The sequence below is a fragment of the Arthrobacter sp. T572 genome (assembly GCF_056780115.1).
In genome coordinates, this window is sequence record NZ_JBRAZQ010000001.1 from 169,379 (window position 1) to 225,829 (window position 56,451).

The 56,451-nt window shown below is 60.6% G+C and carries 51 protein-coding genes (1 of these 51 running past the window's edge); 30 read left to right on the plus strand and 21 right to left on the minus strand.

Features of this window, described 5'->3' with window-relative positions; translation table 11 throughout:
• From ACUYMZ_RS00820 to ACUYMZ_RS00870, 11 genes are all read left to right on the plus strand, one after another.
• Nucleotides 1-647, plus strand: the 3' portion of a protein-coding gene (locus ACUYMZ_RS00820; protein ID WP_481601771.1) for a substrate-binding domain-containing protein. The gene continues 505 nt to the left of window position 1, outside the view; 647 of the gene's 1,152 nt are visible here — the last part of the coding sequence; its start codon lies beyond the left edge, outside the window; it ends in the stop codon at nt 645-647.
• Between the two features lie 303 nt (nt 648-950).
• Entirely contained in the window at nt 951-1,241 is a 291-nt protein-coding gene (locus ACUYMZ_RS00825; RefSeq protein ID WP_481601772.1) for a hypothetical protein, read from the plus strand.
• Nucleotides 1,238-2,806 (plus strand): GMC family oxidoreductase, encoded by a 1,569-nt coding sequence (locus ACUYMZ_RS00830; protein ID WP_481601773.1) that lies wholly within the window; start codon nt 1,238-1,240, stop codon nt 2,804-2,806. The genes ACUYMZ_RS00825 and ACUYMZ_RS00830 overlap by 4 nt, the downstream gene beginning before the upstream one ends.
• Before the next feature lie 52 nt (nt 2,807-2,858).
• On the plus strand, nt 2,859-4,235 hold the full coding sequence (gene aldh / locus ACUYMZ_RS00835) for an aldehyde dehydrogenase AldH (protein ID WP_481601774.1): 1,377 nt from the start codon (nt 2,859-2,861) through the stop codon (nt 4,233-4,235).
• 75 nt (nt 4,236-4,310) lie between these two features.
• Nucleotides 4,311-5,477, plus strand: coding sequence for a Gfo/Idh/MocA family protein (locus ACUYMZ_RS00840; RefSeq protein WP_481601775.1), 1,167 nt, complete (start codon nt 4,311-4,313; stop codon nt 5,475-5,477).
• Nucleotides 5,477-6,685: a dihydrodipicolinate synthase family protein gene (locus ACUYMZ_RS00845; RefSeq protein ID WP_481601776.1), complete on the plus strand. Its 1,209-nt coding sequence runs from the start codon at nt 5,477-5,479 to the stop codon at nt 6,683-6,685. Before ACUYMZ_RS00840 ends, ACUYMZ_RS00845 begins: the two co-directional genes overlap by 1 nt.
• The gene (locus ACUYMZ_RS00850; protein ID WP_481601777.1) at nt 6,686-7,855 is read left to right on the plus strand and encodes a glycerate kinase; all 1,170 of its coding nucleotides are present in this window, start codon (nt 6,686-6,688) and stop codon (nt 7,853-7,855) included.
• A gap of 43 nt (nt 7,856-7,898) precedes the next feature.
• Entirely contained in the window at nt 7,899-8,084 is a 186-nt protein-coding gene (locus ACUYMZ_RS00855) for a hypothetical protein (RefSeq protein ID WP_181968424.1), read from the plus strand.
• Between the two features lie 378 nt (nt 8,085-8,462).
• Nucleotides 8,463-9,965: an APC family permease gene (locus ACUYMZ_RS00860; RefSeq protein WP_481601778.1), complete on the plus strand. Its 1,503-nt coding sequence runs from the start codon at nt 8,463-8,465 to the stop codon at nt 9,963-9,965.
• Between the two features lie 105 nt (nt 9,966-10,070).
• Nucleotides 10,071-10,376: an aminotransferase class III-fold pyridoxal phosphate-dependent enzyme gene (locus tag ACUYMZ_RS00865; RefSeq protein WP_481601779.1), complete on the plus strand. Its 306-nt coding sequence runs from the start codon at nt 10,071-10,073 to the stop codon at nt 10,374-10,376.
• Nucleotides 10,309-11,238: an aminotransferase class III-fold pyridoxal phosphate-dependent enzyme gene (locus tag ACUYMZ_RS00870; RefSeq protein ID WP_481601780.1), complete on the plus strand. Its 930-nt coding sequence runs from the start codon at nt 10,309-10,311 to the stop codon at nt 11,236-11,238. Before ACUYMZ_RS00865 ends, ACUYMZ_RS00870 begins: the two co-directional genes overlap by 68 nt.
• 80 nt (nt 11,239-11,318) lie before the next feature.
• On the opposite strand, the gene ACUYMZ_RS00875 is transcribed toward ACUYMZ_RS00870, so the two are convergent.
• From ACUYMZ_RS00875 to ACUYMZ_RS00900, 6 genes are all read right to left on the minus strand, one after another.
• Nucleotides 11,319-11,498 (minus strand): hypothetical protein, encoded by a 180-nt coding sequence (locus tag ACUYMZ_RS00875; RefSeq protein ID WP_481601781.1) that lies wholly within the window; start codon nt 11,496-11,498, stop codon nt 11,319-11,321.
• A 341-nt stretch (nt 11,499-11,839) separates the two neighbouring features.
• Nucleotides 11,840-12,877 (minus strand): branched-chain amino acid ABC transporter permease, encoded by a 1,038-nt coding sequence (locus ACUYMZ_RS00880; RefSeq protein WP_481601782.1) that lies wholly within the window; start codon nt 12,875-12,877, stop codon nt 11,840-11,842.
• Nucleotides 12,874-13,743 (minus strand): branched-chain amino acid ABC transporter permease, encoded by an 870-nt coding sequence (locus ACUYMZ_RS00885; RefSeq protein ID WP_481601783.1) that lies wholly within the window; start codon nt 13,741-13,743, stop codon nt 12,874-12,876. Before ACUYMZ_RS00885 ends, ACUYMZ_RS00880 begins: the two co-directional genes overlap by 4 nt.
• A complete protein-coding gene (locus tag ACUYMZ_RS00890) occupies nt 13,736-14,515 on the minus strand; it encodes an ABC transporter ATP-binding protein (RefSeq protein WP_481601784.1) in 780 nt (259 codons plus the stop codon). Before ACUYMZ_RS00890 ends, ACUYMZ_RS00885 begins: the two co-directional genes overlap by 8 nt.
• A complete protein-coding gene (locus tag ACUYMZ_RS00895) occupies nt 14,512-15,264 on the minus strand; it encodes an ABC transporter ATP-binding protein (protein ID WP_481601785.1) in 753 nt (250 codons plus the stop codon). Before ACUYMZ_RS00895 ends, ACUYMZ_RS00890 begins: the two co-directional genes overlap by 4 nt.
• Entirely contained in the window at nt 15,252-16,517 is a 1,266-nt protein-coding gene (locus tag ACUYMZ_RS00900; protein ID WP_481601786.1) for an ABC transporter substrate-binding protein, read from the minus strand. Before ACUYMZ_RS00900 ends, ACUYMZ_RS00895 begins: the two co-directional genes overlap by 13 nt.
• A gap of 264 nt (nt 16,518-16,781) precedes the next feature.
• Here ACUYMZ_RS00900 and ACUYMZ_RS00905 point away from each other — a divergent pair, with 264 nt between their 5' ends.
• From ACUYMZ_RS00905 to ACUYMZ_RS00945, 9 genes are all read left to right on the plus strand, one after another.
• Nucleotides 16,782-17,915 carry an amidohydrolase family protein gene (locus ACUYMZ_RS00905; RefSeq protein WP_481601787.1) on the plus strand — a complete coding sequence of 378 codons (1,134 nt, stop codon included), beginning with the start codon at nt 16,782-16,784 and terminating at the stop codon, nt 17,913-17,915.
• Nucleotides 17,912-19,126: a M20 metallopeptidase family protein gene (locus tag ACUYMZ_RS00910; protein ID WP_481601788.1), complete on the plus strand. Its 1,215-nt coding sequence runs from the start codon at nt 17,912-17,914 to the stop codon at nt 19,124-19,126. The genes ACUYMZ_RS00905 and ACUYMZ_RS00910 overlap by 4 nt, the downstream gene beginning before the upstream one ends.
• A complete protein-coding gene (locus ACUYMZ_RS00915) occupies nt 19,126-20,448 on the plus strand; it encodes a type I glutamate--ammonia ligase (protein ID WP_481601789.1) in 1,323 nt (440 codons plus the stop codon). Before ACUYMZ_RS00910 ends, ACUYMZ_RS00915 begins: the two co-directional genes overlap by 1 nt.
• 28 nt (nt 20,449-20,476) lie before the next feature.
• On the plus strand, nt 20,477-21,817 hold the full coding sequence (locus ACUYMZ_RS00920; protein ID WP_481601790.1) for a M20 family metallopeptidase: 1,341 nt from the start codon (nt 20,477-20,479) through the stop codon (nt 21,815-21,817).
• 215 nt (nt 21,818-22,032) lie between these two features.
• A complete protein-coding gene (locus ACUYMZ_RS00925) occupies nt 22,033-22,905 on the plus strand; it encodes a MurR/RpiR family transcriptional regulator (RefSeq protein WP_481601791.1) in 873 nt (290 codons plus the stop codon).
• Nucleotides 22,906-23,089: 184 nt separating this feature from the next.
• Nucleotides 23,090-24,571, plus strand: coding sequence for an aminotransferase class I/II-fold pyridoxal phosphate-dependent enzyme (locus tag ACUYMZ_RS00930; protein WP_481601792.1), 1,482 nt, complete (start codon nt 23,090-23,092; stop codon nt 24,569-24,571).
• 45 nt (nt 24,572-24,616) lie between these two features.
• Entirely contained in the window at nt 24,617-25,966 is a 1,350-nt protein-coding gene (locus ACUYMZ_RS00935) for a flavin monoamine oxidase family protein (protein WP_481601793.1), read from the plus strand.
• An 88-nt stretch (nt 25,967-26,054) separates the two neighbouring features.
• Nucleotides 26,055-26,267, plus strand: coding sequence for a hypothetical protein (locus ACUYMZ_RS00940; RefSeq protein WP_481601794.1), 213 nt, complete (start codon nt 26,055-26,057; stop codon nt 26,265-26,267).
• Between the two features lie 522 nt (nt 26,268-26,789).
• Nucleotides 26,790-27,203, plus strand: a complete 414-nt coding sequence (locus tag ACUYMZ_RS00945; RefSeq protein ID WP_481601795.1) for a hypothetical protein — start codon at nt 26,790-26,792, stop codon at nt 27,201-27,203.
• A 930-nt stretch (nt 27,204-28,133) separates the two neighbouring features.
• Here the strand turns inward: ACUYMZ_RS00945 and ACUYMZ_RS00950 are convergent.
• The 11 genes from ACUYMZ_RS00950 to ACUYMZ_RS01000 form a co-directional block, all read right to left on the minus strand.
• Nucleotides 28,134-29,249, minus strand: coding sequence for a Fis family transcriptional regulator (locus tag ACUYMZ_RS00950; protein ID WP_481601663.1), 1,116 nt, complete (start codon nt 29,247-29,249; stop codon nt 28,134-28,136).
• Nucleotides 29,250-29,628: 379 nt separating this feature from the next.
• Nucleotides 29,629-29,982, minus strand: coding sequence for a helix-turn-helix domain-containing protein (locus ACUYMZ_RS00955; protein WP_144648897.1), 354 nt, complete (start codon nt 29,980-29,982; stop codon nt 29,629-29,631).
• Entirely contained in the window at nt 29,975-31,108 is a 1,134-nt protein-coding gene (locus ACUYMZ_RS00960; RefSeq protein ID WP_481601664.1) for a tyrosine-type recombinase/integrase, read from the minus strand. The genes ACUYMZ_RS00955 and ACUYMZ_RS00960 overlap by 8 nt, the downstream gene beginning before the upstream one ends.
• Nucleotides 31,109-31,333: 225 nt before the next feature.
• Entirely contained in the window at nt 31,334-32,239 is a 906-nt protein-coding gene (locus ACUYMZ_RS00965; RefSeq protein WP_481601796.1) for an Abi family protein, read from the minus strand.
• Between the two features lie 242 nt (nt 32,240-32,481).
• Nucleotides 32,482-33,195: a flavin reductase family protein gene (locus tag ACUYMZ_RS00970; protein ID WP_481601797.1), complete on the minus strand. Its 714-nt coding sequence runs from the start codon at nt 33,193-33,195 to the stop codon at nt 32,482-32,484.
• A 139-nt stretch (nt 33,196-33,334) separates the two neighbouring features.
• Complete coding sequence (locus tag ACUYMZ_RS00975) at nt 33,335-33,955, minus strand: CGNR zinc finger domain-containing protein (RefSeq protein WP_481601798.1); 621 nt, start codon at nt 33,953-33,955, stop codon at nt 33,335-33,337.
• 20 nt (nt 33,956-33,975) lie between these two features.
• Complete coding sequence (locus ACUYMZ_RS00980; protein WP_481601799.1) at nt 33,976-34,896, minus strand: alpha/beta hydrolase; 921 nt, start codon at nt 34,894-34,896, stop codon at nt 33,976-33,978.
• Complete coding sequence (locus ACUYMZ_RS00985) at nt 34,889-35,344, minus strand: nuclear transport factor 2 family protein (RefSeq protein WP_481601800.1); 456 nt, start codon at nt 35,342-35,344, stop codon at nt 34,889-34,891. Before ACUYMZ_RS00985 ends, ACUYMZ_RS00980 begins: the two co-directional genes overlap by 8 nt.
• 2 nt (nt 35,345-35,346) lie before the next feature.
• Entirely contained in the window at nt 35,347-36,714 is a 1,368-nt protein-coding gene (locus tag ACUYMZ_RS00990) for an MFS transporter (protein WP_481601801.1), read from the minus strand.
• 2 nt (nt 36,715-36,716) lie between these two features.
• Complete coding sequence (locus ACUYMZ_RS00995) at nt 36,717-37,472, minus strand: alpha/beta fold hydrolase (RefSeq protein ID WP_481601802.1); 756 nt, start codon at nt 37,470-37,472, stop codon at nt 36,717-36,719.
• Nucleotides 37,473-37,536: 64 nt separating this feature from the next.
• Complete coding sequence (locus ACUYMZ_RS01000; RefSeq protein ID WP_481601803.1) at nt 37,537-38,385, minus strand: MBL fold metallo-hydrolase; 849 nt, start codon at nt 38,383-38,385, stop codon at nt 37,537-37,539.
• A gap of 201 nt (nt 38,386-38,586) precedes the next feature.
• Here ACUYMZ_RS01000 and ACUYMZ_RS01005 point away from each other — a divergent pair, with 201 nt between their 5' ends.
• The 3 genes from ACUYMZ_RS01005 to ACUYMZ_RS01015 all read left to right on the plus strand — a co-directional run bounded on the left by ACUYMZ_RS01005 (nt 38,587) and on the right by ACUYMZ_RS01015 (nt 40,422).
• Entirely contained in the window at nt 38,587-39,021 is a 435-nt protein-coding gene (locus ACUYMZ_RS01005; protein ID WP_481601804.1) for an alcohol dehydrogenase catalytic domain-containing protein, read from the plus strand.
• Nucleotides 38,955-39,572, plus strand: a complete 618-nt coding sequence (locus ACUYMZ_RS01010) for a zinc-binding dehydrogenase (protein WP_481601805.1) — start codon at nt 38,955-38,957, stop codon at nt 39,570-39,572. The genes ACUYMZ_RS01005 and ACUYMZ_RS01010 overlap by 67 nt, the downstream gene beginning before the upstream one ends.
• Before the next feature lie 187 nt (nt 39,573-39,759).
• Nucleotides 39,760-40,422, plus strand: coding sequence for an SDR family oxidoreductase (locus tag ACUYMZ_RS01015; protein WP_481601806.1), 663 nt, complete (start codon nt 39,760-39,762; stop codon nt 40,420-40,422).
• Between the two features lie 979 nt (nt 40,423-41,401).
• Here ACUYMZ_RS01015 and ACUYMZ_RS01020 read toward each other — a convergent pair.
• The 4 genes from ACUYMZ_RS01020 to ACUYMZ_RS01035 form a co-directional block, all read right to left on the minus strand.
• Nucleotides 41,402-42,517, minus strand: a complete 1,116-nt coding sequence (locus tag ACUYMZ_RS01020) for a Fis family transcriptional regulator (RefSeq protein WP_481601663.1) — start codon at nt 42,515-42,517, stop codon at nt 41,402-41,404.
• A gap of 379 nt (nt 42,518-42,896) precedes the next feature.
• Nucleotides 42,897-43,250, minus strand: coding sequence for a helix-turn-helix domain-containing protein (locus ACUYMZ_RS01025; protein WP_144648897.1), 354 nt, complete (start codon nt 43,248-43,250; stop codon nt 42,897-42,899).
• Nucleotides 43,243-44,376, minus strand: coding sequence for a tyrosine-type recombinase/integrase (locus ACUYMZ_RS01030; protein ID WP_481601664.1), 1,134 nt, complete (start codon nt 44,374-44,376; stop codon nt 43,243-43,245). The genes ACUYMZ_RS01025 and ACUYMZ_RS01030 overlap by 8 nt, the downstream gene beginning before the upstream one ends.
• Before the next feature lie 177 nt (nt 44,377-44,553).
• On the minus strand, nt 44,554-44,760 hold the full coding sequence (locus tag ACUYMZ_RS01035; protein ID WP_481601807.1) for a hypothetical protein: 207 nt from the start codon (nt 44,758-44,760) through the stop codon (nt 44,554-44,556).
• Between the two features lie 320 nt (nt 44,761-45,080).
• Here ACUYMZ_RS01035 and ACUYMZ_RS01040 point away from each other — a divergent pair, with 320 nt between their 5' ends.
• From ACUYMZ_RS01040 to ACUYMZ_RS01070, 7 genes are all read left to right on the plus strand, one after another.
• The gene (locus ACUYMZ_RS01040; RefSeq protein WP_481601808.1) at nt 45,081-46,694 is read left to right on the plus strand and encodes a xylulokinase; all 1,614 of its coding nucleotides are present in this window, start codon (nt 45,081-45,083) and stop codon (nt 46,692-46,694) included.
• A gap of 1,830 nt (nt 46,695-48,524) precedes the next feature.
• The gene (locus ACUYMZ_RS01045) at nt 48,525-49,829 is read left to right on the plus strand and encodes a glycoside hydrolase family 36 protein (RefSeq protein WP_481601809.1); all 1,305 of its coding nucleotides are present in this window, start codon (nt 48,525-48,527) and stop codon (nt 49,827-49,829) included.
• A gap of 61 nt (nt 49,830-49,890) precedes the next feature.
• Nucleotides 49,891-51,204, plus strand: a complete 1,314-nt coding sequence (locus ACUYMZ_RS01050) for an ABC transporter substrate-binding protein (protein WP_481601810.1) — start codon at nt 49,891-49,893, stop codon at nt 51,202-51,204.
• Nucleotides 51,205-51,272: 68 nt separating this feature from the next.
• Nucleotides 51,273-52,235: a carbohydrate ABC transporter permease gene (locus ACUYMZ_RS01055; protein ID WP_481601811.1), complete on the plus strand. Its 963-nt coding sequence runs from the start codon at nt 51,273-51,275 to the stop codon at nt 52,233-52,235.
• Nucleotides 52,232-53,086: a carbohydrate ABC transporter permease gene (locus ACUYMZ_RS01060; RefSeq protein ID WP_481601812.1), complete on the plus strand. Its 855-nt coding sequence runs from the start codon at nt 52,232-52,234 to the stop codon at nt 53,084-53,086. The genes ACUYMZ_RS01055 and ACUYMZ_RS01060 overlap by 4 nt, the downstream gene beginning before the upstream one ends.
• Nucleotides 53,087-53,105: 19 nt before the next feature.
• Nucleotides 53,106-55,586 (plus strand): hypothetical protein, encoded by a 2,481-nt coding sequence (locus ACUYMZ_RS01065; protein ID WP_481601813.1) that lies wholly within the window; start codon nt 53,106-53,108, stop codon nt 55,584-55,586.
• 429 nt (nt 55,587-56,015) lie between these two features.
• Entirely contained in the window at nt 56,016-56,225 is a 210-nt protein-coding gene (locus tag ACUYMZ_RS01070) for a hypothetical protein (protein ID WP_481601814.1), read from the plus strand.
• Nucleotides 56,226-56,451 lie beyond the last annotated feature (226 nt).

Below are 56,451 nucleotides of genomic sequence, written 5' to 3' on the forward strand. Positions count from 1 at the left end.
GCACGGACTGCGCAACCACATTCATCCACTCCGTGGGCGGCATGGCCTGGGGAATTGATTCAGCGACGTTCATAACAGAAAACGTCAAGCCAGGAGGACACGTAGTAGCACTGCGTACGGCGCCTGGAGTTGACGTTTTCGAGCAGCGCTGGGCCGCTGCCCAGCACATTTTCAGCAAGGCAGGGCTGAAATACACGGACTACATCACCGGTGCCGACCCCACCAAAATCAAAGCAGTCGTGGCCGATGAGCTCGCCAAAGGAACTGTCGACGCCGTTTGGGTGGACCTGGGCGACCAGTCCGTTCCAGCTATCGAGGCCTTCGAGGATACCGGCAAGGACATCCCTGTGGTGACCGGCGAAGACAACCTCTCGTACCTCAGGGCATGGAAGAACAAAGGGTTCAAAGGCTTCGCGTCCGTGTATGACGCCTACCAGTGGCGAACCGCGCTCCTTGCGGCAGCCTCCCTCTTCCGGGGCGAATCCATCCCCAAGGATTGGGTATTGCCTCAGGTACCCGTCACTTCCGAAGATCTCGACAAGGTCCTGAAGACCAACGAGGGAATGCCCGATTCGCATTACGCAGCCTTCGGCGGCGAGGACCTTCCAGGCTTTCCGCAGGTATGGCAAAAGCGGGTCATTCCCTAACGCACAGGGAAGGACCGGAAGAACGTCCTTCCCTCCACACTTCACTTCAGTTCGAAAGGAAAACCCATGGCGGCAGACAGCGCTGTTTTTTCGCCCCATCCAGACCTATTTCCACCTGCGCGCGTCGCAGAGCTCATCGTGCTGGCAAAAGCACTCTATCCACACCCGGACCTACGGGACGGACCTTACACCCGGACTGTTTCCAGCATCATCACACAGGCCGCATCAGATCCCGGGCTATACCGAACCCTGTCAGACGGATTAAGGGACTTGGCCCAGATAACAACTTCGCCAATCCGCGACATGGATTCCAAGGCCATTGATTGCCTGCTGCGAGCGGTTGAGCAAACAACGTTCTTCAACACTCTGCGCCCGCTGGTTGCATTTCACCTTTACGACGACCGCGAAGTCTGGGAATTCATAGGCTACCCGGGGTCTTCGTTCGAACAGGGCGGCTACCTGCGCCGCGGATTCGACGACCTGGCATGGCTTCCCCAACCCCGCATCGAAGAACCCGCCGAGCCCCTCCTCCCCATCGGACCCCTCCCAACCACGTCTCCTAACGTGACCGAATACGCAAGGACAGCCGGATGAAAAAGTATGACCTCACTGATGACGACGTCGCCGTTATCATCGGTTCCGGCCCCGGCGGTGCCACCTTGGCCCTCAGACTCGTACAGCAAGGCCTTAAAGTCGTGCTTCTCGAAGCAGGCCCATGGATCACCAACGACAAGTTCATCAACGACGAACGGGAGTCCTACAAGCAGCTCACATGGACCGACACCCGCCTGGCAACAGGATCATGGAGCCTCGCGAAGGACTTCCCCGGCAGCCCGGCGTGGAACGGAAAGGCCGTCGGTGGAACGGCGACATTCTGGACCGGACTGACACCCCGATTCAAATGGCACGAGTTCAAGACACACACGTACTACGGAGACCTGCCCGATGGGACCATCGCAGACTGGCCACTGGACCTGGACGAACTCGACCGTTACTACACCGCAGCGGAAAAAGCAGTGGGAGCCTCCCACCGGCACGGCCGACCTCCGCTGCCGGCGAGCAACGGCTACAAGGTTCTGGCGAACGGCGCCGAACGAATCGGATACCGCCATTACGCAACAGGCCCCTACGCCACCAACGTTGAACCCTACGATGGCCGCCCGGGCACAGTTCAGGACGGCTTCGCTATGGCAGGCGATAAAAGCCGCGCCAAGTGGTCACCACTTGTCAGCGAGATACCAAAGGCCTTAGCCACGGGCCTGCTGGAACTGCGGACCGAAGCCCAAGCCGTACAAATCACGCTTGGCCCTGACGGCCGCGCGGACGGCGTCGTCTACACAGACACCGTGGGAAACCTGCAACGTCAACGGGCTCGCCTCGTAGCTGTAGCAGGAAACGCCATCGAGACCCCACGCCTGCTCCTGCTTTCGGCTACCTCGGGCCATCCCGACGGCCTAGCCAACTCCTCAGGCCAGGTCGGGCGCAACTATATGCGGCACACCACCGGTCTCGTCTACGCCGAGTTCCCCAACGAAGTCCATATGTACCGCGGCGAACCAATGGCAGGCATCATCAGCGACGAATCGCGGCATGACCCATCACGGGGCTTCGTTGGCGGCTACTACATCGAGATGATCGCCCAAGGGCTGCCCTCATTCAGTACCTTTATGAGCCCGGGGGAGTGGGGGCCACAATTCACAGAAAAGGTAGAAGCATACACCCGCACAGCGGCACTTTGGATTTGCGGTGAGGACGTTCCGCAGGCAACCAACAGAGTGACCCTAAGCAACACCGTCACCGACCGCCTCGGTCTGCCCGCACCTGTCGTCCACTACGACGACCATCCCAACGACATCGCCATGCGGAACCACGGCTACGAGCAGGGCGAGAAACTCTTCAAATCTGTCGGCGCCATCCGCACAACCAGAGCCCCGGGGATGCCCTCCGGCCACAACCTGGGAACAGCCCGAATGAGCCAGAAGCCTGATGAAGGCGTCGTCAACAGTTTCGGTCAAGCCCACGACGTACCTAACCTGTTCGTCTCCGACGGATCACAATTCACCACCGGCGCTGCCGCGAACCCCACCCTGACAATCGTCGCCCTGTCGATGCGACAGGGCGACTACATCGGCCGGCAGCTCAGCGCGGCAGCTCTGTAGACATTCCGTTCCGCTGCCCTACCAGCCATCGAAAACAGCAACAAGGAGCATCATGGCAATCGCGACCATCGACCCCACCACGGGCATCACCCTGAAAACCTTCGACGCCCATACGCCCGAAGAGGTAGAAAACCGGATCGCCCGTGCGGAAGCAGCATTCCGGTCACTGCAGAACACCTCCTTTGAAGAACGCGCCCGCTGGATGCATAAGGCCGCTGACATCCTCGAAAGCGAAGCCGACGAAGTGGCCCGTCTCATCGCCACCGAGATGGGCAAAACCTTAACGACAGCAAAGTACGAGGCCCTGAAATCAGCCACCGGCATGCGGCACTTCGCCGATCACGCCCAGCGCTACCTTAGCCCGGAAACCCCGGTCCCGGCGTCCGAGGTCAACGCCTCCAACCTCCACGTACAATTCGACCCGCTAGGCGTCGTTTTGGCCGTTATGCCCTGGAATTACCCCCTTTGGCAGGCCGTCCGCTTCGCCGCCCCCGCACTAATGGCGGGCAACACAGGGCTCCTCAAGCACGCCTCAAACGTTCCTCAATGTGCGCTGTACCTGGGAGACCTCTTCGCCCGCGGCGGTTTTCCTGAAGGCGCGTTTCAGACACTGCTGGTTGAAGGCAAAGACGTTATTCCCCTCGTGGATGACGCAAGGATCAGGGCGGTCACCCTGACCGGCTCCGTCGCTGCCGGTTCCGCCATTGCTGAAGCAGCCGGCAGGAACATCAAAAGGAGTGTCCTGGAACTGGGAGGCATGGATGTCTTTATCGTCATGCCCTCGGCCGATATTGACAAGGCCGCTGCCCAGGCAGTAATCGCACGCCTTCAAAACTCGGGGCAGTCCTGCATCGCGGCCAAGCGCTTCTACGTTCACGAAGATGTCTACGACCGCTTTGAACATCTGTTCGTTACAGGTATGGCCGAAGCAGTTGCCGGTGACCCCTTGGACGAAAGCACCAGCTTTGGACCCTTGGCCACGGAGCGAGGACGCCAGGACGTTCATGAATTGGTTAGGGACGCCCGCGAAAAGGGGGCAGCAGTTCAGTGTGGAGGAGAAATACCGGAAGGGGAGGGCTGGTACTACCCGGCGACTGTCCTCACAGGCGTAACAGAGGACATGCGCATCTACCGGGAAGAATGCTTCGGCCCCGTGGCCTGCCTCTACAAAGTGTCATCACTCCAGGAAGCCATCGCTCTCAGCAACGACTCTGATTTTGGTTTGAGCTCAAGCGTGTGGACCAATGACGAGACCGAAGCGACCGAAGCAGCTCGATCAATCGAGGCCGGGGGCGTCTTCATCAACGGTCTGACGGCGTCATTCCCGGCGGTGCCTTTCGGCGGCCTCAAAGACTCCGGCTACGGACGTGAGCTCTCCGCCTATGGAATCCGGGAGTTCGTAAACATCAAGACGGTCTGGATCTCCTGACCCACCCGAAACGGGGCGGCGCTGGCCCTACTAACCCTCAGCGCCGCCCCTTCAACCCTTTTCTCTGAGGAAAATATGACTAAAACAGCGATTGTCCGCGTCGCCATGAATGGCATCACCGGCCGGATGGGCTACCGCCAGCACCTGCTACGGTCCATCCTCCCGATCCGCGACGCCGGCGGCTTCACCCTCGAGGACGGCACCCGCGTCCAGGTTGAGCCCATCCTGGTGGGCCGCAACGAGGCCAAGATCCGCGAGCTCGCCGAAAAGCACAAGGTCGCCGAGTGGACCACGGACCTGGACTCGGTCATCAACGATCCCAGCGTGGACGTCGTCTTCGACGCGTCCATGACCAGCCTCCGCGCAGCAACCCTGAAGAAGGCGATGCAGGCGGGCAAGCACATCTTCACCGAAAAGCCCACGGCCGAAACCCTGGAAGAGGCCATTGAACTGGCCCGCATCGGCAAGGAAGCAGGCGTCACCGCCGGCGTCGTCCACGACAAGCTTTACCTGCCCGGCCTCGTCAAGCTCCGCCGCCTGGTGGACGAAGGCTTCTTCGGCCGCATCCTCTCCATCCGCGGCGAATTCGGCTACTGGGTCTTCGAAGGAGACATCCAGGCCGCGCAGCGCCCGTCATGGAACTACCGCAAGGAAGACGGCGGCGGAATGACCACGGACATGTTCTGCCACTGGAACTATGTCCTGGAGGGCATCATCGGCAAGGTCAAAAGCGTCAACGCCAAGACCGCCACCCACATCCCCGCACGCTGGGACGAAGCCGGCAAGGAATACAAGGCCACCGCCGACGACGCCTCCTACGGCATCTTCGAGCTCGAGACCCCGAGCGGCGACGAAGTCATCGCCCAGATCAACTCCTCCTGGGCCGTCCGCGTCTACCGCGATGAGCTGGTGGAGTTCCAGGTGGACGGCACTCACGGTTCCGCCGTCGCCGGGCTGAACAAGTGCGTCGCCCAGCAGCGCGCCCACACCCCCAAGCCCGTCTGGAACCCGGACCTGCCCGTCACCGAGTCCTTCCGCGACCAGTGGCAGGAAGTGCCCGCCAACGCCGAACTGGACAACGGCTTCAAGCTGCAGTGGGAAGAGTTCCTGCGCGACGTGGTCGCCGGCCGTGAACACCGCTTCGGCCTCCTGTCCGCAGCCCGCGGCGTCCAGCTTGCCGAACTCGGCCTGCAGTCCAATGACGAACGCCGCACCATCGATATCCCGGAGATCACGCTCTAATGACCTCGCTCATCCTTCCCTCCTCCGACGGCGGCACCCGGGAGTACCGCCTGCAGGGCGCTACCACCTGGGCCCGTCCCACCGCGCCGCTGACGGCCCGCCGGGCCTACGCCGCCGCCCACGTCGTTCCGGAAGTCCTCGCTGACAACACCCCGGGGGCCCCGGCCCGGCTCGACTGGGACGCCACGATGGCGTACCGCCACGAGCTGTGGTCCTACGGCCTGGGCGTCGCCGATGCCATGGACACCGCCCAGCGCGGCATGGGCCTGGACTGGGCCGCCACCCAGCAGCTCATCAAGCGCACCGGCGTCGAAGCGGAGTCGGTGGTGTCCGCGGGCAATGCTGCCACGGCCGGCAAGACCGTCCGGGACCTGGTCTCCTGCGGCGCCGGCACGGACCAGTTGGACATCGACTCCCTGCCCGCCGGCGAAGCCGGCCTGAAAGCCGTCATTGAGGCTTACCGCGAACAGATCGCCGTGATCACCGAGGCCGGACCCAAGGTCATCCTGATGGCCTCCCGTGCCCTGGCCAAGGTTGCCACCGGCCCCGAGGACTACCTGAACGTCTACTCCACCCTGCTCCAGGAAGTGGACCAGCCCGTAATCCTGCACTGGCTCGGCACCATGTTCGATCCCGCACTCGCCGGCTACTGGGGCTCCGATGACGTCCCGACAGCCACCGACACGTTCCTGGGCCTCATCAAGGACAACGCGGACAAGGTTGACGGCGTCAAGGTTTCGCTGCTCGACGCCAGCCACGAGGTGGCCCTGCGCGCGGCGCTGCCCGAAGGCGTCCGCCTCTACACCGGCGACGACTTCAACTACCCCGAGCTCATCGACGGCGACGGGACCCACCACTCCGACGCGCTGCTGGGCATCTTCGCGGCCATCTACCCGGCCGCCTCGGTTGCGCTACAGAACTACGACGCCGGAAACGCCGCCAAAGCACGCGAAATCCTGGACTCCACCCGCGAACTGGGCAAGCACATCTTCAGCGCCCCCACTTTCTACTACAAGACCGGCATCGCGTTCATGTCCTGGCTCAACGGCAAGCAGCCAGGCTTCCAGATGGTCGGCGGCCTGCACTCAGGCCGCTCCGTCTGCCACCTCGCCAAGACCTTCGAACTGGCCGACCAGGCGGGCCTGCTCAAAGACCCGGCACTGGCCGCCTTCCGGATGTCTGAATTTTTGCGGACAAGCGGGATCTAGATGGACCTTGCCAATCCGCGCCCGAATGGACACGCACGGGTTCTCATCGCATCAGATAAATTCAAGGGCTCCCTTTCCTCACGAGAGGTCGCCGCCCATCTCACTGTTGGTCTTCGCAGCGTGCATCCAGCCGTTCAGGTCAAACAGCTGCAGGTCGCTGATGGTGGCGAAGGCACAGTAAAAGCGGTGATCAGTGCAGGCTTCAGCAGCCATCTCGTTCAAGTCAGCGGTCCCACGGGACGTCCAGTTGTCGCAGAATTTGCAACACGGGGCAACGAAGCCGTTATTGAGATGGCAAATGCCGCTGGCTTAGCCCTTCTCCCAGGGGGTGCCCCCGCTCCGCTGACCGCTAGTAGTAGAGGAGTAGGAGAACTCGTCTGCGCAGCACTCGACCTGGGCTGTAACAAGATCGTCATCGGGGCTGGAGGAAGCGCCTGCACTGACGGTGGGGCTGGATTCCTGGCGGCACTTGGTGCCGAATTTCTCGATGTCAAGGGTCAACCTCTGCACGAGGGCGGGGGGTTTCTGATGGACCTCGCCTCCGTGAATCTGGACAACCTGGATAAGAGACTTCGTCGGGCGCGATTCGTTTTGGCAACAGACGTTAACAACCCATTGCTCGGTCCTGAGGGTGCAGCAGCGATATTCGCGCCCCAAAAGGGGGCTACGATGACCGACATCGCGCGCCTCGAAGCCGGACTTGAGCAGCTAGTCGCAAGTATGGAGCAAGAAATCGGTCCTCGGGCTATTAGAGCTGCCGCAGTACCAGGAGCGGGATCTGCGGGCGGGCTCGGTTACGCTGTCATCGCAGTCCTGGCTGCGCGAACCCAACCAGGAGTCGTTGCCTTCCAAAACATACTGGAACTGAACCACTACATCGCGGACTCAACACTCGTAATAACCGGTGAGGGAAACATGGACGAGCAAAGCCTCGGCGGGAAGCTGCCCCTGGGTATCAGTCGCATCGCTTCAGAACACGGTGTACCAGTGATTGCAGTCTGCGGAAACATCGCCCTGGACGCTTCGCAAGTTGAGCTCGCTGGTTTCACCCGGGCCTACTCTCTGCGGGAACTGCAGCCCGATCTGTCCCGATGCATCAACCAAGCTGGGCCACTGTTAGAACAAATTGGGAGCACTATCGGATCTGATCTTCACAAACTGGGTGCATGACGGACACGACGGGCAGGGCAGGTCGCACGTTGGAGGCAAGAATATGAGCAAATTCCAATACCTTGAGCCCGGCAGCCGAATTGAAGCATGGGATAAAACCGGCACCCGCTGGCAAGGAACCGTTGATATGGCAGACCCTGATTTGGGCGTTATTTGGATCCACACAGACGTTGGGGAACGCAAACTCCTCGACTTCCACGAGCATACGATCCTTGCGCCCTGCCGGTAAATCTGCAACCTGACTCGCTCAGGCCTGTGTAAGACTAACGCCGATAATGGATATTCCGTCAACCCAAGGGAGTGGATAGTACATTGACCGCTCGCGAGGCGATCATGCTTCTTGGTGCGCCCGTTCCGTGTGAACTGCCGCCTGAGGTGGGTAGCTCTGGGTAGGTGCCGTTGGAGTGATCCGTCGGGTTCCCGGAGGTCGAGGGGTACGTGTAGGTTGAAATCTGTATTTCAAAACAGGTCTTGACGAGCGATTTGTAATGAACTTTACTTGAGCGTGCCAGTGACCACGCTGGTGCGGCCGACCCAATCGGATGGCCGGTGCGCGACCGCACGTGCATCGATCTGGGGCCGCCCATCAAACGACTCGAAGAGGACAATGATGTCTGAAAGCGGTACTCGGGGCAGGAAATTGAAGTCATGGGAAGCGGCGGCGCTTTCCATTGGCTTCATGGGCCCACTTATGGCTGTTTCATTGAATGGGATCGGCGTGTCGCAACTCGTCGGCAAGGCTGTTCCCTTTGTTTTCGCTCTGGGCTTCGTCGGCGTTTCTTTGGTTGCGTACGGGTTCGTTCGCCTGACTGGAAGGTTCAACCATGCCGGTTCCGTCTATGCTCTGGCCGGCTTGACCATTGGCCCGCGGGCGGGGTTCTTTGGAGGATTTGCCCTGCTTGGCACTTATCTCCTCTTCGGCGCCTGCACATTGACGGCCTGTTCTGTGTTTTTCCAGACTTGGATTGACGAGGCTGGGTGGTCATTCCAGGCCGCTTGGATCATCGTCCCCTTGGTCGCGGCAGCGCTGGCTGTCCTTTGCAACTTGAAGGAGTCGCGCTTCACCACACACCTGCTCACCTACATTGGTGGCGCAGGGGTGCTTCTTATGCTCATACTGGGCGTCGTCATTCTGTTCAAGGTCTCCAGCGGGCAGGCCCCTGTCGAGGCTTCCATAGATTTTGGAGCCTTAACGCCAGCCGGCGCCTCCTTCGACTCGCTGATGGCTGCGACCGTTTTCGCCTTCCTATGCTGGGCCGGATTCGAATCGTGCGCGTCCCTGGGGGAAGAAACCAACAACCCGAAGCGGGCGATCCCGATGGCGCTCGGTGGAGCTGTCGTGCTGTGTGGTGCCATCTTTGTTTTCATGATGTTCGCCCAGACCATCGGGTTTGGTACATCTGAATCAGGGTTGGCTCTTTTTGCCGATTCAGAATCATCCATTACCCAGCTGGCGAGCATGTACATCGGGAAGGAATACGCTCTTATTCTGGCCTTCGCTGCCGCGGCAGTGGCTTTCGCGTCGACCATCAGCTCGATCGCTGCCGCTTCAAGGCTTTTGTTTGCCCTTGCACGGGATGGCTTTGGTCCACAGATACTGGCCCGTGTTGATCGTCGTACCGGGGTACCGCGTCCGGCCGTGGTGGTTGCGACAGCCTTGAGCTTCGCCATTGCCGTTGGGCACTGGCTCGGAGGTGCTTCCGCCTTTGAGACGTTCTATTGGACCGCTACTATCGCTGTGCTGTGTCTCCTGGTTGCCTACGGGACCACAACCGTTGGCGTCGTTGTCTTTATCGCCACCGGGCGCGGCAAGATCCCCAAATGGGAGATAGTTGTCCCCGTACTGGGGATTGGATACTTGTTGTATGTCTACTTCGTTCAGTCTGTGGGCCAAGTAGCGCCCTTTAGCTACTTCCCGTGGATAGCAGGGGCTTGGTGCCTGGCCGGGGCAGCCATCGCCATCTTTGCACCCAGTCTCGCCCGCAAGATCGGAGCACGCCTGGTTCAGCAGGATGCCCAGCAACAGGACGACCATGAGGAGCCGTCATCCTCCGCTCTGCTGGGTGCAACAACCGCCCCCTCGCAAGACTCCGATGGGGGCGCACATTGACTCCAGCCTCTGCTCTTTATGAACTGGATCAACAGGTCCTTGCCTCCTGCGGCCAGTTGCGTTTCTCGCCACTCGCCATAGATTCTGCCCAAGGAAGCCAGCTGATTGATTGATCCGAGTGGGCGGCGCCTGATCGACTTCTCGGCCGGTGGCAGCGCGGCAGGGCTGGGTTACGCGCATCCGTCGGTTGTTTCGGCAGTGGATGAAGCTGTCAGGTGCATGCTTGGGGTTGGAAGTCTGTTGGGAACCCACCGCTATGCAGTTAGACTCGCCCAACGCTTGCTGGCACTAACGCCCACCATAGGGGAGGACCGATGTGTTTACCTGGGCCTGTCCGGATCAGATGTTAATTCAGCAGCATTGCGGGGGGATAAGGGCGGCATCGGACCGCCCCACAGTGCTGGCCTTTGAGCATTCCTATCACGGCGGTATCGGCCCGGCCCAGGAGATCTCGGGGGTTTGGGTCGGTCCTGCTTCCACCGAGCAGCAGCAGCTTGTCTTGGTGCCATACGGGGACATCAACGCTGTGGAGTCTGCCTTGTCCTCACAACAGGTAGCCGCGGTCTTCGTCGAGCCCGTTCTCAGTGACGGCGGACTCGTCATCCCGCCGGAAGGATTTCTGCTGGAGCTCCGGGAGCTTTGCACCAGGCATGGGACGTGGTTGGTGGTCGATGAGGTCAAGGTGGGGCTGGGCAGGACGGCGCTGCTGCATGCCTTTGAACACGCCGGCATCAGACCTGATGTGGTTACGCTCGGAAAGTCCTTAGGCGGAGGGCTTCGGGCCTCCGCTGCCGTCGGCCCCAGGGAAATCCTCGGCGCGGAGCCCGCAGGATCTCTGCTCACCCTCTCCGGTAATCCGGTAGGCGCCGCTGCAGCCTTGTCTGTCCTTGATGTCCTCACCTCTCCAGGTTTCGTGGAGGAGGTTGGACTGAAAGGGCACGCTTTCGGAGCCCGCCTGGCGGCGCTGAAGGATCGGCATGAACTGGTAGCCGACGTCCGAAGCCATGGATTGGTTGCTGGCATTGAGCTCCGGCACCGTGACGGTTCGCCTGCGGCCACCGCCACCGCCCGGGTCCTCTACAGAGCCTGGGAACTGGAGGTTACCGCGATCAGCGTTGGTCCGCAACGTAACGTCATTGAACTGAATCCTCCTTTGGTGCTCACGCTTAATGAACTTGAGGAAGGGTTTGATTTCCTGGAGCAGGCGCTGGCGCATGTCGCGGCGGGCCAACTCGACGGCGTCGACCTCGGACCGTTTGCGGGCTGGGCCTGACCAGCCTCCCGAACACGGCAGGGGCTCCAGGAATGGAAACATTCTCTGGAGCCCCTGCTCGTGTGCTGCATTCTTGATCTTCAAAGGAACGTGACCACCACGCCGTCCTCTTCATAAACGGCGACGCGGCCGACGCCAAGATCTTGCCACATCCAAAAGATGGAACCGTCGGCCATGACGCAGTCGACTGTGCCGGTGAGTGTAGGGCCTTGGCCGTGGACCTGGACGCGGTCTCCTTCGTTGAGCAGGAGCCACGGCACCTCAGCAAGATCTTGATGCTCCCCGATACGGAACGTCAGATTCGAAGGCCGCTGTTCCGTGCCCAGCCACGCTTGGATCCCCCTGGCTTGGGCACAAGTCAGCGATTCATCGCTGGTGTGCCTCACGTTGTGCCTACCCAAAGTTGCATCTGCCATTGGACGTTTCTCCTGGGGCGGTGGCTTGAATGAGGAAGGCTGGTGCCGTTCCCGTGGTTCGTTTCCATACTTGTTGTTCTCCTTTGTCTGTTGAGGGAATGGAATCAAACTGTCTGGAGAGACAGCGAAAGCCCGGCAGCAGCGTCGCTGCCACCGGACTAACACTGGACGACATGACCTTGTCGTTACCGCGTTGTCGACTCTGCGGGTGATTTTTCTTGGAGCGATTTGCTTGGTGTAGAGGGGGCTGCTTCAGAAAGCCGTGGCTTTCTGCTACGGGAGAGCCAACTCTTGGTGGAAATGAGGATCCCTGCGATTCCGCGCGGCATGAAAACCAGGACGACGAGGATTCCGATACCGATCAGGATCGCCCGCCAGGATCCGAGTTCGGTGAGTTGTCTGTCGAGCAGGGTCACGACCAGCGCACCGAGCATCGGTCCCCAGATATGTCCGGTACCGCCGAGGAAGATCATGCTTAGTCCGAGGGTGACGAAACCGAAGCTGAACAGCGTCACGTCGGCGACGCGGAAATAGGAGACATACAAAGCGCCGGTGATGCCAGCGATGGATCCGCTGAGGATGAAGGCGAAGATCTGTTGCCGGATGCGGTTCATGCCACGACTGACGGCGAGGTTTTCGTTGTCCCGCAAAGCGACCAGGCTCTTGCCGAACGAGCTCTTCATCACTGCTTGAAGTAGCCCGTACAACCCGATCAGGCAGGCTCCGAGCAGCCATAGATACCCTTGGCCCGTCGACGATGCCAGCGACAGGGAGCCGATCCTGAGGGAAGGGACCCCGGAAAGCCCGTTGGAACCACCTGTAAGTCCCGGAACGGCAAGAATCAGGTAGTAGCAAAGCTGAACGAACACGAAGGTGATCAGCGCTATATAGATTCCTCGCATCCTGACCACAGGCAGATAGGCCAGTGCGCCGGCTACGCCTCCGGTAAGGGCTGCGGCTCCGAGCGACAGCCAGGGATTCCATTGCCAGGAAACGCTCGTCACGGCCATGGTGTAACCACCGACGCCGAAGAATCCGACATGGGCGAAGTTGAAGATGCCGCCGAATCCGAGGGTGAGGTTCCAACTGGCGGCCAGCATGGCGTAGATCAAAGCGCTGATCGCCACGATCCTCAGGGGGCCTTGCACAATGAATGGCAGGGCGGCCACGGCCACGACGGCCAGGGACCACCATGCGACGCGTCCTAGACGGTTGCGCATCATGACCTTCCTTTCACGAGGCCTTGGGGCCTGATGAGCATGACCAGTACCAGCAGCACGAAGACGGCCACGGGGCTCCACTGCAGGCCCAGCCAGTACGTGGTTGCTGAGTCGAGCAGGCCGATTGAGAACGCCCCGATGAGTGTGCCCCAGAGTGAGGCGGAGCCACCGAAGACCAAGACGACAAAGGCTGTCAGCAGGGGTTCGAATCCCTTGGCGGGTGTGATCGTTGTGGTGGTGGCGTAGACCAGGGCGGCTGCGCAGGCCAGCACCGAGGCGATGGCGAAGACGGAGGCGTACACCCTGGCGGGCCGGATTCCGACCAGCATTGCCATGTCACGATTTTGCTCGACGGCTCTGACGGCTGCGCCCCACTGGGTCTTGCGCAGGATGACGATCAGACCAATTACCAGCGACAGCGCGAGTACGAAAGCGATGACTGTTGTCGCAGCGACCTTGATGTCGCCCACGGCGATGGTTGAGGTGGTCAAAGGCTGCAGTTGACGGTTTTGTGGGCCCCAAAGCAGTTGGGCAATGCCTTCCACGGCGCTGGCCACTGCCAAGGTGGAGACCATGACCAGCAAGGTTCCGTTGGGCCGGTTGATGAAGGGCCTGACGGCGATCAGTTCCAGCAGGGCGCCGAGGCCGGCGAGCACGGGGATGGCCAGCACGATGGCAAGGGCTACCGGAATGCCGGCCCGGTCCGAGAGCGTCCAGATGGTGTAGGCGCCCAAGAGGAGCAGGGCACCGTGAGCGTAGTTGAAAACTCCGAGGGTGGACCAGATCAGGGAAAGTCCGCTTGCCAGGAGTGAGTACAGCGAGCCGAGTACGACTGCGGAGATCAGGATAGAGAGGAGGATCTCAAGCATGTCGCACCCCGCTTTCGGGGCTGGCCGCGGGGGAGGCGTGGCCACCAATAAACATGTTCATCATTTCTTCGTTCGAGGGGCGGTCGGCTGTTGAACCCGAAGCGACGATCCTGCCCATTTCGACAAGCTGCCAGCGGTCTGTCAGCTCGAAAAGGAAGTCAACGTCGCCGTCGGCGACGATCAGTGTCAGGCCTGTTTGGCGGACGGCATGGAGGGTTTCCAGGATTTCGTAACGCACTTTTGGTGCCAGCCCTAGGGTGGGTTCGTCCAGGATGAGCAGCTTGGGCTTGGACATGAGACCCATGCCGATCGCGACCATTTGCCGTTCTCCGCCGGAGAGGGTGCCGATGAGCTGGTCTTTTCTCTGGGCCAGCTTGGGAAAGAGCTGCTGGACCATGTCGAGCGTTTGGTGCCTGGTGTCCCGGGCTGCGGGGAGCCGCGCCGCCAGCAGGAGGTTCTCTCCCACTGTGAGCCGCGGAAACAGCTGGCTGGCCTGGGGGATGTGCATCAGTCCGTCGCGGACGATGTCATAGGCAGGTTTGCCGGTGATGTCTTTGCCGTCGAAGATGACTTTCCCGCTGCTGGTTCTGCCCAGGCCGGTGATGGCGCGCAGTGCTGTCGTTTTGCCGTGTCCGTTTGGACCCAGCAGGGCCAGGGATTCACCCTGTGCCAGGTGGAGGGAGAGGTCTTTGACCACCTGCATCCGTCCGTACCCGGCGTTCAGCTCGGTTACGTCCAGAAGGCAGGATTGCGGAGGCTGCTGGCCGGTCATGCTGCGGGCGCCTTTCCAAGATATGCCTCTAGGACCAGGGGGTCCGAGAGGACGTCGTCGGGGTTTCCTTCTGCCAGGAGCCGCCCCGAGGAGAGGATGATCATTCGGTTGGCCAGCTGCCGCAGGACGCTGAGAACGTGTTCGATGATGATCAGCGTCAGCCCCTGGCGTTGCAACTGGCCCAGGAGGCTGACCAGGTCTGCTTGGTCGTCGGTGTTCAGACCACCGGCCGGCTCGTCCAGCATGAGCAGCTGCGGATCGGCGACCAGTGCACTGGCAATCATGAGCTTTTTCTTGGCCAGCAGCGGGATGTCGCTGGCTTTGGCGTGGGCCTGGTGTGCCAGGCCCACGCGCTCAAGGGCTGCGTCGGTGTCGGAACCGGAGTTCTTGCCACTGCCCAGATACGTGGCCGAGACTGCGACGTTGTCCCGGACGGTCAGGTCGGGAAAGAGCTGCTCTGCTTGGAATGTGCGGCGAAGGCCCAGCCGGCTGATGGCGTGGGCTGGAAGCCTGTCGATCCGTTGCTGGTTGAAGTGGATCGTTCCTGCATCGGGACCGAACGGTACTCCGGAGACGAGGTTGAACAGGGTGCTCTTCCCGGCGCCGTTGGGGCCGGCGATACCTAGAACTTCGCCGTTATCGACACTGATGGTGACGTCGTCGACTGCGCGGAACCCGCCGAAGACTTTGCTGGCCTGGGATACTTGCAGAAGGGGCTGCGCAGCAGCCCTTGGAGCTAATGGATCCATGACGGCTTCTGCAGAGTGTTGTCGGCAAACTCAACCGGGGCGATGGTCACGCGCTGTCCGGACTGGATCTGGTAGTAGGTCATGGGGACACCGTCAGCGCCGGCGACCGCCAGGTGCGTGGCAGGATCAAAGTGGACCCGGCCGAAAACGGTCTTTTCATCGAGTGTTCCGATGGCGGCGCCCACTTCTTCGCGCTTGGTTGCGTCTCCGGTCTTCTCCGCAGCCTTGGCCCAGAGCATGACCTGCTCATACAAGGCCACGTTGTACAGGCTCAGTCCGGTGTTGAACTTGTCCTTGAATTTCTTCTCGAGGTCCTTGGTTTCGGGCAGTTTCTGCAGCGGGGCGAAGGGGAGGTTGTACAGCACCCCGTTGGCGTTTTCGCCGGTCAGGTCGATGAACTCCGGGACGCTGGGGGCGTACTGGGAAACAACCAGGGAGTTGGACGGGTTCTGGCGGAACTGCGTCAGGAACTTGGCCGCGTTGGCAGTGAGATAGTCCAGGTTCACGACCAAAGCCGGATCCACCTGGCGGATCTTGGTCAGCTGGGTGGTCCAGTCGTTGACCTCACCAAAAGGTACGGTGTCCGGGCCGGATACAGTCCAACCCTTGTCTGCCAGGCTCTTCTGCAGTCCGGCGGCGATTCCGTTGGAGTAGGGGTTGTCGCTGGAGATGATGTAGGCCTTGCGGTTCCTCAGCGGGAAGGTTCCGTCGGAATTCCACTTGTCCAACTGCTGGGGCAGGTCTGTTCCGTAACCGTCATAGCTGGGCGCAACGGACCAGATGCCTGAATAACGGTCCGGGGATTTCTTGATGATGTCGGCGGTCTGCGTGCTGCCACCGCCGAGGATGTAGGGAATTCCCGCCTCGGCGAGCTGGTCTATTTCGAAGTTTGTGGTGCTTGCATAGCCGGTGACGACCGCAGCAACGCTGCTGTCGGAAGTGAGCTTGGCGACCGCCGAGGAAACTGCGTCCGATTTCAGGTCCCGGACATCGGAAGTTTCGAGCTTCACCTGGCGCCCTGTAACGCCGCCCTTGGCGTTTAGTTCATCAATGGCGAGCTGGGCTCCCTGTTCCATGAGCTTCCCATCGGCGGCCGCGCTGCCGGTCAAGGGAGCCAACAGGCCCAGAGTGATTGGATCCGAGCTGCCAGCGCTGGAGCTGCCTCCACAGGCGCTCAGGGAAGTGAGGGCAACAGCGGCCGCTGCTACGACCGCCGCAAGCCGGCTGCGCCGGCGGATGTTTGTTGGGGACATGATGCACTCCGATAGTTGTGACTTGGGATACTTCAAGTAAAGTCCATTACATCAAGTCGGTCAAGGGTCGATTTGTAACAAACGATACGAACTCACGCGGCGGTGCCGCTGCCCATCAGAAACCCTTGGTAATTCTCTGATTTCCCTGCTGAAGCGTGGGACAACTTGGCGAGGGCCCGCGGGCAACCCCTTGCGAAGAGTTGATTTCGGCAGTAGGTTTGCTCATCAAATATGTAACAAACATTTCAATGTAAGGATCTGGTCGTGACGTACGAACTGGAACTGGCTGCCAAGGTTCCCTTGGTGGACCACCATTGCCATAGCGTGATGGGAAATGATCTGGACCGCAGTGACCTTGAAGGGCTGCTGTCGGAGTCGGACTGGCCGCCCCCGCATGGTGTCAGCAACTTTGATTCGCCTGTAGGCGTGGCAGTACGCGCCTTGTGTGGCCCTCTGCTTGGACTCGAGCCGCACGCCTCAGCAGACGACTATGTCGCAGCACGGGGTGGTTTGGGGGCGCCGGAGGCCAACAAGCGGCTCCTGCAGGGGACCGGAATTGACCGGTACCTCATCGAAACCGGCGCCTCCCACCCTTCCATGCTGACCCTTGCCGAGATCGAAGCGGCAAGCGGAGCCCAGGTGCAGACGATTGCCCGCCTGGAGGTACTGGCAGAGACACTGCTTGCCACGGCAAACTCCGTGACGGACTTCAACAACAAGCTCTCCACAAGCCTCGATAAAGCCGCCCGCGACGGCAAAGGATTCAAGTCCATCATCGCCTACCGCTACGGGCTTGACTTCGATCCCGATCGGCCAAGCACCTCAGAGGTTGGCGAAGCGGTAGACGGCCTGCTGCGGGCCCGTGATGAAGGATCGTGGAAGGGCCGACTCTCGCAACCGGTGCTCATGCGCCACCTCATTTGGGAGGCCGTCGACCGCCAGCGCCCCCTGCAGTTCCACGTCGGGTACGGTGACTCCGACATCAACCTTTACCGCTGCGACCCGACCCGGATGACTGAATTTATTCGTCGGACCAGGACCAGCGGCACGGACATCATGCTCCTGCACTGTTATCCGTTCCAGCGCGAAGCAGCTTTCCTTGCGCAGGTGTACCCCCATGTGTATCTGGACACCGGCGCGGCCATGGCCTTCACCGGATTCGCCTCCGACACCTTAGTCAGGGAATCACTGGAACTTGCCCCCTTTGGGAAGATCCTATTCTCCTCCGATGCCTACGGCCTGTCCGAACTGTACCTGTGCAACGTGGCTTTGTGGCGTCGGGCCATCGGCCGGATCTTCGGCGACTGGGTCGCCGAAGGCGCCATGGGGCGAAACGATGCCGAACGTTATATCAACGCGATTGCCCACGGCAACGCAGAACGGGTGTACTCCCTGTGACACAGATTCCTCCCATCCACGAACTGCGAGCCCGACTTCAGCGCCACCTCCCCGCTGCCATGGAGCTGCGCCGGGAAATACATGCCGACCCCCGCATCGGCGGCACAGAAGCAGAGACAGCCGAGCGGCTGGCAGCCCTGCTCGGGATGCCCGGGGAACCGTCCGTGGCCGATGGCCGCATCCTCCGGTTCGGCCCCCGGAACGGACCGGCCGTGGCGTTGCGCGCAGAACTGGATGCTTTGCCAATCAATGAGGAAACCGGCGTCAGCTGGGCCGCGGACAACGGAGCCATGCATGCCTGCGGCCATGATGTGCACATGGCGGCTCTATACGCCGCCATCCTCACACTCCGCGATACCGCGCCCGAACTTCCGGTCGTGGCACTGCTTCAACCCCGCGAAGAGGTTTACCCGTGCGGTGCCGTTGACCTCCTGGCCGCACCGCAATGGGCAGAGGCCAACATCGGGGCCGTCATCGGCGCGCACACCCAACCACGCCTGGCCGCAGGCAGCATCTCCGCAGCCGAAGGACCTGTCAACGCCTCTGCCGACGAATTCGAAATCCGCATCACAGGCCAAGGCGGTCACGCCGCGTATCCACATCTGGTCAACGATCCGGTCGTGGCGGCCTCTGCAGTGGTCGGGGCCCTACAACAAATCGTCTCCCGTAGCGCCGATCCCATGACCCCGGCTGTTGTGAGCATCGGCTCGGTCCATGGCGGCTCTTCGGCGAATGTCATTCCCGATGAGGTGGTCCTGCGCGGAACAGTGCGTTCCTTCTCCAGCCAGCAGCGCCAGCAGATCCTGGCCCAGCTCGTCGATGTCACCCAAAGCGTCAGCGCGGGCTACAGCTGCTCATCCCAGGTCAGCATCTCGGACGGAGAACCTGTCCTGGACAATGACCGCGATCTGATCCACGGCACCAAGCTGCTGCTTGACGAACTCGGCTACGACTTGGACACCGAGCTGAGATCCTGCGGTGCTGACGACTTTGCCTACTACTGCGAGGTCGTTCCCTCCGCGATGCTGTTCGTCGGCGTAGGCACCGGGGCACCCGGAGAACCAGGACTTCACCACGCGAAGTTCCTTCCTGCCGACGAAGCCATCGGACACGTCGCAGAAGCGCTACTGGCCGGATTTACGTCGGCCCAGCAACACCTGACCATTCCCAAAGAAGTCGACGACTTCCTTAGCCTGAACAGAGAGTCCTGATGAACCACCACGACCGCAGCGTCCCAGAGACTGATCTCCTTACCACCATCGTGGACAACGCCGGCGTCTCGCGCGCCAAACTTCTGCCCGGCGGCCGGGTGGAATCCGTCGCGAAGAAGGGCATCGGCCTCTCTCCGGCCTTCGCAACAATCTGCGTTGACGATTCCATCGCCGTCATCAACGATTCCTCCCCGGTAGGGGACATGAGGCTCGTCCCGGATCTGGAAGCGGCAGCGCAGCTGGCACCGGGTCTGCGCTGGGCTCCGGCCGACCAGCTGGACCAGGACCTCGCGCCGATGCCCTTCTGTCAACGCTCCGCGGCACGGCGCCTGGATGAAGAAGCCCGAAACAACGGCTTCGAATACCTCGTGGCATTCGAGTACGAGTTCACCGTGTTCAAAAGGACCGCCGACGACTTGCAGCTGGGCCACAATGGACCAGGCTACGGTCTGGCAGCCTTCCTCGAACTGGAAGCCTTCCTCCTGGAGCTCCTTCACGACCTCCAGGACGCTGGAGTCAAAGTAGAGCAGGTCCACCCCGAATACGGCAAAGGCCAAGTGGAACTTTCGGTCGCGCCGGCCTCTCCGGTCCGGGCCGCAGATACCTCCGTCCTCGTTCGGTTGATCGCCCGCCGGGTATCCCTGCGCCACGGTCTGTTGGTCTCGTTCTCACCCATCACCGTGTCCAACGGAATCGGCAACGGGGCCCACTTGCACTTCTCAGCCGCCACCAGCGAGGGCAACGTTTTCAGCAACGGCGACCTGCCCTACAACATGGGACAGGCCGGCGCACACATGATTGCCGGCCTCCAGGAAAACCTTCCCGCCGTCACTGCCTTGCTGGCCCCCAGTGTCCTGAGCTTCGACCGGCTTGCCCCGGGCATGTGGTCAGGCGCATGGGCCTGTTGGGGACTGGAAAACCGCGAGGCGGCCCTTCGCTTCATCAAGGGAACCACCGGATACGGCGACAGCTCGGCCAACTGTGAAGTCAAAATTGTCGATCCTTCCGCAAACCCCTACCTCGTGGTCGCAACAATCCTGGCCCTCACCCAGCACGGCGTCGCCGCCAAGACCCCCCTGAAGCCACCGGTGGCAATTGACCCGGCCCTGGTTCCGGTCCAGGACCGTCTCGAAAAGGGCATCGAGCAGCTGCCATCGTCCCAACAACTTGGCCTGGAATTCCTGCGTTCCAACACCGTTGTCCGAAACGCCCTCGGCGCTGATCTCATTGACTCTTTCGTGGCCGTTCACGCCCAGGAACAGGAAAAGTTCGCCGACCTTCCCAAGGAAGAGAAGATCGAGCTCCACTTGTGGAAGTACTAAGTCACGCCAACACCGGAGAGGTAAGAAAATGAACACCACAGCAGACCAACGGTCAGCAGTTCTGCGAGCCCTTGATGATGCCGCTCCTGCCATGGCGGCGTCCCTCACCGACGCCATCAAAATCCGCAGCATCAACCCCAAGTACCCCGGCCAGGACTACAACAAACTGGTCGGCGGCGAAGGGGACATGAGCGAGCTCATGGCCGACCTCTACCGCAGCGCCGGGGCCAAGGTGGAAATGGTTGAAGCGGAACCCGGGCGGGCCAACGCCTGCGGCCGCATCCACGGATCAGGCGGAGGCCGTTCCCTGGCTTTCAACGGCCACGTCGACGTCGTCCCCGCCGAGGCCTCTGGAAGGTGGTCAGTTGCCCCCTTCACCGGGCAACTGACCGACCATGAAGTCATCGGCCGAGGCGCGACCGACATGAAAAGCGGCCTCATTGCCCACGCGTACGCCGTTAAGGCACTGGCCGACGCCGGGATCAAGCTCAAGGGCGATCTGATCCTTCACTCGGTGGTCGGAGAAGAAGCCGGCGACCACCTCGCCGGCACAACAGCTGTCATGCAAGCCGGCTACAAAGCAGACGCCACCGTTGTCTGCGAACCAACCAATCTGCACGACGGACCACCCACCATTTCCCCCACGGCCCCCGGACTCCTGTGGTTCTCAGTCACCATCGAAGGCAAAACCGCCCATGCAGGTCTCCGCGGCCACGCACTGCACCCCGTACTGGACGGACAGAGCCTCGGCGTCAACGCCGTGGACAAACTATGGGTCATCTACAAAGCTCTGCGGAACCTCGAAGACGAATGGGCCTATCGCGACCGGCACCCGCTCTTCACGCCGGGGCACTTCAATCTCCTTCCCGGCGTCATGAAAGCCAATCCGGAAGGCATCGACGTCCCCTTCTTCCTCGCCGACACGGCCAGCATCCAATACTGCGCCCTGCATCACCCAGGCCGCAGCAACGAAGAAGTCATGGATGAAATCACCCGCACCGTCAAACGCGCGTGCGATTCGGACCCCTGGCTGCGGGAGCACCAAGCCACCATTGAGTGGAAACTCGAATGGCCTCCCTACACCCTGGACCCGGGTCATGCGCTGCTTCCAACGTTCCTGAACGCCCACCGGGAGGCCATGGGTGGACACGACGATGCTGCACCGGTCCAAAGCGGATTCTTTGGGGTGTGTGATGTCACCTGGCTGCAGCAGCAGGGGTCCCCGGGAATCATCTACGGTCCCGGGATGGCCACCAAAGCGCACGCCGAAAACGAATCCGTGCCGCTGCACCAACTGGTCACCGCAGCGAAAACCTACGCTCTTGCCGCCATGGACTTTTGCGGCGTCGCCTCCGGAGAAGGTCCCTAGGGTGCAGGCCCTGCTCATGATGGCACGCGCGGAAAGCGGCCAGGGAACCTGCTACTGCCACCCCCACCCGCGGAGCCTGGCTGGCCTGATCCTGACCCTCCTCCGGGAAGCGGCACCGTGCCGCTGTCTCAACCCCAGATCCCAAAAAGAAACGGACGAATAAATTTCTGTAATGGTTGAATCAGAAATGAATCGCGGAGCGTTAGGATCATGCTGTGCAGGTAGAAGAAATCCACTCAGAACGGAACCTTAAACGCACCATCGCAGGGTCCATGGACTCGCTCAGCAAGGGGGAGCGGAAGGTCGCCCGGGCTTTGCTCGCCTCATACCCGGCAGCAGGCCTGTCCACGGTGGCGTCTCTGGCCGCCGACGCCGGGGTCAGCCCTCCGACGGTGATCAGGTTTGCCACACGTCTGGGGTACTCCGGATTTCCCGAGCTGCAAAAGGCACTGGTCCACGAGATCAACGAGGGCATGGGATCACCGCTGGCGCAGTACGACGTGAAAGAACCTTCTGCGGACGAGAACGTCCTCGACCGGTCCAAGGAGGTTTTTCATTCCAGCCTGGATGCGACCTTCAGTGAGCTATCGCACTGGGAGTTCGACCGCCTCGTCAGGTTCCTGGCGGACGAATCCAGGGAAGTGCGCATCATCGGTGGGAGGTTCAGCCGGCTGCTGGCTGACTATCTGGCGAGCCATCTGCAGCTGATCAGGCCACGGATCCAGCTCATTCCCAGGGACGAACTGCCGCGGCTGGCCGCCGTGGCCGACGCCGGCCCGTCCACCATCCTGATCGCCTACGACTACCGGCGGTATGACGAAGTCACTGCACAGTTCGTTGCTGCCATGAGGGCAAGAGGCGCCACCATTGCCCTCATGACAGATAACTGGCTTTCCCCCATCGCCAAGGCATCCGACATCGTGGTGACCTGCAGGGTGGAGGCCCCGTCGCCCTTTGATTCACTGGTGCCGGCAACGGCGCTGACCGAAGCGATCATCGCCGCAGTCACTGACAGCCTTGGCGAGCGGGGCCGCAGCCGGCTCGAAGCCGTAGAAGCTACCGCCGAAGCACAAGAAGCTGCCCTCTAGCTGCTCGATCCAAGGAAAGCCCGGCCCCGTCAGGCCGGGCTTTCCCCTTTTAAGCGGCTCAAGATGACCGTCAAGGAAATCTAACAGGAAATTCATTCTTGCAACGGTTGAATAAAATGTAATATCCATTACGCTAAAGGGAGCAAACTCCTCGGCAACGCCGCCGACCGGCACTGGATGGAACATGAAGCAAAGCCAAACACCCTACGCAGACGCACTCAACGCCTTCAGCGAGCGAGACCTCGTCCGGGTCATCGTGCCCGGCCATGGAGCGGAAGGAGGCGGAGTTCCCGAACGTCTTCAGCAGTTCATCGGTTCCAAGCCTTTCCACAAGGACTTCACCCCGCTACTGACGGGCCTGGACAAAGGATCCGAAAATCCCTTGGATCAGGCCAAGGAACTGGCTGCGCAGGCATGGAACGCCCGCAGGGTATGGTTCCTGACCAATGGCGCCTCTCAGGGCAACCGCATCACGGCCCTGGCATTGCGTGGACTGGGCGAGGGCCTGCTTGCCCAGCGCAGCACCCACAGCTCCTTTGTTGACGGGCTGGTCCTTTCTGGCCTCACCCCCGAGTTCGTGCTGCCCTCCTTGGACCTGAAGCGCGGCATCGCCCACGGCGTCTCGGCCGAAGCTGTCGAAAAGCGGCTGGCGGAACTCCCTATTCCGCCGGTCGCGGTGTACATCATCAGTCCGAGCTACTTCGGCGCCGTAGCAGACATTGAACGGATTGCCGCCGTTGTGCATGCCCACGGGCTTCCCCTCGTGGTCGATGGTGCTTGGGGCGCTCACTTCGGGTTCGGATCCTCCATCCCGGAAAACCCGATCAATCTGGGCGCTGACCTCGTCATTTCCAGCACCCACAAACTGGGGGGCAGTCTCACCCAGTCGGCGATGCTGCACCTGGCCGAAGGCCCCTTCGCCGACCAGCTCGAACCCCTGATCAACAGGGCGTTCGGCCTGACGCAGTCCACGTCCGAGAACACTTGGCTCTTGGCATCGCTGGACATCGCACGGCATTTTCTGGTCACGGGCGAGCACCACATCGAAGCGTCCGTTCAAGCCGCGAACAAGCTTCGCCGCCTTGTCCGGGAGACCGCTTACCTGGAACTCGTCGAGGACTCCTTCGATGACTTCCCGGACATCCTCACCCACGACCCGCTGCACGTTGCCATCGATGTCTCCGGCACGGGCGTTTCCGGCCATGAGCTGAAGGAATATGTCGCTGACGAACATGGTGTCTACTTCGAGGCCTCCACGCACAATTCGGTCGTGGCCCTGATCGGCGCAGGAGCGACGCCCGACGCCGCCCGCATCGTCGACAGCATTGAGCACGCCCGATCAGCCCTTGGCGGAGGAGAACTTGCCTCAACGAACCTCGCCGATCTCGGCATCCCGATTCCTGCCGCAGGCCGGCGCTTGATCTCCCCCAGAGATGCCTTCATGCACGAGCATGACCTCGTTCCGGCTGGGGAGGCTGTCGGCAGAATCTCCGCCGACACCCTAGCCGCCTACCCGCCCGGGATCCCCAACCTGCTTCCCGGAGAAGAAATCACCCAAGAAACAGTGGATTTCCTCTCCAGGGTCGCAGCAAGCCCAGGAGGGTACGTCCGGGGAGCGGTCGACCGGGACAGCGCAACGTACCGCGTGGTCCGCACCGAGTCCTGATGTCCAGCACGACCCACTGACTACCAGACTGTAAGGAAAACACACATGAAAAACTTGTCCACCGACGTCGTCATCATAGGCGCCGGAATGGCGGGCCTCACTGCCGCCACCAACCTGCTTGCCAAGGGCGCCGACGTCGTGGTCCTTGAAGCCCGTGACCGCGTCGGCGGCCGCGTTCACAGTGAAACCCATGACGGATGCCTCGTCGAAGTCGGTGGCCAGTGGATCGCCCCGGACCAGGAAAAGCTCCTCGCACTGCTCAAGGAACTTGGCCTTGAGACCTACTCCCGCTACCGCGAAGGCAAGAACGTCTACGTCAATGCGGACGGCGAAAACCGCCAGTATGAAGGGGAGATCTTCCCCACCAGTCCCGCAACGGAAGCCGAAATCATCCGGCTTATTGACGTACTCAACGCCCTCTCCCATGAGATCGACCCCGCAAGCCCGTGGGAGCACCCCAACGCCGCCCAGTACGACTCGATCTCCTTCGCCTCATGGCTGGCCCAGCAATCCACCGACGACGAAGCCCGCGACAACGTGGCCCTGTTCGTGGCCGGGGCCATGCTCACCAAGCCCGCCTACGCCTTTTCCCTCCTGCAGGCGCTCATGATGGCAGCCAGCGCCGGCGGGTTCAATGAACTGGTCGATCCGGACTTCATCCTGGATCAGCGCGTCAAAGGCGGCATGCACCAGGTTCCTGCACTCCTGGCACAAAATATCGGACCGGACCGGATCCACCTCAACACCGATGTCCGCAGCATCACCACCGCCGCGGGTATCGTCACGGTCGCCGCTGACGGCATTACCGTCCAAGCCAAGGACGTCATCATCGCCCTTGGACCGCACCTGCTCTCACGGATCGACTTCCAGCCAGCCCTGCCCTCGGTCAAGCAGCAGATGGCCCAGCACCTCTCCAGCGGCCAGGTCATCAAGGTCCAGGCCTTTTACCCGGAGGCTTTCTGGCGCACACAGGGGCTCTCCGGAACCGCATTCAGCCCGTACCAGACAGTTCACGAGGCCTACGACAACACCCCCGATGGCTACGAGGGGGGCACACTTGTCGGATTCGTCTCCGACCACGTCGCCGATGGCCTGTACGAGAAGTCAGCGGCTGAACGCAAGCAGGCCATTCTGGAATCCTTTGCCGCATACTTCGGTCCCGCAGCACTGAATCCCACCGTCTACTACGAAAGCGACTGGGTCAACGAGGTCTACACCCGCGGGGCGTACGGGACCAGCTTCGACATCGGCGGCCTGACCAGGTACCGCGGCAACATCAGGAGCAGCGTCGGCCACATTCACTTCGCCTGCTCGGACATCGCCGGCGTCGGATACACCCACATCGACGGGGCCATCCGCATGGGAGAAGCAGCCGCAGCAGCAGTACATCCCTGACCTCCACACGTAAAGCGTCAGGCGGGCCTGATCCTCCAGGCCCGCCTGATACAAATATGCCCGCATAACGGCACGGAAGAGCGTTCGTTTGAAAATCGAACTCACCATTCAAACCCGGGCTCAGCGCGACGAAGCAATCAACTGGGCCATCACCATGGTCATACCATTCGCCCTCCAGCGCCGCTGCGGAATAACAGTCACCCTCGCTTCATCCAGCAGCTTTATCGTCGAAGCCGCCGCGGAAGTCCCCTTCGGGGAAACACTGGAACGCTGGCTGGACGACACTCCCGCCGCCTCCTAGCAGGCCTCTTCACAGTCAGGCCACAGACTCGTTTCAAATTGACCAGCCACGGCCGCGGAGTGGACTGGCCAGTTCCCTGATGCCGGAAGTTTCTGCCCATCCGCACGGTTCGACGGGGGATAGTCCTCCGGCGACCGGCTCGGTATGCGTTTCATGTTCAGAAGCCTCCTGATGCCCTGCCCCCCAACATGAAAATTCTATTACGTTTTACTACCATTCACTACTAAGTGAAACAAAAACTACGGGCTTCGGCTTGACGGACTGGTTCAGGGTCCTGTTGTGAGGAGATGGCCTGACCGAGGCAATCCTTTCCGAACCTACCGCAGCCAAGGCGGCATCACTCCGCCACGGACCGGCCGGCATCGACGGTCACTGGGACCACCGCCTCGCCGTCGCGCGCATGCCGTCGGCATACCTCTTGGATGAGCGATTACATTGTCTAACGAGGGGGCTGACAAACTGGCAAACGCGGGTATCTGAAGGCCGGGAGTAGCGACCGAATGGGATGTAATACTTGGGGCCATGGGAGTGGGTACAGCTTCAGGTACGGCTCTACGGATTGCGACGGTGTTGCGACGCTGGCCGCTCGTGGCCTTGGGCGCGAGCTATCTCGCGTGCGTGGCGTCTGTGGCCGTGGTCAACGGGTTCTTTCCTAAGATCGTTACCGGGGCTTGGTATCAGATGAACGATCCGTTCTCTGATGCAGCGTTCGCCGTGAGGCTGATCCTTTCTCCGCTCGGCATCGCCGCCTGGGGAACAAGCAATCGTATCCGGGTCCATCAGGACTACAAGAGCACCTCACAAAGGAGTCCGGCGCATATTGGCGCGGGGATTCTCTGGGCACTCCTTGCTCTCATCTCGATACCTGTCACCATGCTGATCCTTAACGTCACCAAGTTGCAGGTCATCCTCATTATCTACAGCTCGCGCCCTTAGGTCAGGCGCCCTTGGCATCCTGGGCATCCATAACCGTGGAAACATGCATTAGATGCAGGAAACCTAGAGTCGTAAGGGATCCGGGCGCCAGAGACCGTCCAGGACGCGAGTATCTACGTAATCAGCAAAGTCGGCCTGACCTGTAGAAACGCCGGATTCGTTGATGCACGGGAGTTCTCGCAGCCACTTCTACTCCCGTGTTTTAACTGGCAGCGGGACGTGTTGGTGTGGGACGAGTTGGCGTCTGCTCCGGGCGCATGAAGTCCGCGTCGTAGGTTGAGTGCATGAAGGCACGGCTTGTTGATGAGCGAGACACAGTATGGGAATCGACCACCTCTGATTTTCGGGTCTTCCTGGTGGACGGTCATTCTGTGTCGGCTTTTAATCTTGATTCCGTGAGCCTTGCTGAGGCTTCAGCATGGGCCGGTGAGAACGCGCCTCCTAGCGTCAAGGTTTCCGTCGCTTTGCGAGAAGTCGATGCTGCAGGGCAGCCTGGATTACGGTGGCTAGTTGGTCAGCCGGTATGAGGAAGAGGCGCTTGAGGCGGAATAACAACCATGAGGCCAGCACGAGTTGTCCATATCATGAGTCATGAGCACGCTTCCTAAGTCCTTGTCTCCAGTTTTAGCCCTGCTTCTGGCGGGCTGTGCTGGATCGCAAGCGGGGTCGTTTCAACGTTCCATCAGCGAGGACGACTCTTGGAATGTAGGTGCGATTCATCCCAGATATGACTCGCTGAGTCCCCTGCGATGAAGACCCAAGTGTCGAAAGAGCAGTGGTAAGTGCAGATCTTCCGGCCTCGCATCTTGGGATCAGGCTCGTGCCTGGTTCGACAGAAGAGGATGCGGTACGTATCGCCGAATGCCTCGCCCGCGTTCTCTCTAATGGCGAGATATGGATCGCTTCGCCGGAATAGGCGCAATGCGTGGCCTAGTAGCCCCTGCGAAGAGGCAGCGATGGTTTGTCGTGACTTGAACTTGGTGCGTGGAGCGACGAGATGTATTCCATGTAGTTGGCCGAAGAGGCCAGTGCGTGGCGATCGATCGTGGCCGGGGCGTAGCCGAGAGCTTCGGCGATGATGGCCACCGGAGCGATTTTCGTAAGCTCGTGTAGGGTTCCGAGTCTGGCGGCCCGGCTGCTGAACGCGGCGCTGAGGCGCTGGGTGAGGGTTGAAGCGCGAAGATGCCGGCCGGGGGCGCCGCCGCGGAACACCCAGTTGCTGTTGGGGTGCGCTGCTGTTTGATCGTGGGTCGGGGTGGCTGCGAGTTCTCTCCAGGGCTCATCGAGCGGCGAGGTGAGTGCGATCTCGACGGCTCCGAAGGTGACCGTGACCAGATCCTCTGTCACCTTGACGTCGTGCCACGTCAGCTGGATGATGTCGGAAACCTGTTGGCCAAAGACCAGAACGAGGATGGCCGCTGCTCGGTCCCGCGGGCTCATGTCGGTCGTGTGGCTGAGGCCGCGGACGAGCTCTGCTTGAGCGGCTGCATCGAGTCTTGGGCTGGTGCCGCGACGGTGGGGCTGCAGCTTCAATGAGGGATCGATAAGGCTGGTTCTGGTGGCCCAGTCGAGGAAGCGTGAGGCAATGCCCCGTGTCGTTGGGCCTTCTGCCTGCCATCGGTCCAGGTGGGCTTGGGTCAGTGCTGCGAGTTCAGTGTCTCGTTCGGTGAGCCAGTTCAGCAGTTCGATGCCGACGGTGACTGATTGTTTGGCCCGCAGGAAGGTGCCTTGGGTGACCTCGTCCATCTGGTTCATCCGGCGCTGGTGGTGCCAGCGGATGTAGCGCCGGATGATGTCCCGATGGTTCTGGCTGGTGATCCGCTCGAGTGCCTGCTCGGCCCATTCAGCAAACCTTGCGCTGAGTTCATCGCGGCGCGGCAGCGCCTGGTGTTCGACGAGTAGTCCTCGGACGTATTCGCGCGTGCGGGATGCCGGTAGTTCGTCGAGGTGGGTGTGGGTGATCACAGGCGTGGCCGCCAGTTGCTGGAGGAAAGCGGTGACGTGCGGTTGCTGGATCCAGGTCATGCCACTGTTGGCCCGCTTCATGGATTTCAAGGCGGTGGCGACTGCCCGGAGCGCCGGGGAGGGTGGTTGGTTATCCGGTGGACTGAGGAGCCTGTCGACGGTGGCCGCGAGGATGCATGACCAGCATCGGTTCCCTGAGTGGAGTTCATCCTCGTTCCCGCATCCGATGCAGTCGATGTTGAGCTGGACTCCGGAGCAGCTTCGGCATGCCGGCAGCGTGTCGACGCGGCCGGGCAGGACACCCTCGTGACCGCAGGCGCAGGTGCCTCGGGTTCTTTTGGCCTGCTGGTAGCAGTAACCGCAGATTCCGCCGTCCGGCCAGCGGACCGCGATTTGATGGTGTTCACCGCAGCGTCCGCATGGTTCAGGCCATCTGACGGGGTCTCCGGCTTTTCGTGGCCTAGGCATCTTCATCCGGTGGCAGCACGCGGATCCGTCGAGCGATCGGCGCACCGGGGGCGATGCCAAGGTCCTCTGGCTTCTTCGGGGCGTTGGCGGTCTTCGCGGCGCGCATCTGCACGTAGGGTTCGAAGAGGTCGTTGGGCGTGCATTCCAGGATGTCGCAGAGCGCCGCGAAGGTCTGGGCTGGAATGCGTTCCGGCGTTCCGGTGACGAGCCGGTGGACCTGGGCGTTGGAAAGATTGATACCCCGGGATTTCAGCAGGGGGAGAAGCTCGGTGGTCTTCCAGAGGTTCCGTTGGGCCATCAGCTGCCGAAGATTCCAGCGGTAGCCAATCCGTCGCTGTTCAGCCATGGCCGTTCCCCTCATTTGTGCCGCCGCTGCGCAGCCGCTGGGCGATCATTCTCTGGATGGTCTTCTGTTTGAAGTCCGCCGACACGGAAGTATAGAGGGCCGTGGTCGAGGAGTAGCTGTGCCCGACCTGCTGCTGGATAAACAACGGGTCGTAGCCGGCCTCGATCAGGTGCGTCACGTACGAATGCCTCAACGTGTGCAGGGAAAGTTCCTCCGGGAGCCCGGCGATTTTCCTCACCCGCTGGAAAGAGCGGTCAAAATTGCGGAAAACAGTGGAGCCGGAGCGTTCCGAGGGCCACAGGCTGGCTGACCGGTCGGCGGTGGGGAAACGTTTCCGGCCGTCAGGGGAGAGCCAATACTCAAGGAGCCCGACGACCCAATCGAATTCGGGGACAGTCAGAACCGTGCGTCGGCGGGGGCCTGAGCCCCTGGTTCCCTTGGCCCAGCGCACCTGGAGCGCCCCGAACCGGCCGAAAGACTCAACGTGCGGGTTGGGCCCGAAGTCGACATATTCGAGCATCGCCAGCTCACGCCGCCGCAGCCCGTAAGCGTAAGCGACCTTGAACGCCGTCGAGTCCCTCAAGGCTGGAAGCCAGCGCTTGGATCCCTTGGCAAACTCAGTGTCCACCAAGTCGTCGGCGGCGTCGAAGAACGCCTGCAGCTCGGCCCTGGTAAACGCCCGGCGGCGTGCCGGCATCGCATCATCCGTTGTATGCCGGGGCGAGTTCCACTCGAATACGACCTGCACCGGGATGTCCGAGAAAACCCGTTCGCAGAACGCCGCCCAACCGTAGCGCCCATCAGTCAGGTATGAGCAGAACGCCCTGATAGACCCGGAATTAGCCCGCAGCGTCGATAACGCCAAACCTTTCTCGGAGCTCCGCCGGTCCGCCAGGAACTCATCCACGTGATGCGCCGACCACGTCCACGGGTACTCATTCGCATGCTCCTGAAACCGCTGGACCGTCCCGCACGAGCTCTTGATATACGACGTCGACAGCCCGCGTGCCAGCATCTGCGCCCGCCAGCCATCTAGCATCGCTTCAAAGACGCGGTCCTCGGCACGCAGCAGCCCGACATTCACGTTGGTTAGAAAGGACGGAATCCGCCCAGGTTCGATGCTCACCGACCTAACTGTACGCAAAATTCTCTCATCTAATGAGAGATTACGTCGCCGAGCCGCACGGCCTCGCGCATTCACTCGCGACAAGCCCATGGCGCTTCAGTACTGCAACGCCTACCTGACCTGCGAAAACACGAGAAAGCGGGATGGGACGGGTTCTCTCATCTACTTCTACTCGTCCTACTTAAGCGCCGATAATCCACGTTCCGTCAACCTACGTTCTGGTTGCTACGTCCATAGTGTGGAGTTTGCCCAGTCAGGTGGGGCTCCCATATGCGAGATAGGCAGCAACTTTACATGGGGGTATGAGCGAAGAACTGCAGGCAGAAGCTGGGAACGCCCTACGTCCAGGCTTCGGAGCATGTGCTGGACAAGGGTGAGCTGTCCGAAGGTTCGGTTCATCTCCGAACGAGCTTGGTCCAGCGCAGGGAGTTGACCAACGGAGGGCAGCTTTGGCTTGATCGCGTGGACTTTGTTGAAAAGTCTTCCGTGGTGAGCGCAGATATTTCTCACCACGTTGAGCGATTTCATCCAAGACTCCAGCTGCGGGGCGGTCAAACCAAACTTGCCTGCTATGCCGTCCTGGATCTGCCGAGGCGAGAACCCGTACAGGTACGTCAAAGCACCCCAGTCGAGAATCTCCACCGCCGCCCAAACTGGAAGCGTCCCGCCATACTTGGCATGGTGGTGCTTGACGAAATCTTCCTTCGAATCGGCCATGGCTTTCTTATAGCGCTGCATCCAGGTCGCATAGGAGGGCCCCTGGGACGCACGCGGACCTAAAAGTGACGGCTTAAGATGCGCACACTCGTCAATCGTTCCCAACGCATGCCCAACAAGAGCTCGCAATGCCAGCTCGATCGGCGTTAGAGCGGAGAAAGTTGCCGTTCGAAGACTCGCATCGAAGGTATACAGGCTAACGACATCGCCGAAGGTAGTTCCGGGATAAAACCTGTCTTCGCGGACCGTGGTTCCTTGGCGTCGGAACGAATACCAGTAGCCGCTTAGCCGGTAGTAGTTGATGCGTTGGAGCTGCTTGATCGCAGCGTCCCTATCTCCGATACGCATCCCTCGGGATGCAAGGAGGTCGACCTGCTCGTCGTAGGTCTTGTAGGCCTTGACGGATACGGCCAACTGAGCCTCCTGCTCAGAGAAAATGAAGACCGGCCCTGGACCTAACAAAGTAGGCGGAACCGGTCGTAGTGCTTCAACTATATCGGGTTTCAGCCCTGAGCCCCAAAATGACCAGAGCGGACTGGACGACCAGCCCATTGCGCCCCCGCGCCGACTTCCGCCAATAAGCGCACTTTCGTCAACCTAGGGGATCGGCAGGACTTTGCGGGCCCTGTCCTAGAGGGCCGTCTCCGTCACGAGGACTAGGACGGTCGGGTAGAGCCGGAGGGTGACCAGAGTGTTGTGTCGATGGGGGAGAATTCTGTGTCATGTTGGTCGAGCCGACGCATTCTGGATCCGACGGCTGCTGTGAGGGTTTGGGCGTTGAGTGGTGTTGTGAAGGCGTTCTCGACGTGAGTATATTCGGCTGCGAGCCGACCGATGGGAGACAGACCACCGGTGTCAATGCGTCCTCGCTCCAGGTACAGGTCGTCTCGGATGTGGAAGTGAAGGATCTCGCCCCAAACGACGTTTTCTGTGTCGCTAACTGGGATGATTCTGTCCAGTCGGCACTCGTAAGCGATGGGCGCGGTTGCTATGCGCGGCACGGCAATGCTCACTGATGCGGCTTTTTCCAGACCGAGGATTTCGAACTCGTCTTCCTCGGGTTCGTATTCGTATGCGGACCGGTGGACGGCGTCGGAATCGGCCAGCGTTGCCATGTTGACCACGAACTCTCGGGTGTCCCGGATGTTGATGAACGTGTCTTTGAGCGAGACACCGTCCGTTCGTGGTTGCAGTGAGAGGGAGATCTTGGGAGGCCGGCGGCCTACTGCAGTGAAAAAGGAAATGGGTGCAACGTTTGCTACGCCATTGTGTGAGAGCGTACTGACCCAAGCAATGGGGCGGGGAAGTATTGAACCGATGAGCAGTTTGTAGGCGGCCGCTTCGCTGAGTGTATCGGTGTTGATGATCATGTTGTTCAACCTTTGAGGCAACAGGCTTACCTGTGTGTGGGCGCACAGCAAGCAGGGGAGTGTGAGGTATTGGTTCGGGACCAGGTCGAATCAGAGGCGGGTCCACCCGTAGTGCGATGAGGTTGTTCTTGCAGGAGGGTTAGTGCAAGGTAATGCGCTCTCGGTGTGCTCGGACGTTGGCCCGGTTGCCGCAGAGTTTGACGTCGTGCCAGACTCCGCTGTTGTTGTTGGATCGGTCGTAGAAGATCACGTCGCAGCCGTGGGCCTTGCAGCTTTTCATCCGCTTCAGGCTGTCGACCGTTTGGGCGTGGTGGCACAGCAGCAGGACTGCTTCTTCGTAGTAACGCCAGCCTTCACCGTCGGGTTTTAGCTCTATGCCGTGTGCTGTCACGGTCAATGTCGGGCGGTACTCGCCGATGGCGGGCGCGGCATCCGGCGCCGGCTGTGTTGTGGCTTCTTGATACAGGGCATGGAAGAGGTGTGAGCGGAGTGTCAGGAGGCGCTGCCGGTCATGCTCGGTGAGCTGCGGGAGTTTTTTTGCCCATCCGAAGTCGTCAGTGGCTTTCCATTGGTCCATCACGGAGGCGGCCCACTGTTGGGATGATTCGAGGCTTCCGAGCAGGTCCGGGCGGGGTGTCGTTTTTCCGGAGCCTATGGTGTTGAGGAAGTCCTGGACGAGGCCCAGGTTTCCGGGGGCAACCGTTAGCCCGAACCGGGCAGTTGCTGGCCATTCCATAAGGTTTCCGTATCGTTCGCGCATCCTGACAACTCCTTCACACTTTACTCGTGGTGCTGAAGGTGCTGCTGGAACCAGCGCAGAGCAGCGCCGGAGGTCGTGTGGAACTCGGACAGATAACCGTCAAAGTGTCCTCCCGGGAAGAGGACGAGTTCTTTCGGCGGCAGGGCCCGCTGGTACGCCTCCAGTGCCAGGTCCGTAGGGGTGACGGTGTCATTGTCTGCCACGACCATCATCAGGGGCGTCGGGGATATCCGTGGGATGTAGGTTCCGGGTTCGTAGGCGCGCGCTGCCCGGGTGGAACGGATCGTGACGTTGTTTTCCCAGGCGCCGTCGGGCAGTGGCTGGAGGTAAAACGAAATCGCCTCCGGGTCAGTGTAGGCGGCGGGGACTGATCCGTCCGATACCAAGGCGATGCGGTGTGGTTCCTGTCCCTGCAGCTGGGCCAGCTCGTCAGCGGCAAAGGATTTCTCCAGTGCCTCCAGTGCTGCCGGGGGGATGCGACGGAGTCCTTGCTGGTAACCGCTGATGGTTGGTACCTGCGCCACGACGGCCTTAATTCTGGGGTCGGTGGCTGCCATGACGATGGCGTGGCCGCCGGAATAGCTTGAGCCCCAGAGACCGATCTTTTCGGCATCGACCTCGTCGCGGTTTTGGAGGTAGGTGACGGCGCGGCGCCAGTCGTCGATCTGCCGCCAGGGGTGGATGTCCTGGCGCGGGGTTCCGCCGCTGTGGCCGAATCCTCGGTGGTCATGCAGTAGGACTACGAACCCGGCATCAGCGAAGGCTTCTGCGTATGGCAGCGTGCCGTGTTCTTTGACGCCTCCATATCCGACAGTCATCGTCACTGCAGGGTAGGGACCCTGGCCTGTGACGGGAATGTAGAGGTTTCCGCTTAGTTGAATATCGCCATCGGCGGGGAAGCCAACTTCGTGGAGTGTGTGGCGCGAAGGGTGCTCAGTCATGGGGACGGAAGTGTCCTTCCTGGATTTTTCCTTTGGTTCGTTCATACATTTCGGCAGAGAACTCCAAGACAGCGGCCAGTGGCCTGTGGCTGATGGAGATGTGCCGGATCAGTCCGTCTTCGTTGCGTGTCAGGACTGTTACTCCGGAGAAGCTCACTCCCGAGGCTCCGGTTGCTTCCCATTCGATGTAGGTGCGTTCGCCGTTGGTGGCTTCGTGCGTGAACTTCAGGGCCGTGTAGTAGTTGCTGGCCGCTCCCATTGATGCTTGGACGTCGGCGCGTCCGGTGATGGGTTTGAGGAGGGCCGTGGCTTCCAAGACGACGTCTTCGGTGAAAGCCTCCCCGAAAGCGTCTTCAGATTTGGCCTCGAATGCGTCAGTCCAGGTGGTTTCGGTGATGTCGGTGGTTTTGATGTCCCCGGCGGTGCCTGCGGGTTCAGGATGGTTCATGGTCAGTGTCCTTCGTTGGCGGTACGTGCGCCGCGGTGGGTGCTGGCGAGTAGTGCGAATCCTGCGGCGGCGATGAACAGTGGGATGGCGAAGGCGATAAAGATGGCCCCGATGCCCCATCCTGCCGCGATCATGAGGCCTCCGAACAGGCCGGAGAGGATAGCCCCGAGTTTTCCTGCCGAGTGCATCCATGAGACACCGGTGGCCCGTGCATGGGGCGGGAAAACTTCGGACGCGAAGGCGTTCATGCCGCCGTTGGATCCTCCGTTGAGCATTCCCCAGACCAGGCCGAGGATGAGGAGCGCGGCCAGTTGCCACTGGCCGAATGCGACGACCGCGATGGAAACAGCCGTGAGGGCCAGTCCGGTGATGAGGACGCGGTAGGGGCCGAATTTGCTCATGGTGTATCCGATGAGCAGGGATCCGATCAGTCCGCCCCAGCCGGCCATGCCGATGACCTGTCCGGAACCTTCTGCGCCGGTGCCCATTTTGGCCATGATCAGGGGGAGGTATCCGATGAGAACGTAGGTGACGGTGCAGTTGACCAGGTAGGCGAACCACACGACGGTACTGGTGAGGATAAGTTTCCGCGACAGCACTGTTCTGATCCCGCCGTCCACAGCCAGTGTCTCAGCACCTCCGGCCTCGACCGGTGCCGCTTCGGGCGTGTCCTGGTTTAGTGAGTTGGCCAGCTTGTGCAGGGTTCGCTGTGCGCGCGGCTGTTTGGCGGGGTTGCGCATCAGCAGTGTCAGGGATTCGGGCAGGAACAAGGCGATGAGGGGGAGCAGGATCAGGCCGGCGACACCGCCGACGATCAGCAATGAGGGCCATCCGAGAGTGGGCACGATGAATGCTGCCATGTACCCCACGACGGCTTGGCCGAGCGGGAAGCCGCAGAACACGGCCGTGATGAGGAGGGCACGGCGTTTTTGCGGCAAGTACTCGGACACCAGGGTGATGGCAGTAGGCATTACCGCACCCAATCCGGCACAAGCAATTGCACGGCAGATTCCGATAGTTTCAAAGGACGTGGCCGTGCCGGCCACCAGGAGGGAGACTGCGAACAGTGCAACGCTGGTCAGGAGCGTGGGCTTGCGGCCGAACCGGTCAGCAAGCGGTCCGGCTACCAGGGCGCCGACAGCAAGGGTAACGTACCCAGCGGTTGCCACGACGGTCACTTGCTGGACCTGCACCCCCCAGTCGGCGATGACGTGCGGGTACACGAAGCCCCAGACGCCGATGTCGATGCCATCCAACAGGACGCAGAGGAAACCGACCAGAATGAGGGCGATCCTCCGCGAACCCAGCTTGTCCGTATCCAGAAGACCTCGGATAGTCAGGCCGGGCGTGTGGAGTGAAGTTTCGGACATGGTCAGGCCTCCACACGGCTAAAGGATTGCGCGAAACTCTGAACGGCATTTGCGACTTCGACTGGCTGTTCTAAGTGGGGAAGGTGCCCGGCCTTGTCGACGCAGACGGTGGCGAGATGCTCAAAGCGGTGAAGGACGCCGTTGGCCAGGAGCTGATCGGTGACGAACGGGTCTTCTTTGCCGTTGACCACCAGGGTCGGGCCGCTGTAGCCGGAGCTGTCCAGGCCGGCAGGATCGCCGTCGTTCCAGGCGTCGAAAACTTCGGCGACGACGGCGGGAGCGGGTGCGGTTCCGGAGGCGATCAGGCGTTCCAACGCGTGCGGAGTGAGGGAAACGGTGACGCCCAGCCGTCCCTGCCGCTGCGCCTCCGCGTCACCGCCCAGGCGACGGAACGATTCGGCGGTCTCTCCATTGAGGTGGACTCCAGCAAGGGGGATCGGCGTGAGGAGAACGAGGCCGGCGACCCGGTTTGGTCGTTCTGCCGCCGCGAGCTCGACGATCTGGGCACCCATGGAGTGGCCGACGAGGACCACCGGTGTAGTTGAGGCGTCTATCTCCTGGATGACTGCCTCGGCCAGGGACCGCAGGGTGAACGGTCCCTTGTCGTTGCTGCGTGTTCCGGCTCCCGGAAGGTCGATTGCGTGGCTGTCGACCTCGTCACCGAGCACTTGGGTGACGTCGTTCCAGACGGTGTGGTCGTCCAGGAAGCCGTGCACGAGAACGACTCGTGGTGCCGGTTCAAGGTGATGCTGTGACATGTTCTGGTGACTCCTTTGTCAATGCGAACTGGTTTGATTGCCCCTCGAGGGACGATTAGGTAGCTCAGCGCGTGGCGTTGAGTATCCCCACGGCCCCGTACCAGGCCGGTCCGGGGTTGATGCGGTGAGGGTAGAGGCGGAGGATCGCGTCGTAATACTCTTCCGGAGCCGATACCGTGGAAAGCAGCCGTTTGGCGTCTTTGAGGTACTGCCGGGTCTCCTCGATCGTGCCGGGGTCATCCGGGGCCCCTGGTGCTTTATGCCCGGCGACAACAAATTTCGGGTTCAGTGCCTCGATGGTGTCCAAGGCATTCAACCAGGAGTCGAAGCCCTCTCCGGTGGCTTCGATCAAATACTGGTGGACACCGTTGTAGACCGCATCGCCGGCAACCACAAGACCAATGTCGGGGACCCACAGCGCCGTCGTGTCGTCAGTGTCAGTGTGTCCCAACTCAATGGGAACCATAGAGTGATTCTCCAGCGTGAACCCTGCCGCGGGAACCTCCTCGGCCAGGAGCGGTGACGGTGGCACCAGCCCCGGGAAGACCGCATCCCACAGAGTTTCACGTCCGACGGTGGCCTGCTCCTCCATAGCCCGTATGGTTCCTGCCGTTGCAAATACCGTCACCCCGGGAAATTCCGACAACAGTTCGCCTGCCCCGAGCCAGTGGTCGCCATGACCGTGGGTGATGTAGACGTAGCGCAGGGTCTTGCCGGAGTCACGAACCCAGTTACGCACCCGCTCGACCTGGCCATAGGTGTAAGGGGCGTCCACCAGGACGGCGTCGTGTTCCCCGCTGATCAAGGTGACGCTCAAGGGCGAGGACACTATGGACTCCCCGGACGGCAGCCGCTGGTCACTGACCCTCGGCGTCCCGTCCAGGACCAGTACTTCATAGGACAAATCCGTCATAACTGCAGCTCCATTCCGGTCGACGCCGACCGCCTCCAAATGTGTGTAATAAGCATCATTTTGATGCCTCTTACCGCTTGATGCTGTAATAGTCACACAAGTCATGCCTATTACACAAGGGGTTGCAGCGGTTTCTCGGGACAGGGGACAAAACTGCGGCCGATGGAGGCATCTTCACCACGATTTGAAGGGAGACAGCACATGGCGTTCAAAGCCCTGTTGGCCACCAAGAACGGCATAGGAGTCACGACCAATCTGGTCGATCTGTCGGAGGAAGAGCTCATGCCCGGAGATGTGACCGTACGGGTCGACTACTCCACCGTCAATTACAAAGACGCACTTGCGCTCAGCGGACGATCCGAAATCATCCGCCGGTTTCCCCTCGTGGGCGGAATCGACTTGGCCGGAGTCGTTGAGGCATCAGAGTTCCCCGGTATCGAGCCAGGTGACCGGGTTGTTGGCAACAGTTGGGGGCTCAGCCAAACGCACCATGGGGGTTTCGCGCAGAAGGCACGGCTGAGCGGCGAATGGCTCGTCAAGTTACGGAAGCGTTTACGACCAAAGACGCTATGGCGATCGGCACCGCAGGCTACACGGCCATGTTGTCGGTACTGGCCCTGGAACATGGTGGTGTAACCCCTGACAAGGGCGACGTTCTTGTGACCGGAGCCAACGGCGGCGTCGGATCCATAGCCATCGCCTTGCTCGCCGACCTGGGGTACCGCGTCATCGCTTCCACCGGGCGGACTGAGGAAAGCACGTACCTTCATAACCTGGGGGCCGCCGAAATCATCGACCGCCAGGCTCTTTCCGAGCCGGGAAGCCCGCTCGCCGCCGAACGCTGGGCCGGTGGGGTGGACTCTGCCGGGGGACAGACCCTTGCCAATGTGCTCGCCCACACCAAATACCGCGGCGTTGTGACTGCGAACGGACTCGCCCAAGGAACAGACCTGCCGGGCTCCGTTCTGCCTTTCATCATCCGAAACGTCACTCTGGCCGGCATCGACTCCGTAAACGCGCCACGCGACATACGCCTGCGGGCATGGTCGCGGCTGGCGAACGACCTCGATCTGGAAAAACTTGCACGCACGACCAGCACCATCAGCCTCAAGGACGTCCCCGGCATCATCCCGCAAATGTTCCAAGGAAAAGTTCAAGGCCGCATCGTCGTCGACGTCAACGCATAGAACCCTGGCCACCTCCGCTAGCGCGCGCCAACCGCTCACCCGGGAGGGCGCAACAAAAGTCCCCCGCCGCTGCGCAGGAGCAGCAGCGGTGCACTTTCGTACGAGCAACGAAACAGGAGCACAACATGACCGGCATTGACGGCTCAACCGTCCTGATCACCGGAGCCGGCGGCGGCCTTGGCCGCCAATGGGTCCAACAAGTGCTTTCTCCCGCGGCGCAACCAGGGTCTACGCAGCTACCCGCTCCCGCGTGGACTGGGACGACGCCAGAATCGTCCCGTTACATCTGGATGTCACCGAAGAAGATTCCATCGCCGAAGCAGCCGCAATAGCATCGGACACCACCATCCTTGTCAACAACGCCGGCATCCCGCAGTACGAGCCCATCTCCACCGTGAGCACAAGCCGGCTGCGCGAAGTCTTTGACGTCAACTTTTTCGGGGCTGTCGCTATGGCTCAACACTTCGCGCCGCATCTGAAGACCAATGGTGGCGGCGCCATCGTCAACGTCTTGTCCCTGCTCAGCTGGTACGCCTGGAGCGGCGGATACAGCGCAGCGAAAGCTGCGTTCTGGTCGGCAACAAACTCCCTCCGCCTCGAATTGCAATCCCAAGGAACGCAGGTTCTCGCCCTCCATATGGGTTACGTCGATACCCCAATGACAGCAGGCGTCCACGCACCAAAAGCCAGCGCAAATGAAATCGTCACCGCTGCCCTCAACGCCCTGGAAGCCGACGACTTCGAAGTGCTCGCCGACGACGCGAGCTCAAGGATCCGCAACGCACTCAGCGAGCCACTCACCTCGTTGTACCCGGAACTCACCACCAAAGCGAGTCCTCCAAGCAACTGACCGCACCCAAGCAGCAAGAGTCTGACAGGGCGAGTTGACCGCGGCATCCACGGGCATCAACTCGTCCTACTCGAACGCCGATAAGCGCACATATGTCGTGCTGAGATCCCGCCAACAGACGCAGTCCACCATCTCGAAGACCATCTCACCCTAGAGCGGATCAGCGGGCGAGGATCCCGCGTAAGCAACTCCGCACCACAAGTCCGATGGCAGCCGCCGCTTCTCAATGGGGTGCGTCGGCTGCCCGTTCCGGAACTGGCAGCGGGACGTGTTGGTGTGGGACGAGTTGGCGTCTGCTCCGGGCGCATGAAGTCCGCGTCGTAGGTTGAGTGCATGAAGGCACGGCTTGTTGATGAGCGAGACACAGTATGGGAATCGACCACCTCTGATTTTCGGGTCTTCCTGGTGGACGGTCATTCTGTGTCGGCTTTTAATCTTGATTCCGTGAGCCTTGCTGAGGCTTCAGCATGGGCCGGTGAGAACGCGCCTCCTAGCGTCAAGGTTTCCGTCGCTTTGCGAGAAGTCGATGCTGCAGGGCAGCCTGGATTACGGTGGCTAGTTGGTCAGCCGGTATGAGGAAGAGGCGCTTGAGGCGGAATAACAACCATGAGGCCAGCACGAGTTGTCCATATCATGAGTCATGAGCACGCTTCCTAAGTCCTTGTCTCCAGTTTTAGCCCTGCTTCTGGCGGGCTGTGCTGGATCGCAAGCGGGGTCGTTTCAACGTTCCATCAGCGAGGACGACTCTTGGAATGTAGGTGCGATTCATCCCAGATATGACTCGCTGAGTCCCCTGCGATGAAGACCCAAGTGTCGAAAGAGCAGTGGTAAGTGCAGATCTTCCGGCCTCGCATCTTGGGATCAGGCTCGTGCCTGGTTCGACAGAAGAGGATGCGGTACGTATCGCCGAATGCCTCGCCCGCGTTCTCTCTAATGGCGAGATATGGATCGCTTCGCCGGAATAGGCGCAATGCGTGGCCTAGTAGCCCCTGCGAAGAGGCAGCGATGGTTTGTCGTGACTTGAACTTGGTGCGTGGAGCGACGAGATGTATTCCATGTAGTTGGCCGAAGAGGCCAGTGCGTGGCGATCGATCGTGGCCGGGGCGTAGCCGAGAGCTTCGGCGATGATGGCCACCGGAGCGATTTTCGTAAGCTCGTGTAGGGTTCCGAGTCTGGCGGCCCGGCTGCTGAACGCGGCGCTGAGGCGCTGGGTGAGGGTTGAAGCGCGAAGATGCCGGCCGGGGGCGCCGCCGCGGAACACCCAGTTGCTGTTGGGGTGCGCTGCTGTTTGATCGTGGGTCGGGGTGGCTGCGAGTTCTCTCCAGGGCTCATCGAGCGGCGAGGTGAGTGCGATCTCGACGGCTCCGAAGGTGACCGTGACCAGATCCTCTGTCACCTTGACGTCGTGCCACGTCAGCTGGATGATGTCGGAAACCTGTTGGCCAAAGACCAGAACGAGGATGGCCGCTGCTCGGTCCCGCGGGCTCATGTCGGTCGTGTGGCTGAGGCCGCGGACGAGCTCTGCTTGAGCGGCTGCATCGAGTCTTGGGCTGGTGCCGCGACGGTGGGGCTGCAGCTTCAATGAGGGATCGATAAGGCTGGTTCTGGTGGCCCAGTCGAGGAAGCGTGAGGCAATGCCCCGTGTCGTTGGGCCTTCTGCCTGCCATCGGTCCAGGTGGGCTTGGGTCAGTGCTGCGAGTTCAGTGTCTCGTTCGGTGAGCCAGTTCAGCAGTTCGATGCCGACGGTGACTGATTGTTTGGCCCGCAGGAAGGTGCCTTGGGTGACCTCGTCCATCTGGTTCATCCGGCGCTGGTGGTGCCAGCGGATGTAGCGCCGGATGATGTCCCGATGGTTCTGGCTGGTGATCCGCTCGAGTGCCTGCTCGGCCCATTCAGCAAACCTTGCGCTGAGTTCATCGCGGCGCGGCAGCGCCTGGTGTTCGACGAGTAGTCCTCGGACGTATTCGCGCGTGCGGGATGCCGGTAGTTCGTCGAGGTGGGTGTGGGTGATCACAGGCGTGGCCGCCAGTTGCTGGAGGAAAGCGGTGACGTGCGGTTGCTGGATCCAGGTCATGCCACTGTTGGCCCGCTTCATGGATTTCAAGGCGGTGGCGACTGCCCGGAGCGCCGGGGAGGGTGGTTGGTTATCCGGTGGACTGAGGAGCCTGTCGACGGTGGCCGCGAGGATGCATGACCAGCATCGGTTCCCTGAGTGGAGTTCATCCTCGTTCCCGCATCCGATGCAGTCGATGTTGAGCTGGACTCCGGAGCAGCTTCGGCATGCCGGCAGCGTGTCGACGCGGCCGGGCAGGACACCCTCGTGACCGCAGGCGCAGGTGCCTCGGGTTCTTTTGGCCTGCTGGTAGCAGTAACCGCAGATTCCGCCGTCCGGCCAGCGGACCGCGATTTGATGGTGTTCACCGCAGCGTCCGCATGGTTCAGGCCATCTGACGGGGTCTCCGGCTTTTCGTGGCCTAGGCATCTTCATCCGGTGGCAGCACGCGGATCCGTCGAGCGATCGGCGCACCGGGGGCGATGCCAAGGTCCTCTGGCTTCTTCGGGGCGTTGGCGGTCTTCGCGGCGCGCATCTGCACGTAGGGTTCGAAGAGGTCGTTGGGCGTGCATTCCAGGATGTCGCAGAGCGCCGCGAAGGTCTGGGCTGGAATGCGTTCCGGCGTTCCGGTGACGAGCCGGTGGACCTGGGCGTTGGAAAGATTGATACCCCGGGATTTCAGCAGGGGGAGAAGCTCGGTGGTCTTCCAGAGGTTCCGTTGGGCCATCAGCTGCCGAAGATTCCAGCGGTAGCCAATCCGTCGCTGTTCAGCCATGGCCGTTCCCCTCATTTGTGCCGCCGCTGCGCAGCCGCTGGGCGATCATTCTCTGGATGGTCTTCTGTTTGAAGTCCGCCGACACGGAAGTATAGAGGGCCGTGGTCGAGGAGTAGCTGTGCCCGACCTGCTGCTGGATAAACAACGGGTCGTAGCCGGCCTCGATCAGGTGCGTCACGTACGAATGCCTCAACGTGTGCAGGGAAAGTTCCTCCGGGAGCCCGGCGATTTTCCTCACCCGCTGGAAAGAGCGGTCAAAATTGCGGAAAACAGTGGAGCCGGAGCGTTCCGAGGGCCACAGGCTGGCTGACCGGTCGGCGGTGGGGAAACGTTTCCGGCCGTCAGGGGAGAGCCAATACTCAAGGAGCCCGACGACCCAATCGAATTCGGGGACAGTCAGAACCGTGCGTCGGCGGGGGCCTGAGCCCCTGGTTCCCTTGGCCCAGCGCACCTGGAGCGCCCCGAACCGGCCGAAAGACTCAACGTGCGGGTTGGGCCCGAAGTCGACATATTCGAGCATCGCCAGCTCACGCCGCCGCAGCCCGTAAGCGTAAGCGACCTTGAACGCCGTCGAGTCCCTCAAGGCTGGAAGCCAGCGCTTGGATCCCTTGGCAAACTCAGTGTCCACCAAGTCGTCGGCGGCGTCGAAGAACGCCTGCAGCTCGGCCCTGGTAAACGCCCGGCGGCGTGCCGGCATCGCATCATCCGTTGTATGCCGGGGCGAGTTCCACTCGAATACGACCTGCACCGGGATGTCCGAGAAAACCCGTTCGCAGAACGCCGCCCAACCGTAGCGCCCATCAGTCAGGTATGAGCAGAACGCCCTGATAGACCCGGAATTAGCCCGCAGCGTCGATAACGCCAAACCTTTCTCGGAGCTCCGCCGGTCCGCCAGGAACTCATCCACGTGATGCGCCGACCACGTCCACGGGTACTCATTCGCATGCTCCTGAAACCGCTGGACCGTCCCGCACGAGCTCTTGATATACGACGTCGACAGCCCGCGTGCCAGCATCTGCGCCCGCCAGCCATCTAGCATCGCTTCAAAGACGCGGTCCTCGGCACGCAGCAGCCCGACATTCACGTTGGTTAGAAAGGACGGAATCCGCCCAGGTTCGATGCTCACCGACCTAACTGTACGCAAAATTCTCTCATCTAATGAGAGATTACGTCGCCGAGCCGCACGGCCTCGCGCATTCACTCGCGACAAGCCCATGGCGCTTCAGTACTGCAACGCCTACCTGACCTGCGAAAACACGAGAAAGCGGGATGGGACGGGTTCTCTCATCTACTTCTACTCGTCCTACTTCCGGCCCGATAATGAAGATTTGGTCAGTCCGGGGGAGCGGTCGGGTTCGCTCACCTGAGCGCCCACGGCAAGAGCTGGGTCATCGGCATTGTTGGGGTCAAACACCCGGGTAACGCTGGCGAATGGTTGTTTGAGCAGGGAGCGGCCAATGGCCAGCCCGAAGTAGCCGGCGCCGACCAGACCGTAACGGATCTCTTTCATGGGAATTCCTTTCGAGGAAAGTTGCAGCGAGCGAACTGGTGTCTGTGTTTCTGGATGCATTCCTGTTTTAGGAGGCATTCCTCTCGAGGCCGCCACTTGGACCGGCCGGCCTGAGGAGACCGAGGCGTAGGCTGCTTCGATAACGGCCAGGCTTGCCGCAGCGTCGGAATGATGAGTTCGAGCACCTGCAGGCCAGTACGCTGTCTGCAACCCACCGGCTAGAGTGACAGCGGACCGGACTGCTCGTAGACGTTCACGGCGAACGTCCAGTACATTAGGTCGGAACTCATTGTTAGCGCTAACAAGACGAAGGATCGCTAGTGAATACTCCTGACGCCACCGCCGAAGTCGAAGCCATCCTTGCCGGGCGCGGACGTCTGGGAATTGAACTGGGCTCGACCCGCATAAAAGCTTGTCTCATTGGTGATGAGCCCCGTAGCGTGCTTGCACTCGGGAGTTCCACTTGGGAAAACAGCTTCGAGAATGGATTCTGGACCTACTCACTGGAGGAAGTTTGGTCAGGAATTCAGACCGCCTACGCTGATCTTGTGGCGGACGCGGAGCGCAGGCACGGAGTACACCCTAGGGCCCTGCGGTCAATTGGCGTGTCTGCGATGATGCACGGCTATCTCGTCTTTGACAGTTGTGGCAAATTGCTCGTGCCGTTCCGAACATGGCGGAACACCACCACCGGCAAGGCAGCGCATGAACTCACTGCTCTCTTCGAGACAAACATTCCCCTTCGATGGTCCGTAGCCCACCTGCATCAGGCTGTTTTGGATCATGAACCCCACGTGCGCGAGATTGACTTCATGACCACGCTTGCGGGCTATGTCCATTGGCGATTAACCGGTCGGAAGGTCATTGGAGTCGGTGATGCGTCCGGCGTGTTTCCCATCGACGCGTCAACACACACCTACGATGCCGAGTTGCTGAAGCGTTACAGCATTCTTATTGCCGAGACCGCCCCGGGACTGGAGATTGGAGGATTGTTACCCGAAGTCCTCGTCGCCGGTAACGATGCCGGCTCACTGACTGAAACCGGCGCCCTCTTGTTGGACCCGACGGGGGTCTTAGAATCAGGAGCTGTCTTTTGTCCCCCGGAAGGTGATGCGGGCACGGGCATGGTTGCCACCTGTTCCGTAGCCCCGCGCACTGGGAATGTCAGTGCTGGCACCAGCATATTTGCGATGGTGGTGCTCGAGCGTCCACTTACCCGGCTGCATCATGAACTCGACATGGTCTCAACACCTGCCGGAGCGCCCGTGGCGATGGTGCACTGCAACAATGGTGCGAGTGAGCTTGCCGCCTGGGTTCAGCTCTTCACCCGCTTCGCAGCGGCGGCAGGGGCCTTCATCGAATCGGATACGGCTTTCGAGGCGCTCCTGCAGGAGGCTCTGGCAGGAGAAGCAGATGCCGGAGGGCTACTCGCCTATAACCAGCTTGCCGGGGAACCCATCGCAGGCCTCAGCGAGGGGCGCCCTCTCGTTGTCCGGCCTCCGGACAGTGCTTTCACGCTCGCCAACTTCATGCGGGCCCAGCTATATGGAGTATTCGCCACACTCATTCTCGGCATGCAGGTGCTTGCCGCCGAGGATGTAGCCATCGACCGAATGTTCGCCCACGGCGGGGTGTTCCGTACCGCTGGTATTGCCCAGCGGTTCCTAGCGGGCGCGCTGGACGCCCCTGTTTCGGTGGCAGAGTCTGCTTCCGAGGGCGGGGCATGGGGGATTGCCGTGCTTTCCGCCTTCGTAACGGATCCCTCCGACGACCTCGACGGGTACCTCCGGAACACCGTCTTCCGCGGGGCAGTATTTGAAACTACCAATCCGGAGGCAGAGGACGTCGCCGGGTTCACCAAGTTCCTCGAACGCTACAGTGACGGCCTCGCAGTCCAGCGTGCCGCCGTCAATACCCTCAGCCTCAAAGGATGACCCGAGGACCATCTCCAAAGATAAATGTCCCGGCTCAACTCCTGATTACGTCATAGAAGCAGTGACTATGTCGGTGCTGAAGTCTCAGCACTGCACGCGAAGCTGGTCTGCTACAACCTTGTCGTCCGGACCGGAGGTATCGGCTCGGGTCGTGTCGCGCGCACCAACTACTTCGTGATCAAACCCAGCGGAGGTAAGCACGACGAGCCAGCCCAGGGAATATGATCCTGCGCTCCTTGACGGCAAGGTAGTACCGGGGTCCGTGGGTTCTGCAAGAGCATCCCAAGTGACACCGCCGCGCATGTCTACGCCGCCTACCGGCACATGCCCGAGGTGGGGAGCGGTCCACACCCACTTGCCCTACGCGGCCGTCTGGGCCGCGCATGGCGATCCCATTCCCTGCTTGACTACCGCTATTTCAAGACCAAGGGCGTGGACGGGATGGTGGCGTTCGTGTCACGCTAGGACACCCTGCCACCTGGCAAGGACGGAGTTATCGATACCCTTGATGACAGTCGGCGCCCTTGGAGCCGGCAAAGCCCGTCAGCCCAAGGTTGACTAGTGCTCAGACCCCGCCTCGTTGCCGAGCACCTGGTGGTGGCTGGTGGGAAGGTAACCCTCATCTGCATCCGCTGCGCTGGACCGTCCGCGGCTAGCGGGGCCGCGGGTTGGCGTGAGGCCCGGTTGTTGCAGACCTTGATGACGGATTCCTCCTCGATGGCGATTGGAACCAGAGCGGCGGGTGTCGTGACGTCGGTAAATGGAGCGGCATAACTTACCTCGTAAAACCTTGTACAAACGAGCCAGCCTCCCCATCACCGTCAAGTTACCAATGCCGTGGGAGGGTCGCACATGCTAAGGAGCGAGCCCTTCCGGTAGAAGACTCAACCTTCGTAACAGAAAAAAATGATAGCGCTTTCAAAGGCTGCTTGATAAGCTATGAAAGCGCTATCAAAGCATCTAACGTGGACGATCCACAACGAAGAGGAGCCCATGAGCAAGGACCTTGCAACCAGTGTGAACCAGAATGTTGTCTGGACGGCGGGGGCACTGACTCTTGAGATAGATCTCGGGCCGGACTCTGCGCCAGCTCTCCGTGCAATGACGTCATCTGGCAAGCGCTGGGTTTTTGACGGCTCTGTCTCCCTTGTGCATGTGCTGGCAGCGGGGTACGGGCATAGCCAAGCGAACAGCCGGCTGATCAAGTCCAGCATAGGGCAGGACTTTCGGTACGATCACCACATCTTCCGGCCGGCACAGGGCCAGGTTCCTGAGGCCCTTGAAATTGTTATGACGGCCCCGGACCCAGCGCTGCGTGCTACAGTCTGCCTTTCCTCCCATTCCGATGCCGCCGCAATTCGATCGAGCGTGAGGCTTGAGAATGTAGGCACGGAGACTCTCATCGTCCAGTCGGTTACCTCGTGGGCGGCTAGTTTTGGGGCCCCTGACGGGGTTCCGGCTTCCTTCTCCAGCTGGCACTTGCTTGAAGGTCAGAGTGACTGGCTTGCCGAGGGCAGGTGGAACAGTGCACCGCTTAGAGGCATGAACTTTCCAGTCCTGAGCCAGGAACTCACGGGACATGACCCTCGCGGGTCACGATCAGTAGTGTCAAAGGGGTCGTGGTCAACGGGCGCGTCGCTGCCGGTGGGTGCGGTCTTTTCTGAGGAGCTGGCTTTCAGCTGGGTCTGGCAGCTGGAACACAACGGCGCGTGGCGGTGGGAGGTCGGAGAGAACTCACATGACGGATATGTTGCGCTGTCCGGCCCTACCGAACTCGACCACGATTGGTCGGTGTCGCTCGGACCAGGAGAAATCTTTGAGAGTGTCCCTGTGACAGTTGCGGTAGGTGCCAATGTTACTAAGGCGGTAGCGGAGCTAACCGCCTACCGCAGGGCCGACCGTCGCCAGCACGTCGACAACGCTTCCCTGCCGGTGGTGTTCAACGACTATATGAACACCCTGAACGGTGATCCAAGTACTGATCGTCTTTTACCGCTGATCGACGCTGCCGCCGGTGCTGGCGCCGAAGTTTTTTGCATCGATGCGGGCTGGTACGACGACGGCGGCGACTGGTGGGACTCGGTGGGTGAATGGCTTCCCTCCACGGTTAGGTTCCCGGGCGGGCTTGGGGAAGTGATTGAGCGAATTAGAGATAAGGGCATGATGCCGGGCCTCTGGCTGGAGCCTGAAGTGGTGGGCGTACGCAGCCCCGCTGCGGCTAACCTCCCACGAGACGCCTTCTTCCAGCGCCAAGGTGAACGGGTTGTCGAGCACGGCCGCTACCATCTGGACCTTCGACACCCAGCCGCTGTTGTCCACTTGAACACTGTGGTGGACCGTCTGGTTCACGAGTTCGGGGTCGGATTCTTCAAATTCGACTACAACATCAACCCTGGGGTTGGAACGGATGTCGGCTGTGACTCACTGGGAGGGGGACTTCTGGGCCATAACCGCGCGCACCTCGATTGGCTGGACAGTCTTGCGAAGAGGCATCCCGATCTGATCATCGAAAACTGCGCCTCAGGTGCGATGCGTGCCGACTGGGCCATGCTCTCACGCTTGCAGTTGCAGTCGACATCAGACCAGCAGGACTTTCGCTTGTACCCGCCGATAGCCGCGGCCGCTCCGCTCTCGATGCTGCCGGAACAAGCCGCGAGTTGGGCGTATCCGCAACCAGAGATGAGCGAGGAACACGTCGCCTTCAGTTTGGCTACAGGCCTGCTTGGTCGCTACTACGTGAGCGGATACCTCAACCGTATGAGCGACAGTCAGCTGCTTTTGGTCCGTGAAGCCATCACGACAGCGAAACAGCTTCGCAAACGCATCAGCCGGTCAGTGCCTGAGTGGCCCCTCGGAATTCCCCGTTGGGATGATTCGTGGGTTGCGTTAGGGCTCGCTGATGACAGGTCCCGGCTCATAACCTTGTGGAAAAGGACAACAGCTCCGGGCAACGTGGCGCTCTCCTTTCCCGAACTCATTGGTGCCGATGTAATCGTCCGCACCGTCTTCCCAACCAGCCTGCCTGGATGGGAAACAACTTGGGATGCCGACACAGGCACCCTCCACGTTGTCGCCGGATCCGGCTCAGAAGCCGCCCGGACGATCGAACTCCGCACACAAACAGCAGGCCGATAGGGAGTTCACCCAAAGCTGAGCGACCATCATGGTCTTACTCATAGCATTCAAGGAGCAATCAATGAAGAAAGCTTTCCGCGGAGCCGCGATTGTTGCAGCTTCGGCAGCCCTCATCTTGACAGGCTGCACCAACCCATCGGCGAAGGGGGGCGCTAGCTCAGCCGTTGAATGGCCTAAACAGGACCAGAACCTCAGCGGCGTGCATCTCACTATCTGGGGAGGCGGTCTCGCGCCGGACTCCTACGCCGGCACAATAGAGCGTTTCGAAAAGCTCACAGGCGCAACAGTCGAGGTAGTCGTGCAACCCGACCCTTACGAGCAAACGATCCAGACCAAAGTGGCTACAGGAGACTTGCCTGACCTGGCAAACTGGCAACCCACTGGTTCCCAGCTGAGCGCCATCAACGCAGTCAAGAACCTGCAGCCGCTGGAAGGTGCACCGTGGTTGGAGTCCTACAAGCCCGGCTATGCCGACATAACAGGCAAGTTGAACAACACGAGATACGCTGCGCTCATTTCGACGCCTGCTGTGGAGGGCGTATTTTTCAATAAGCAGGTGCTCGAGAAGCATGGCATCACGGCAAGACCGGGCAATTGGGAGGAGTTCGTTCAGCAGGCGCGGGATCTCAAAGCAGCGGGACAGGTTCCGTTTTATGAAATGGGCGACCCTGGATGGTCGACTCAGTGGTGGGTTCAAGTGCAGCTGGCAGAGGCTGCCAGGGATGGACTGTGGGACCGTATCAACACCAACAAGGAGCAGTTCACGAGCCCGACAATTCAGTCGGCGGTGGACGAGTATTCGTCCTTGATCAAGGAGGGCCTGTTCAACGCGAACATTAAGACGGCCACTTTCGATGATCAGGCTGAGGCATTGCTCTCTGGTGACACGGCAATGGTCCTCCAAGTAAATTCCTTCCTTAACAACCTGCAAACGAAAGCAGATACTGCCGAGTTGGACGAGAAGATTGGTTTTTTCCCCATCTCGAAGGAGGGCAATCTGGGTACGGTAATTCCCGATCAGAACAATGCTCTCGTAGCCTTTAAGACCGGAGACGAAAAGCGAGAGGCGGCCTCACGCCAGTTCCTAAGCTTCCTCATGGGCGATGGTTACGGAGAGTACATCAAGGACGTGAATACCGTATCGCTTCTCGAAGGTGTCGAGACTCCGGATACGGTTCCTCAGGCGCTGCGCGATGTCGCCGCGGTCGTACCTGATTCCATTGGGTCCATGCAAGTACTGGCCATCGCCAACCCCGACCTGTGGATCAACCTGACGAACATGATCCAAGGAACCCAGTCACCAACAGAGGTGACAAAGGCTACCCAGGATCAGTTCGCCCAGTTTGCTAAGGCGCTGGGCGCCCCTGGCTTCTGATCAGTGTGACGCGGGGGCATCACACCATGTCCCCGCATCACCTTCAGGGCTCTCGAAAGGATCGAGAAATGACGTTATCAACGACACGTGTGTTGTCACAGAACTCGGCCGACACCACGCGGATACCCAACAAATCACGAAAAGAACGGCGCAAGGGTGGTCTCGGAGGTAAGGCGGACCATCCCCTCTACTTCCTCACCCCGGCCTTGGTCGTTCTGGTTGTGTTTTTCCTACTTCCGAGCCTGCTGACCTTTGTCTACACGTTCACGGACTGGTCGAGCTTTAAGTCGGAGATCAACTTTGCGGGCTTAGCCAACATCAGGGATGTTGCCGCCAACGGGGTAGTTCTCCGCGACATCGGCATCACCTTGGTCTATGCGACCCTGGTGGCTCTCTTTCAGAACCTTTTCGGGTTGCTGCTTGCCTTGGTGTTTGAAAGGGACACCCTGCTTAATCGGATTGGCCGTGCCGCGTTCTTTGTCCCGGTTGTCATGTCAGCCCTGGCCGCGGGGTACGTCTTCCGCGCCTTGTTGCGACCAGACGGTGCAGTCAACGAAATCCTCGCTTTTCTTACCAACCAAGACATCGATATTGCCTGGTTGGGCAATACGACGTGGACCATCGTAGTCGTCGCCCTCGTGCATGCTTGGAAGTGGATGGGCCTCTCAATGCTTATTTTCCTGGCCGGCCTCAAGACAATCAGCAACGATGTACTCGAAGCTGCCCGCATTGATGGGGCAAGTTGGTGGCGCACCTTCACATCGATCCGGTTCCCATTACTCGCTCCTGCCATCACGTTCAACGTTGCCACCGCCCTACTGGGCTCCATGAACGGTTTTGATACTGTCCAGGCAACTACCGAAGGTGGCCCCGGCGGTACAACCGAGGTGCTTAACATTTTCATTTTTCGGACCTTCGGTCAGGGGCTTTACGCCCAAGCCACCACAATGAGCCTGCTGCTGTTCGTGATGATCGCGGCACTCGCCTTTCCCGTAATCCGTTTCCTCCGTAAGAGAGAGGACGTGCTATGAACGGCGCTAACGGCCGTAATCCTCTGGCGTTGGCCGCGGGCCGGGCGAAGCAGCCCGCTCTCGCCGTTGTCCTGATGGTTTTGCTTCTCGGAGTACCTTTCTGGGTGGCACTCGCCACGGCCGGAAAGACCCTGCAGGAAGCACAACGACCCAACCTGACACCGCCAAACGACTGGTCGCAACTTTTCACAAACTTCGCTACCGTGCTCACCAAAGGTGAGATGGTCTCAGCCTTTTTCGGAACTCTCCTTCTCGTGGTGCCATCCGTAGTGCTCGTACTCTTCCTCGGCTCGATGGCAGCCTGGGTGCTTGCCCGGCGGAAAGGTAAAGCAATTTCATTTCTTTACGCCTTGGCAATAAGCGGGCTTGTTTTGCCGCCCGCTGTAGTCACGATCGTGCTTCTCCTGCAGTTATTGGGCCTGGACGGCACGCCGACCGGGATGATTGGCGTATATGTAGGCATGTACCTTTCAACCGCAATTTTCTTCATGACAGGGTTCATCCAAACCATCCCCCGCGAACTCGAAGAGGCCGCTCGGATGGACGGCGCAGGGCCGGCTCGCGTGTTCTTCGGAGTAATCTTCCCGCTGCTGGGTCCCACGGTAGCTACGGCAACCATTCTTATAACGCTCTTTATTTGGAACGATGTGTTCTACGCTCTGTTTGTCTTGGGGGGCCGAATGGATACGCTGCCGCTCAATCTGTATAGCGTGGCAAGTGCCGGGCTCTACCTCAATAACTGGCAGCTGATCTTCGCTTACGTGATCCTGATGAGCCTGCCGTTGCTCATCGTCTTTGTCACGATGCAGCGCCGGATCATATCCGGAGTCACCAGCGGAGCCGTTAAGTGAACTCAGACAGGATTCAGAAATGATTGACCAAGACACCGCCGAGGTTGACGGCACTCTTACACCCGTGCCGGTCCCTGTGCATCCAGAGCAGTCCGCACCGTTGTCCCGGCTGGAGGTCGATTTTCAGCGCCCCACGGGGCCGGTGCATGGCGGAGCCACGGGCATGCTGTACGGACTCAGCGACCCGGGAGTTCCGGCGCGCCAACTCCTTTCGGGAGTCCGGCCGCGCACCGTGGCTCAGAAGTCGCCAGGGGGAGCCCAGCACCCCAACGGAGATGCCCTCGAGATCGCACCAGACTTCCTTGCCGCCGGTGGTGAGCAGGTACTCGTCTATTTGCAGGACGACTACGCCGATTGGCCTTACGAATTCCTCGGCATCGAAGACTACGCGGAGCGGGTCATCGCCCGGGTCCAATCGGTCCTGGAGTCCAAACATTCCAAGGCGTTCGCTTGGGTCCCATTCAACGAACCCGACTGGATCTGGTACCCCGACTGGGAACGCGATAGAGAGCGCTTCTTCGAACATTGGGCTCTCATTTACCGTGCCATCCGGAGGGTCGATCCGGACGGATGCATCGTAGGACCAAATGAAATGCGGTTCCGGCCGGTGCGGCTCAGGGACTTCCTCACCTGGGCCAAGGTTAACAATGTCCTGCCTGATGTGATGAGCTGGCACGAACTTGAACCTGCTTCGCTCGGAGCTTTCGACAAGCATTTACGCGAATACCGTGCCCTTGAGCATGACCTCGGAATCGGCCCGTTACCCATCAACATCGACGAGTACGGCAATCGACGTGACATGTCCGTGCCTGGGCAAATGATCCAGTGGATAGCCATGTTTGAGCGAGCGAAGGTTGACGCCGACATCGCATACTGGACCATGGCCGGCAACCTTGATGATCACGCCGTTCAGAACACGGGCGCCAATGGTGGTTGGTGGCTCCTTTTTTGGTACGCACGTCTGACTGGATACACCGTCGAGGTGACACCGCCCTTTCCCGGAGTGCCCGACACGTTGCAAGCTGTTGCCGCTGTAGACGCAGAACGGCGAAGGGCCACCATCATCCTCGGAGGTACCGGCGGTGCGATCGAGGTGGCACTGGAAAATGTGTCACGGCTCGCCGACGATCTCCGGCTCGATCCCGGTGACGTCGTCCGCATAGTCATTGAGCGAACCACATGGACCGGTCAGGAAGGTCTTTCCAGCCGTCCCAGCGTCCTCGAAGTGATCGAAATTCCATGGACCGGCAGCCTCCCCGTGCTGTCCATTGGCATGCACGACAAGATGTCCGCCTATCGCGTTACTGTTACCGCCGGCAATACACCCGCCTCGAACAAAAAACCCGATACCAGATGGGTTCGCCTCGAGGCCGAAGACGCTCGAATCGAGCATGGCGACATCAGGATCCAAGATGACGACGCCCAGAAATATGCCGCGTCCGGCGGAAAGGACGTTGCCGGCCTAACGCACGCCAACAGTTCAGTAACTTTCATGGTTACAGCACCCAACAGCGGTGCATACGAGTTCGTGCTGACCTACGGCACGGCGGGCGCACCGGGGCGCCTTGCCGTTTATCTCGATGACGTTTTTCTCGAAATTTTGGACTGCCCGGCAACTCTCTCTGACGAGTACCGGGGCCAACTGACCCGGCGTCTGCAGTTGGAGGCAGGACCGCACGAACTGTCATTCCGCGTGTCAGGCCCGGAGGGTGAAGTCGGTGGGGCAGCAGCGTCTCTCGATTGTCTGGACCTAAGAGAAGCCATCACCTCGGTTGCAGAAACGTACCCACTATTTGACGCCGAGCTGACGGGGAACGCAGTGCAGTCAGGAGACCACCTTCACCTGCCCCCTGACAGTGGGGCACACTTCTGGATAACTGCAGACGAAGACGGCTATTACGAAATCGGAATTCGCCTTCAACCTGGCTCCAAGGTTCCGTTGCTTTCCATTAACGGCACGGAAGTGGCATTTGTCGACGCACAAGCCCAAGTAGTCGACCAAACCGATTCAACGTCCAGTATGACTGCATTCCTTTCCCGCGGAATAACAGAAATTGTCATTACTAGTGACGGGATTGCTACTACGGTTCTCGGCCTCACTGTTGCAAGGCGACCGGGGCACGACAAAAGAAGCCGGGTTCTAGTGCCGCAGGGGCAAGTCGACCTCGAAACCGGACCGTGCACTTTCGAGCGGCCATCCTCAATTGAGGCAGGACCCACCGTTGTAACGATCGGCTACGCGAATGGGCTAAAGAATGACGCGGAAAACTACAATACCGACGTTGTGACGCTGAACGTGGCGTTGCAGGAGGATGGTGGATCTGCGACGATCGTTCCCTGCCGTCACTCCTACTCCTGGGACAGCTTCTGGACGACCGCCACGACTGTGGAACTTGTTACCGACACCAACGACTTGAAGCTGATGGCGGCAGGTCCAAGGGCGCCTAAAGTGGCCTTTGTTCAACTGTCTCCGCTAGTCATCGATCCGGGCTGGACCTGAGCTTTAGGACATATTCAGCAATCGCTAGAGGAAACCTTTGAGCGCGCTGCTAGGTCCGCATGCCACAGTTCGTCCTGTGCAGCCTGAATGACTGGTGATAATTCTTGACTTTGGGCGACGGTAATAGGATCGGGAACTGACAGCACCAGGCCTAGGCGGCATATCTCCAGCAAGAACTACCGTCAAGGCACAGGCGTCGCCGGGACCAGGTGACGCCTGCGCCGCAGATGATGTGTTGGTCCTGTGCATAAGGTCCAGGGGCCATTACCCCTGTTTGCACTGAAACAAACCCACGCTTACGAGGTGGCGCCTGCCGGGTCTCCACCGGCCGCATGACCCGCTGCCGGAGGCAAGACCGGCCAGGGCGCCGCCTCGTTCACGCTGTGTTGACCGACCGAAGAACCGTACGCCCCTGAAGAAAGGTACACAATGTCTACTGAAGTGGACATGATTGAAATACTGGTAGACGGCAACGCTAACCTTCATGACCTCTTGTGTGCGGCTGAAGAAACAATGCGGCAAAGGGCGATGACAATGCGGCATGCGGGTGTCCTGATCACACGTCACAGCCTGCGCAGATATACAGTCTCTATCGATAAAAAGGTGCCGTTCGGCCAAACCTACGAGCACTCCATTTAAGCGAACGGGCCAAACACACTCTCGGCCGCCAACGAACGCTGACGCGAACGTCGACGAGCGCGGCGCGTCTCGTGAAGTCCTAATTCGATTTGACGCACGCCTCCTCCTCCGCAATTTGCCGTGAGCTGTGAAAGCGGTATCATGAGATCGTAAGAAGGCACCATCGGCGGCGCGGCCACATGATTGTCTAACCGTCGCTGGCCCCTAATTCAGGTCGGTACGCAAG

Excerpts from the sequence above, each read along its gene's own strand:
- ACUYMZ_RS00825 (WP_481601772.1), top strand. The coding sequence starts at position 951 with ATGGATTCCAAGGCCATTGATTGCCTGCTGCGAGCGGTTGAGCAAACA.
- ACUYMZ_RS00830 (WP_481601773.1), top strand. The coding sequence starts at position 1,238 with ATGAAAAAGTATGACCTCACTGATGACGACGTCGCCGTTATCATCGGT.
- aldh (WP_481601774.1), top strand. The coding sequence starts at position 2,859 with ATGGCAATCGCGACCATCGACCCCACCACGGGCATCACCCTGAAAACC.
- ACUYMZ_RS00840 (WP_481601775.1), top strand. The coding sequence starts at position 4,311 with ATGACTAAAACAGCGATTGTCCGCGTCGCCATGAATGGCATCACCGGC.
- ACUYMZ_RS00845 (WP_481601776.1), top strand. The coding sequence starts at position 5,477 with ATGACCTCGCTCATCCTTCCCTCCTCCGACGGCGGCACCCGGGAGTAC.
- ACUYMZ_RS00850 (WP_481601777.1), top strand. The coding sequence starts at position 6,686 with ATGGACCTTGCCAATCCGCGCCCGAATGGACACGCACGGGTTCTCATC.
- ACUYMZ_RS00855 (WP_181968424.1), top strand. The coding sequence starts at position 7,899 with ATGAGCAAATTCCAATACCTTGAGCCCGGCAGCCGAATTGAAGCATGG.
- ACUYMZ_RS00860 (WP_481601778.1), top strand. The coding sequence starts at position 8,463 with ATGATGTCTGAAAGCGGTACTCGGGGCAGGAAATTGAAGTCATGGGAA.
- ACUYMZ_RS00870 (WP_481601780.1), top strand. The coding sequence starts at position 10,309 with ATGTTAATTCAGCAGCATTGCGGGGGGATAAGGGCGGCATCGGACCGC.
- ACUYMZ_RS00880 (WP_481601782.1), bottom strand. The coding sequence starts at position 12,877 with ATGATGCGCAACCGTCTAGGACGCGTCGCATGGTGGTCCCTGGCCGTC.
- ACUYMZ_RS00885 (WP_481601783.1), bottom strand. The coding sequence starts at position 13,743 with ATGCTTGAGATCCTCCTCTCTATCCTGATCTCCGCAGTCGTACTCGGC.
- ACUYMZ_RS00890 (WP_481601784.1), bottom strand. The coding sequence starts at position 14,515 with ATGACCGGCCAGCAGCCTCCGCAATCCTGCCTTCTGGACGTAACCGAG.
- ACUYMZ_RS00895 (WP_481601785.1), bottom strand. The coding sequence starts at position 15,264 with ATGGATCCATTAGCTCCAAGGGCTGCTGCGCAGCCCCTTCTGCAAGTA.
- ACUYMZ_RS00900 (WP_481601786.1), bottom strand. The coding sequence starts at position 16,517 with ATGTCCCCAACAAACATCCGCCGGCGCAGCCGGCTTGCGGCGGTCGTA.
- ACUYMZ_RS00915 (WP_481601789.1), top strand. The coding sequence starts at position 19,126 with ATGAACCACCACGACCGCAGCGTCCCAGAGACTGATCTCCTTACCACC.
- ACUYMZ_RS00920 (WP_481601790.1), top strand. The coding sequence starts at position 20,477 with ATGAACACCACAGCAGACCAACGGTCAGCAGTTCTGCGAGCCCTTGAT.
- ACUYMZ_RS00930 (WP_481601792.1), top strand. The coding sequence starts at position 23,090 with ATGAAGCAAAGCCAAACACCCTACGCAGACGCACTCAACGCCTTCAGC.
- ACUYMZ_RS00935 (WP_481601793.1), top strand. The coding sequence starts at position 24,617 with ATGAAAAACTTGTCCACCGACGTCGTCATCATAGGCGCCGGAATGGCG.
- ACUYMZ_RS00945 (WP_481601795.1), top strand. The coding sequence starts at position 26,790 with ATGGGAGTGGGTACAGCTTCAGGTACGGCTCTACGGATTGCGACGGTG.
- ACUYMZ_RS00950 (WP_481601663.1), bottom strand. The coding sequence starts at position 29,249 with ATGAAGCGGGCCAACAGTGGCATGACCTGGATCCAGCAACCGCACGTC.
- ACUYMZ_RS00955 (WP_144648897.1), bottom strand. The coding sequence starts at position 29,982 with ATGGCTGAACAGCGACGGATTGGCTACCGCTGGAATCTTCGGCAGCTG.
- ACUYMZ_RS00970 (WP_481601797.1), bottom strand. The coding sequence starts at position 33,195 with ATGATCATCAACACCGATACACTCAGCGAAGCGGCCGCCTACAAACTG.
- ACUYMZ_RS00975 (WP_481601798.1), bottom strand. The coding sequence starts at position 33,955 with ATGCGCGAACGATACGGAAACCTTATGGAATGGCCAGCAACTGCCCGG.
- ACUYMZ_RS00980 (WP_481601799.1), bottom strand. The coding sequence starts at position 34,896 with ATGACTGAGCACCCTTCGCGCCACACACTCCACGAAGTTGGCTTCCCC.
- ACUYMZ_RS00985 (WP_481601800.1), bottom strand. The coding sequence starts at position 35,344 with ATGAACCATCCTGAACCCGCAGGCACCGCCGGGGACATCAAAACCACC.
- ACUYMZ_RS00990 (WP_481601801.1), bottom strand. The coding sequence starts at position 36,714 with ATGTCCGAAACTTCACTCCACACGCCCGGCCTGACTATCCGAGGTCTT.
- ACUYMZ_RS00995 (WP_481601802.1), bottom strand. The coding sequence starts at position 37,472 with ATGTCACAGCATCACCTTGAACCGGCACCACGAGTCGTTCTCGTGCAC.
- ACUYMZ_RS01000 (WP_481601803.1), bottom strand. The coding sequence starts at position 38,385 with ATGACGGATTTGTCCTATGAAGTACTGGTCCTGGACGGGACGCCGAGG.
- ACUYMZ_RS01005 (WP_481601804.1), top strand. The coding sequence starts at position 38,587 with ATGGCGTTCAAAGCCCTGTTGGCCACCAAGAACGGCATAGGAGTCACG.
- ACUYMZ_RS01010 (WP_481601805.1), top strand. The coding sequence starts at position 38,955 with ATGGCGATCGGCACCGCAGGCTACACGGCCATGTTGTCGGTACTGGCC.
- ACUYMZ_RS01015 (WP_481601806.1), top strand. The coding sequence starts at position 39,760 with ATGGGTCCAACAAGTGCTTTCTCCCGCGGCGCAACCAGGGTCTACGCA.
- ACUYMZ_RS01020 (WP_481601663.1), bottom strand. The coding sequence starts at position 42,517 with ATGAAGCGGGCCAACAGTGGCATGACCTGGATCCAGCAACCGCACGTC.
- ACUYMZ_RS01025 (WP_144648897.1), bottom strand. The coding sequence starts at position 43,250 with ATGGCTGAACAGCGACGGATTGGCTACCGCTGGAATCTTCGGCAGCTG.
- ACUYMZ_RS01035 (WP_481601807.1), bottom strand. The coding sequence starts at position 44,760 with ATGAAAGAGATCCGTTACGGTCTGGTCGGCGCCGGCTACTTCGGGCTG.
- ACUYMZ_RS01050 (WP_481601810.1), top strand. The coding sequence starts at position 49,891 with ATGAAGAAAGCTTTCCGCGGAGCCGCGATTGTTGCAGCTTCGGCAGCC.
- ACUYMZ_RS01055 (WP_481601811.1), top strand. The coding sequence starts at position 51,273 with ATGACGTTATCAACGACACGTGTGTTGTCACAGAACTCGGCCGACACC.
- ACUYMZ_RS01060 (WP_481601812.1), top strand. The coding sequence starts at position 52,232 with ATGAACGGCGCTAACGGCCGTAATCCTCTGGCGTTGGCCGCGGGCCGG.
- ACUYMZ_RS01065 (WP_481601813.1), top strand. The coding sequence starts at position 53,106 with ATGATTGACCAAGACACCGCCGAGGTTGACGGCACTCTTACACCCGTG.
- ACUYMZ_RS01070 (WP_481601814.1), top strand. The coding sequence starts at position 56,016 with ATGTCTACTGAAGTGGACATGATTGAAATACTGGTAGACGGCAACGCT.